General features: G+C 70.6%; 35 protein-coding genes. 21 read left to right on the top strand and 14 right to left on the bottom strand.

The features are described 5' to 3' along the window. The coding region (gene atpA / locus ACJ8AN_RS13475) for a F0F1 ATP synthase subunit alpha (protein ID WP_407755729.1) at positions 1 to 1,204 on the top strand (1,204 nt) is incomplete at its 5' end. Between the two features lie 72 nt (positions 1,205 to 1,276). On the opposite strand, the gene ACJ8AN_RS13470 is transcribed toward atpA, so the two are convergent. From ACJ8AN_RS13470 to ACJ8AN_RS13450, 5 genes are all read right to left on the bottom strand, one after another. Further along, positions 1,277 to 1,603 (bottom strand): hypothetical protein, encoded by a 327-nt coding sequence (locus ACJ8AN_RS13470; RefSeq protein ID WP_407755728.1) that lies wholly within the window; start codon positions 1,601 to 1,603, stop codon positions 1,277 to 1,279. Positions 1,604 to 1,609: 6 nt separating this feature from the next. Next, on the bottom strand, positions 1,610 to 2,584 hold the full coding sequence (locus tag ACJ8AN_RS13465) for a hypothetical protein (RefSeq protein WP_407755727.1): 975 nt from the start codon (positions 2,582 to 2,584) through the stop codon (positions 1,610 to 1,612). 36 nt (positions 2,585 to 2,620) lie between these two features. After that, positions 2,621 to 3,124 (bottom strand): hypothetical protein, encoded by a 504-nt coding sequence (locus ACJ8AN_RS13460; RefSeq protein ID WP_407755726.1) that lies wholly within the window; start codon positions 3,122 to 3,124, stop codon positions 2,621 to 2,623. A 56-nt stretch (positions 3,125 to 3,180) separates the two neighbouring features. Further along, positions 3,181 to 4,035: an HAD family hydrolase gene (locus tag ACJ8AN_RS13455; protein ID WP_407755725.1), complete on the bottom strand. Its 855-nt coding sequence runs from the start codon at positions 4,033 to 4,035 to the stop codon at positions 3,181 to 3,183. Positions 4,036 to 4,441: 406 nt separating this feature from the next. After that, positions 4,442 to 6,979, bottom strand: coding sequence for an ATP-binding protein (locus tag ACJ8AN_RS13450; RefSeq protein WP_407755724.1), 2,538 nt, complete (start codon positions 6,977 to 6,979; stop codon positions 4,442 to 4,444). Positions 6,980 to 7,338: 359 nt separating this feature from the next. Between ACJ8AN_RS13450 and ACJ8AN_RS13445 the strand changes: the two genes are divergently transcribed. From ACJ8AN_RS13445 to ACJ8AN_RS13425, 5 genes are all read left to right on the top strand, one after another. Beyond that, positions 7,339 to 9,921, top strand: coding sequence for an ATP-binding protein (locus tag ACJ8AN_RS13445; RefSeq protein WP_407755723.1), 2,583 nt, complete (start codon positions 7,339 to 7,341; stop codon positions 9,919 to 9,921). Between the two features lie 89 nt (positions 9,922 to 10,010). Beyond that, positions 10,011 to 10,694, top strand: a complete 684-nt coding sequence (locus ACJ8AN_RS13440; RefSeq protein WP_407755722.1) for a TetR/AcrR family transcriptional regulator — start codon at positions 10,011 to 10,013, stop codon at positions 10,692 to 10,694. Beyond that, positions 10,691 to 11,278 (top strand): hypothetical protein, encoded by a 588-nt coding sequence (locus ACJ8AN_RS13435; protein ID WP_407755721.1) that lies wholly within the window; start codon positions 10,691 to 10,693, stop codon positions 11,276 to 11,278. The genes ACJ8AN_RS13440 and ACJ8AN_RS13435 overlap by 4 nt, the downstream gene beginning before the upstream one ends. A 96-nt stretch (positions 11,279 to 11,374) precedes the next feature. After that, positions 11,375 to 12,214, top strand: coding sequence for a flagellar motor protein MotB (locus ACJ8AN_RS13430; protein WP_407755720.1), 840 nt, complete (start codon positions 11,375 to 11,377; stop codon positions 12,212 to 12,214). A gap of 130 nt (positions 12,215 to 12,344) precedes the next feature. Continuing rightward, positions 12,345 to 13,301: a hypothetical protein gene (locus tag ACJ8AN_RS13425; RefSeq protein WP_407755719.1), complete on the top strand. Its 957-nt coding sequence runs from the start codon at positions 12,345 to 12,347 to the stop codon at positions 13,299 to 13,301. Between the two features lie 57 nt (positions 13,302 to 13,358). Here ACJ8AN_RS13425 and ACJ8AN_RS13420 read toward each other — a convergent pair whose 3' ends face one another. Continuing rightward, positions 13,359 to 14,045, bottom strand: coding sequence for an NTP transferase domain-containing protein (locus tag ACJ8AN_RS13420; RefSeq protein WP_407755718.1), 687 nt, complete (start codon positions 14,043 to 14,045; stop codon positions 13,359 to 13,361). 164 nt (positions 14,046 to 14,209) lie between these two features. Here ACJ8AN_RS13420 and ACJ8AN_RS13415 point away from each other — a divergent pair, with 164 nt between their 5' ends. Beyond that, the gene (locus tag ACJ8AN_RS13415) at positions 14,210 to 15,088 is read left to right on the top strand and encodes an alpha/beta fold hydrolase (protein WP_407755717.1); all 879 of its coding nucleotides are present in this window, start codon (positions 14,210 to 14,212) and stop codon (positions 15,086 to 15,088) included. On the opposite strand, the gene ACJ8AN_RS13410 is transcribed toward ACJ8AN_RS13415, so the two are convergent. Then, positions 15,085 to 15,411: a CBS domain-containing protein gene (locus tag ACJ8AN_RS13410; RefSeq protein ID WP_407755716.1), complete on the bottom strand. Its 327-nt coding sequence runs from the start codon at positions 15,409 to 15,411 to the stop codon at positions 15,085 to 15,087. The two genes, ACJ8AN_RS13415 and ACJ8AN_RS13410, sit on opposite strands and share 4 nt — an antisense overlap. 128 nt (positions 15,412 to 15,539) lie before the next feature. On the opposite strand from ACJ8AN_RS13410, the gene ACJ8AN_RS13405 reads away from it, so the two are divergent. Then, a complete protein-coding gene (locus tag ACJ8AN_RS13405) occupies positions 15,540 to 17,543 on the top strand; it encodes a patatin-like phospholipase family protein (RefSeq protein WP_407755715.1) in 2,004 nt (667 codons plus the stop codon). A gap of 85 nt (positions 17,544 to 17,628) precedes the next feature. On the opposite strand, the gene ACJ8AN_RS13400 is transcribed toward ACJ8AN_RS13405, so the two are convergent. From ACJ8AN_RS13400 to ACJ8AN_RS13390, 3 genes are all read right to left on the bottom strand, one after another. Next, positions 17,629 to 19,629 carry a Hint domain-containing protein gene (locus tag ACJ8AN_RS13400; RefSeq protein ID WP_407755714.1) on the bottom strand — a complete coding sequence of 667 codons (2,001 nt, stop codon included), beginning with the start codon at positions 19,627 to 19,629 and terminating at the stop codon, positions 17,629 to 17,631. A gap of 410 nt (positions 19,630 to 20,039) precedes the next feature. Next, complete coding sequence (locus ACJ8AN_RS13395; RefSeq protein WP_407755713.1) at positions 20,040 to 22,025, bottom strand: Hint domain-containing protein; 1,986 nt, start codon at positions 22,023 to 22,025, stop codon at positions 20,040 to 20,042. A 317-nt stretch (positions 22,026 to 22,342) separates the two neighbouring features. Beyond that, positions 22,343 to 22,930, bottom strand: a complete 588-nt coding sequence (locus ACJ8AN_RS13390; protein WP_407755712.1) for a hypothetical protein — start codon at positions 22,928 to 22,930, stop codon at positions 22,343 to 22,345. A 290-nt stretch (positions 22,931 to 23,220) separates the two neighbouring features. Here ACJ8AN_RS13390 and ACJ8AN_RS13385 point away from each other — a divergent pair, with 290 nt between their 5' ends. The 3 genes from ACJ8AN_RS13385 (at position 23,221) to ACJ8AN_RS13375 (ending at position 28,702) form a co-directional block, all read left to right on the top strand. Continuing rightward, on the top strand, positions 23,221 to 26,088 hold the full coding sequence (locus ACJ8AN_RS13385; RefSeq protein ID WP_407755711.1) for a hypothetical protein: 2,868 nt from the start codon (positions 23,221 to 23,223) through the stop codon (positions 26,086 to 26,088). Between the two features lie 27 nt (positions 26,089 to 26,115). Then, the gene (locus tag ACJ8AN_RS13380) at positions 26,116 to 27,321 is read left to right on the top strand and encodes an OmpP1/FadL family transporter (protein WP_407755710.1); all 1,206 of its coding nucleotides are present in this window, start codon (positions 26,116 to 26,118) and stop codon (positions 27,319 to 27,321) included. 94 nt (positions 27,322 to 27,415) lie between these two features. Continuing rightward, complete coding sequence (locus ACJ8AN_RS13375) at positions 27,416 to 28,702, top strand: YecA family protein (RefSeq protein ID WP_407755709.1); 1,287 nt, start codon at positions 27,416 to 27,418, stop codon at positions 28,700 to 28,702. A gap of 3 nt (positions 28,703 to 28,705) precedes the next feature. On the opposite strand, the gene ACJ8AN_RS13370 is transcribed toward ACJ8AN_RS13375, so the two are convergent. Next, on the bottom strand, positions 28,706 to 29,419 hold the full coding sequence (locus tag ACJ8AN_RS13370) for a class I SAM-dependent methyltransferase (RefSeq protein ID WP_407755708.1): 714 nt from the start codon (positions 29,417 to 29,419) through the stop codon (positions 28,706 to 28,708). A gap of 270 nt (positions 29,420 to 29,689) precedes the next feature. Further along, positions 29,690 to 31,252: an LVIVD repeat-containing protein gene (locus tag ACJ8AN_RS13365; RefSeq protein WP_407755707.1), complete on the bottom strand. Its 1,563-nt coding sequence runs from the start codon at positions 31,250 to 31,252 to the stop codon at positions 29,690 to 29,692. A gap of 203 nt (positions 31,253 to 31,455) precedes the next feature. On the opposite strand from ACJ8AN_RS13365, the gene ACJ8AN_RS13360 reads away from it, so the two are divergent. The 5 genes from ACJ8AN_RS13360 to ACJ8AN_RS13340 all read left to right on the top strand — a co-directional run bounded on the left by ACJ8AN_RS13360 (position 31,456) and on the right by ACJ8AN_RS13340 (position 36,186). Continuing rightward, positions 31,456 to 32,847 carry a hypothetical protein gene (locus ACJ8AN_RS13360; protein ID WP_407755706.1) on the top strand — a complete coding sequence of 464 codons (1,392 nt, stop codon included), beginning with the start codon at positions 31,456 to 31,458 and terminating at the stop codon, positions 32,845 to 32,847. A gap of 5 nt (positions 32,848 to 32,852) precedes the next feature. Beyond that, positions 32,853 to 33,473 carry a hypothetical protein gene (locus ACJ8AN_RS13355; RefSeq protein WP_407755705.1) on the top strand — a complete coding sequence of 207 codons (621 nt, stop codon included), beginning with the start codon at positions 32,853 to 32,855 and terminating at the stop codon, positions 33,471 to 33,473. Then, positions 33,470 to 34,708, top strand: coding sequence for a YncE family protein (locus tag ACJ8AN_RS13350; RefSeq protein WP_407755704.1), 1,239 nt, complete (start codon positions 33,470 to 33,472; stop codon positions 34,706 to 34,708). The genes ACJ8AN_RS13355 and ACJ8AN_RS13350 overlap by 4 nt, the downstream gene beginning before the upstream one ends. Next, complete coding sequence (locus ACJ8AN_RS13345) at positions 34,705 to 35,400, top strand: c-type cytochrome (RefSeq protein ID WP_407755703.1); 696 nt, start codon at positions 34,705 to 34,707, stop codon at positions 35,398 to 35,400. The genes ACJ8AN_RS13350 and ACJ8AN_RS13345 overlap by 4 nt, the downstream gene beginning before the upstream one ends. A 171-nt stretch (positions 35,401 to 35,571) precedes the next feature. Then, on the top strand, positions 35,572 to 36,186 hold the full coding sequence (locus ACJ8AN_RS13340) for a TIGR02265 family protein (RefSeq protein ID WP_407755702.1): 615 nt from the start codon (positions 35,572 to 35,574) through the stop codon (positions 36,184 to 36,186). Between the two features lie 57 nt (positions 36,187 to 36,243). Here the strand turns inward: ACJ8AN_RS13340 and ACJ8AN_RS13335 are convergent, their stop codons facing one another. Then, positions 36,244 to 37,221, bottom strand: coding sequence for a terpene synthase family protein (locus tag ACJ8AN_RS13335; protein WP_407755701.1), 978 nt, complete (start codon positions 37,219 to 37,221; stop codon positions 36,244 to 36,246). Positions 37,222 to 37,719: 498 nt separating this feature from the next. Here ACJ8AN_RS13335 and ACJ8AN_RS13330 point away from each other — a divergent pair, with 498 nt between their 5' ends. From ACJ8AN_RS13330 to ACJ8AN_RS13310, 5 genes are all read left to right on the top strand, one after another. Further along, on the top strand, positions 37,720 to 38,244 hold the full coding sequence (locus ACJ8AN_RS13330) for a hypothetical protein (RefSeq protein ID WP_407755700.1): 525 nt from the start codon (positions 37,720 to 37,722) through the stop codon (positions 38,242 to 38,244). A 37-nt stretch (positions 38,245 to 38,281) separates the two neighbouring features. Then, positions 38,282 to 38,689: a DUF2203 domain-containing protein gene (locus tag ACJ8AN_RS13325; RefSeq protein WP_407755699.1), complete on the top strand. Its 408-nt coding sequence runs from the start codon at positions 38,282 to 38,284 to the stop codon at positions 38,687 to 38,689. A 112-nt stretch (positions 38,690 to 38,801) separates the two neighbouring features. Continuing rightward, entirely contained in the window at positions 38,802 to 39,425 is a 624-nt protein-coding gene (locus tag ACJ8AN_RS13320) for a hypothetical protein (protein ID WP_407755698.1), read from the top strand. A gap of 66 nt (positions 39,426 to 39,491) precedes the next feature. Next, on the top strand, positions 39,492 to 40,415 hold the full coding sequence (locus ACJ8AN_RS13315; RefSeq protein ID WP_407755697.1) for an NmrA/HSCARG family protein: 924 nt from the start codon (positions 39,492 to 39,494) through the stop codon (positions 40,413 to 40,415). Positions 40,416 to 40,493: 78 nt separating this feature from the next. Then, positions 40,494 to 41,258 carry a hypothetical protein gene (locus ACJ8AN_RS13310; protein ID WP_407755696.1) on the top strand — a complete coding sequence of 255 codons (765 nt, stop codon included), beginning with the start codon at positions 40,494 to 40,496 and terminating at the stop codon, positions 41,256 to 41,258. 12 nt (positions 41,259 to 41,270) lie between these two features. On the opposite strand, the gene ACJ8AN_RS13305 is transcribed toward ACJ8AN_RS13310, so the two are convergent. Beyond that, positions 41,271 to 41,546, bottom strand: coding sequence for a YgaP-like transmembrane domain (locus ACJ8AN_RS13305; RefSeq protein ID WP_407755695.1), 276 nt, complete (start codon positions 41,544 to 41,546; stop codon positions 41,271 to 41,273). Positions 41,547 to 41,656 lie beyond the last annotated feature (110 nt).

Here is a 41,656-nt window from a genome sequence, read left to right as displayed (position 1 = left end):
GGACGGCAAGGGCCCCATCCAGGCCGCCGAGTTCCGCAAGCTCGAGGTGAAGGCCCCCGGCATCGTGAAGCGCAAGAGCGTGCACGAGCCCCTGCAGACGGGCATCAAGGCCCTGGACGCCCTGGTGCCGATCGGCCGCGGCCAGCGCGAGCTCATCATCGGTGACCGCCAGACGGGCAAGACGGCGGTGGCGGTCGACGCCATCATCAACCAGAAGGGCCTGAACGTCTTCTGCGTGTACGTGGCCATCGGCCAGAAGCAGTCCACCGTGGCCCAGCTGGTGGAGAAGCTCACCCGCCACGGCGCCATGGAGTACACCGTGGTGGTGACGGCGAACGCCTCGGACCCCGCGCCGATGCAGTTCTTCGCCCCCTACGCCGGCGTGGCCATGGGCGAGTACTTCCGCGACAACAAGATGCACGCCCTCATCGTGTACGACGACCTGTCCAAGCAGGCCGTGGCGTACCGCCAGCTCTCGCTGCTCCTGCGCCGCCCGCCGGGCCGCGAGGCGTACCCGGGCGACGTGTTCTTCATCCACAGCCGCCTGCTCGAGCGCGCCGCCAAGCTGTCCGACGCCGAGGGCGCCGGCTCCCTCACCGCGCTCCCCATCATCGAGACGCAGGCCGGTGACGTGTCGGCCTACATCCCGACGAACGTCATCTCCATCACCGACGGGCAGATCTTCCTCGAGACGGACCTGTTCTTCTCGGGCGTGCGCCCCGCCATCAACGTCGGCCTCTCCGTGTCCCGCGTGGGAAGCGCCGCGCAGATCAAGGCCATGAAGCAGGTGGCCGGCACGATGAAGCTGGACCTCGCCCAGTACCGCGAGCTGGCCGCCTTCGCCCAGTTCGGCTCGGACCTCGACAAGGCCACCCAGGAGACGCTGGCGCGCGGCGCCCGCCTCGTGGAGGTGCTCAAGCAGGGCCAGTACGAGCCCATGCCCGTCGAGAAGCAGGTCATGCAGCTGTACGCCGCCACCAACCGCGACGACGCCAACAAGCGCGGGTGGATCCGCCAGGTGCCCGTGGCCGACATCGTGCGCTGGATGCGCGAGTTCATGGAGTACGCCGACGGCCGCTACCCGCAGCTGGCCAAGGACATCGCGACCAAGGGCGCGCTGACCGACGACATCAAGGTCACGCTGAACAAGGTCCTCACCGAGTTCAACGACGTGTTCCAGCCCACCGCTGGCGCCAAGGTGTAACGGGCACCACCGGAAGCGGACGCTTCACCCGGGCCCCGCGCTCCCCTTCGAGGGACGCGGGGCTTCGTGTTTTCAGGTGATGACCCGGCCCGCCAGCCCGAGCGCCTTGTCCAGGTAGCCGGCGAGCTCGGCCACCCGGCCCACCGCCTTGGTGAGCGTTTCCAGGTCCGCCGCCGCCTGCTCGAGGGCGTGGTTGGTCTCGTGCATGGCGTCGGTGGCCTGCTTGAACTCGGCCGAGCCCGCGTCGAAGCGAGCGCCCAACAACCGCATCAGCAGCTCGCGCAGCCGCTTGCCCTGGGTGAGGTACGCGACGCGCGTCTCCTGCGGCAGCGCGCCACTCATCGACAGGTCGAAGCAGCGCTCGATGACACGGGTCAACGTCTGGGTGTCGAAGACCATGGCACGCTACTCCTTCGGGGGCTCGTGGATGCGCTTCACGGCGGCCGCGGCGGTCTCCACCCGGCCCTGGAAGGACTGCATGGCGGCGGAGAGCTCCTCGAAGGACTCCACCTTGCGCTCGGCGCGGGAGAAGCGCAGCAGGGCCTCGTGCGCGTCGCGCAGCGCCCGGGCCAGCTCCACCGGGTTGGCCACCACCAGCGCCTCGTAGTCATCCGAGGCGCGGCGGATGTCGTCGAGCACCGCGCGGCGCTCGGCCAGCGAGAGCTTCTCCCGGTGGAGGTTGTAGAACATCACCCGCGAGGCCAGCGCCTGCCGGGCGCCCGTGAGCCGCTGCGGCCCGAGCACCTCCACCATGTCCTTCTCCAGCAGGCCGATGATGGCATCCACCTGGGCCGAGCCCTGCTCGACGGCCTTCTGGAGCGCCTGGCCCTGCCGGGCCTCGACGACGAGCGAGGCCACCACGCCCACCAGCGTCGTCACCGGCTCCACGTAGCGGCTGGCCGAGGCGTCCCCCTTGCCCGCCAGCGTCTGCATCTTCTGGCCGAGCGAGCCCAGCTGCGTGCCCAGCGCCGTGGCGCCCTCGGGCAGCTTGCCCGCGTTCTGCGCGCCCGCCAGGGTGGCCAGGCGCTCGGCGTAGACGCCCAGCACGGCGATGGCGTCCATGCGCGCCTGGATGGACTCGGGCGAGAAGAGCTTGCCCACCAGCGGCGTGGGCCCGCCCGACGCGTCCGTGGCGAGCACCTCCAGCCCGGTGTCGTACAGGCGCTCGTCGAGGTACAAGTCTCTCTCGAAGCGGTTGAGCTCCGAGTAGTACTGGCCCAGCGCGGAGCTGGCCTCGGCGTTGCCCTGTTGGAAGACGGCCACGGGCTCGCGGTAGCTGCCGGGTGTCTTGCACCCCGTCAGCAGCGCCAGCGCGAGCGCCGACGTGCGCACCAGTGTCGTGCCCGGTACCGCCCGCGCCCAGCCTCGGATGCCTCTCATTGGCCCTCCCGCGTGTGGCTACGAAGGCCTCCCAGTCTACTGCTGCCGGATGATGGCCGTCCCCTCCGAATCCTCCGTCCATTCGGAGGACGGAATCACCACCGTGCCTGGAGTCCGCGGCGGCGGCGGGGGCGGCGTGTTGGCCGCCGCACGCTCGGCCTGGACCTCGGGCGGTGGCGGCACGTCCGTGTAGACGGCGAAGCGCACGTCGTAGGAGCGGAGCCGCTCCCGGCCCACCTTGCGCTCATAGGCCCGCGAGAGCAGCGCGACGTCCGCGCCCGCCTTGCACGCCGTCTCGCGCAGCACCTCCTTGCGCCCCTTCTCCCCCAGCCACTCGTTGCCCTCGAAGGGCAGCGCGCCCAGCACCTCGAAGGGGCGCCGCGGCTCGAGGTCCTCCTCGAAGACCTCGAAGTCGCAATCCGCCGGCTTGGAGGGCCACTTCTTGAAGGCAATGGGCTCTCGCGAGGGGGACAGCATGGCGCAGCCGCTCGAGCCCACCGCGGCGGCGAGAACCAGACCTGGCAATCGGAGGTGACGCATTCCTTGTGACTCCTATCCCGCCAGGGAACGCCCGCGCCACCGGCGCATATCGCCGCTCAGCCGCGCAGGCGCGGGAGGATGGCGCGCAGGCTCGGGTCCATGCCGCCCCGGGCCCCGAGCGCCTCGATCGCCCGGCGCTCGTACTCCAGCGTGTTGGGGCGCGCCACGTACTGCACGCTGGCCCCGAGCGCCGCGGGCATCGCCAGGTCCAGCTCGAAGATGTCGCCGGCCACCAGCGTCGTCTCCGGCGAGGTGTCCGTCTCCGTCCAGATGAGGCGCAGCGCCTCGTAGTAGCGGCCGCGGCGCAGGTAGATGGGACGCACCAGCGCCCCCTCCACCCGCACCGTCTCGGGCAGGGCGTCGAAGATGGCGTCGGAGGCCGTGGGGGGCTCGATGAGGAACTTGCGCGCGTCACCCGAGACGCGCAGACGCTCGCGGCCGCGCGGGGCCAGCTTCGTCAGCTTCTCCTCCACCGTCTTCGTGTGCGCGTTGGTGACGACGTGGATGGGCAGCCCGGTGTCCAGCAGCGCCTCCAGCACCTCCTTCGCCTCGGGCTTGAAGGCCATGCCCACCTGCGCGTAGGCCTCGCGGTAGAGCGTGTCGAGCAGCGCCGCCCGCGCCGGCTTGTCCTGCATCACCCCGAGCCGGTCGCACAGCCGCCGCGCCACGAAGTTGGCCAGCAGGTACGGGTCCGCCAGGGCGGGCGCCACCACGCGGCCCCCCACCTCCCAGCCGTGCTCCTCGTTGCTGGTGCGCACCTCGTGCTCCACCTGGGCCCACCCCGCCTCCATCACGTCCCGGCCGAGCTCCTCCGACAGGCGCCGGCGGAAGTGCTGGACGAAGGGCGCCCCTTCCGCCGCCACGTCGGTGAAGGTCCCGTCGAAATCCAGCACCACGCATCGAATCGCCATCGTCCTGAGTCCTCTCTGTCGCAGGAGGTAGCGAAATAGGCCCCCTCCCCCCCTGGAATCAAGCCGGGGCGCGTCAGCCGGACGGGGGCCGGCCAGGGAACCACTGCTGGCGCGGGCGTGTCAGACCCTCCGTGTAGAACGGTGGGCGCGGTCGACGGAGGAACCGTGGGCCCCGGCGTCGGGGAGAGGCTGGGGCCCACGGGGATGTCAGACCCTCCGGTTAGAACCCTCCCTGTCGGCGCGAAGCAGGCGCCACATGTTCCGGTGTTCCCCTGGGAAGGCACCGGAGCACACATCGCGGTAGAGCTGCACTTCCGCCAGAACACCTTCGGGTGCATGGCGGCGGGGCGGCGAGTCAGGCTCCCCTCCCCTGACTCGCCGCCTCTTTTTTTTGCCTTCTGGACACTCAGTGACTGGACGAGGGCACGGGGTGCGCGGTGGCCTGGGCCGGCAGCGACACGATGAAGGTCGAGCCCTCCCCCGGTGTGCTCTGCGCCTGGACGGTGCCGCCGAGCGCCTCGACAATCTGCCGGGTGATGTAGAGCCCCAGGCCGAGCCCGCCGTAGTGGCGCTCGGACACGGCGCGCTCGAAGCGCTCGAAGATGCGCGAGAGGTTGCCCGGCTCGATTCCGATGCCGCTGTCGCGCACGAGGAGCAGCGCGTGGCCGGCCTGCCCGCTCACGGACAGCTCGATGGGCTTGCCCGCCCCGTACTTGAGCGCGTTGCTCAAGAGGTTCGTCACCACCTGCTCCAGGCGCATGCGGTCCCACTGGCCGATGACGGGCCGGGGGGCGTGCACCGTGACGGGGCAGCGCGCCTTGGTGGCCTGGGGCTCGAAGCGGGTGACGACCTCGCGCACGAGCTCCGCGAGGTCCACCTCCTCCCAGTCGAGCTCCAGCTTGCCGGCGCCGATGCGCGACACATCCAACAGGCTGTCGATGAGGCGGGAGAGACGGGACACCTGGCGCTCGGCGACGTCCAGGTGGGCGAGCAGCGCGTCCTGGCCCACCTCGCCCTTGCGCGCGGACTGGCGCAGGCTGTGGAGCTTGAGGCGCAGCGGCGTGAGGGGCGTCTTCAGCTCGTGCGAGGCGACGGAGAGGAACTCGTCGCGCACCTGCACGGCCTCGCGGGCCTCGCGGAAGAGCCGGGCGTTGTCCACGGAGCTGGCCACGCGGCGCCCGAGGTCCTCCGCCAGCCGCAAGTCCCGCTCGTCGTACTCGCGCTCCCCCTTGGCGAACACCAGCGAGAGCGCCCCGAGAATCCGCCCCCGGCTGAGCAGCGGCACGCAGACGTAGGAGGAGAAGCCGAGCTCGCGCAGCAGGCGCACCTGGTGCTCGTCCCGCGCGCCCTCGCCGAGGAAGGACTCGGGCACGGTGGGCATCCACTCGGACTCGCCCGTGCGCAGCACCTTCGGCAGGCCGCGGCGCGCGTTCCAGTCGAGCGAGAAGTGGTCGAGGAGCGCGTGCACCCCCTCCACCTTGTCCGGCTCGCGGTGGGCCGCCGCCACGCGCTGCAGGCCCCCGTCCGACGTCTGCAGGTCCAGCGCGCACCAGTCCGCCAGGCCAGGCACCACGAGCCGCGCCACGTTCCCCAGCGTGGCCTCATAGTCGAGCGACGCGGAGAGCAGCGCGCTCGCGCGGGCGAGGAAGGACGAGGCCTGCTCGGAGCGCCGCTGCTCGGTGATGTCGATGTGGAGGCCCACCCACTCGCGCACCTCGCCGTCCCGGCCCACCACCGGCACGCCCCGCGCCGTCAGGTAGCGGTACTTCCCGTCATGGCGGCGCACCCGGTGCTCACTCTCGAAGACCTTGCGGCCGCGCAACGACTCCACCCACTGGCGCACCGTGCGTCCCCGGTCCTCGGGGTGGATGCACTCCAGCCAGCCGTAGCGGACATCGAGGTACTTCTCCCGCGGCTGGCCGGTGAAGGCCCTCCAGCTCGGCGAGTCGGAGGAGACGCGGCCCTCGGCATCCGTCGTCCAGACAATCTGGGACACCGCATGCGTGAGGGAGCGGAAGCGCTCCTCGCTCTCCTGAAGGGCCTCGTGCTGCCGCTGCAACCGCGCCGACAGCTCCTCGGCCCGCAGGCGCGCGAGCATCTGCCGCGTCACCTCGGAGGCGCAGATGAAGAGGCCCTCGGTGCTCCCATCCGAGCGGGACACGGGCTGGTACACGAAGTCGAAGAAGGACGTCTCCCGCTGGCCGTCCGACTCGAGCTCGAGGGGGATGGCCTTGCCCGCCACCGGCTCGCCCGTGCGGAAGACATGGTCCATCAATTCGAAGACGTGCTGCCCGTCGATTTCGGGATGGGCCTCGCGCGCGGGCCGGCCCAGCAGGTCGCGCTGCCCGATGATTCGCTGGTAGAGCGGGTTGGCGTATTCGTAGACGTGCGTGGGCCCCTTGAGCAGGGCGATGGCCACCGGGGCCTGCGTGAAGGCGGCATGGAGCCGCGCCCGCTGGACCTCCGCCTCCATGAGCGCCGCCTGCTCGCGGGCCGACAGCTCGGCCTGGGCATCGCGCAACCGGGCCGCCCGCTCCTTGAGCTGACGGTCCTGCTCGAAGAGCTCCACGAAGAGCCCCACCTTGGCGCGCAGCACCTCCGGCTCGAAGGGCTTGGTGAGGTAGTCCACCGCGCCCTCGACATAGCCCTGGATGATGGAGGACTCGTCCCGGTGCCACGCCGAGATGAGGATGATGGGCGTGTCCCGGTGCCGCGCCCGCTGGCGGATGAGCCGGGCCGTCTCGAAGCCATCCATGCCGGGCATGCGGGCATCCAGGATGATGACCGCGAAGTCCTCCTGGAGCAGACACCGCAGCGCCTGCTCGCCCGAGGTGGCCTTCACCACGCGCACCTGGAGCGGCTCCAGCACGGCCTCGAGCGTCACGAGGTTGGTGGGGTGGTCATCCACCGCCAGCACTCCGGGCCTGGCAATCGACCTCGGCATGTCCGGCCTCTCCCTCGTCAGTCCAGATGCCCGCCGAGCAGGCATGCCCCTCGAGAGGCCGTTCCACCCAGGTCCGGGCCCTCGCCGCGGCCCTCTTGGATACAAACTAGCGGCCCTCGTGCACCCATGCCGCGCTCGCCCGGGGCCGCCCATTGCCCGCCCCGCGCGCGAGGGGGTGGACGCCGTGCCCCGCACGCGGAGCGGGAGACCCGGACTTTTTCCCGGCCGGAGGGAATCACCGCCCCGAGTGCCCGCTGGGCTGACGGAAGAAACGCGAAGTGGAGGACTCCGGAGGGGAGGTCCGCGCGCCCCAGGCGGACATGACGTTATGGTGGGGGGCGGGGGGAGTCCACGGAGGCATGTCCGACATCAACCAAACCGCTGCCCCGGAGGTCGCGGCCCTGCTGGCCGAGCGGGAGCACCTGCGTGCGCTGCTGGGGATGATACCGGTGGGCGTCTTCATCGTGGATGCGCGGGGCCAGCTGGTGGAGGCCAATCCCGCCGCCGAGGCCATCCTGGGCGGTCCGCTGCCGCGGGTGGGCCTGGAGGGCTACGGCGTCTACGAGGGCTACTGGCCCGGGAGCAGCCGGCGGCTGGAGCCCCACGAGTGGGCGCTGGCGCGCACGCTGCGCGATGGGCAACCGGTGGTGAACGAGGAGCTGGAGCTCGTCGGCTTCGACGGCGTGCGGCGCACGGTGCTGCACTCCACCACGGCCCTGAGGGACGCGCGGGGCACCCTCGTCGGAGCGGTGGCGGTGAAGGTGGACCTCACCACGCGCCGGCAGGCCGAGCACGCCGAGGCCTTCCTCACCGAGGCCACGCGCCTGCTGGTGGAGTCGCTGGACTGGGAGGGCACACTGCAGGCGGTGGCGCGGCTGGCCACACGCCAGCTGGCCGACCTGTGCCTCATCGACGTGGTGGGCGACGACGGCGCGCTGCACCGCCTGGCCGCCACCGCGCGGGAGCCCTCGCGCCAGGCGCTGCTCTCCGAGCTGATGCGCTTCCCGCCTCGGGTGGACGACGCGAGCCTGCTGGCGAAGGTCTTCACCGAGGGCCGCTCGCTGCTGCTCCCGGAGCTGCCGCGCGAGGTGCTGGCGACGTTCGCGCGCTCGCCCGAGCACCTGCGGCTGATGGAGGAGCTACAACCGAGCGCCTGCATGGCGGTGCCGCTGTCGGTGGGCGGGCGCCGGGTGGGCCTGCTCAACTTCATCCTCACCACGCCGGGCCGGCACTACACGCCGCGGGAGGTGGGCTATGCCGAGGAGCTCGCCCGGCGCGTGGCCTTCGTGGTGGAGCACGCCCGGCTGTATCACGAGGCCCAGGGCGCGCTGCGGGCGCGCGACACCTCGCTGGCGCTGCTGGAGGCCTTCCTCGCCGCCTCGCCGGTGGGCATGGGCTTCGTGGACCGCGAGCTGCGCTACGTGCTCGTCAACCCGGTGCTGGCCACCCTCAACGGCAAGCCCCGCGAGGAGCACGTGGGGCGGCACGTGCGCGAGGTGCTGCCGGAGCTGGAGGCCGCCAGGCACGTGGAAGCGCTGCTGCGCGGTGTGATGGAGAGCGGCGAGCCGACGCTGAACCTGGAGGCCACGCTGCCGGCGCACCCGGGCCAGGCGCCGCTTCATGTGCGCACCTCCTTCTTCCCGGTGAAGGTGGAGGGGGAGACGCTGGGCACGGGCGTGGTGGTGCTGGACACCACGGAGCAGACGCGGGTGGAGGAGGCCCTGCGCTTCCTCGCCGATGCCACCACGCGGCTGTCCACCTCGCTGGACATGCGCGTCACGCTGGAGAGCACCGCGCGTCTGGTGGCCGAGCGCATGGCGGACTTCTGTCTGGTGGACGTGCGCGCCGAGGGCAACCAGCACCTGGAGCGCGTGGCGGCAGTGGCGCGCCGGCCCGGCACCCAGCCGAGGCTCGAGGAGCAGCTGCTGGCGGCGCCCCCCTCCCGCTCCGACTCGCCCGTGTGGCAGGTGCTGGAGTCGGGCCGGGCCATGCTGGTGTCCGAGGTGAGCGAGGAGCTGATGGAGGAGAACGCCTCCGTCGACGACGCGCACCGGGAGGCCCTGGAGCAACTGCGCCCGCGCTCCGTGATGATGGTGCCGCTCATCGCCCGGGAGCGCTCGCTGGGGGTGCTGACGCTGGTGAGCCAGGACCCGGCGCGCCGCTACACCGAGCGGGACCTGGCCTTCGTGGAGGACCTGGCCTGGCGCGCGGCACTGGCGGTGGACAACGCGCGGCTCTTCCAGCAGGCGGAGCAGGCGGTGAGCGCGCGCGATGAGTTCGTCGCCATCGCCACGCACGAGCTGCGCACGCCCCTGTCCGCGCTGAGCCTGCAGCTCATGTCGCTGCAGCGGGCGGTGGATTCGGGCCGGGCGCCCACCGAGGAGCGGCTGCGGCACTCGCTGGAGACGGCGCGGCGGCAGACGGAACGGCTGGAGCAGCTCGTCAGCCACCTGCTGGACGTGTCGCGCATCTCCACCGGGCACCTGGAGCTGGAGCTGGAGGAGGTGGACCTCGCCCTGGTGGTGCGGCGGCTGGTGGTGCGCTTCGAGGAGAAGCTGGCCGAGGCCGGGTGCACGCCGGTGGTGCTCGCGGACACGCCCCTGGTGGCGAAGGTGGACCGGCTGCGGGTGGAGCAGGTGTTGATGAACCTGCTGTCCAACGCGATGAAGTACGCGTCCGGCCAGCCGGTGGAGCTGAGCGTGGCGCGCGAGCAGGACATGGCGGTGCTCGAGGTGCGCGACCGCGGCCCCGGCATCTCCCCCGAGGCCCAGGCCCGCGTCTTCGAGCGCTACCAGCGCGCCTCGGGCAAGCACTCGCGCGAGAGCCTGGGGCTCGGCCTCTATGTCGCCCGGCAGATAGCGCGCGCCCACGGCGGCGAGCTGTCCGTGGAGAGCGCACCGGGCCAGGGCGCGCTCTTCCGCCTCCGCCTGCCGCTCGGCTGAAGCCCCCTCCTCCGCCCCCCTTCGGGCCCGCCCGCCGGGACGAATGGCTTGCGTCACCCTCCAAGAACTGAGCATACTCATAAATGAGCATGGTCACTTCGCGAAAGGCCCGCGCCCGCCCGGAAGCCGCCGAGGCCCTCGGACTGAGGGAGCGCAACAAGCAGGAGAAGCTGGAGCGCATCCGGGAGGCGGCGCGGGAGCTCTTCACGAAGAAGGGCTTCGCGGAGACGACGACGCGCGAAATCGCCGAGCGGGCGGGCGTGGCGGCGGGGACACTCTTCCTCTATGCGCGCACCAAGGAGGAGCTGCTGCTGCTGGTGCTCGCCGAGCGGGTGCAGGCGGTGCAGGAGGAGCGCTTCCGCACGCTGCCGCGCGAGGGCCCCCTGCTCGAACAACTGCTGCACCTCTTCGAGGGCTTCTTCACCTTCTACGCGAAGGAGCCGGAGCTGGCGCGCACCTTCATCCGGGAGCTGCTCTTCCTGCGGCCGGCTCCCACCCTCGAGCGGACGAGCCTGGAGCGGGCCTTCGCGGCGCGCCTGGCGGAGCTGGTGGTGGCGGCGCGCGAGCGCGGCGAGGCCTCGCCCGACGTGGATTGGGAGATGGCCGGCTTCAACCTCTTCTCGCTGTACCTCACCACGCTGATCGCCTGGCTGTCCGGGGCCCTGGGACCTGGAGAGAGCTGGCGGCCGGTGCTCGAACGCGCGCTCGCGCTGCAGCTGCGGGGCTTTGGAGCGGGCGCACCAGGTGCTCCCAGGAAACGGAGGCAGTCATGAGCCACGAGGCGACGCTGACGATGCGGGAGGCGCGCGAGCGCTACTTCGAGGAGAACGGTTTCGGGCAGGGCGGCAACTACGACGAGCGCTGGGTGCGGGTGGACGTGGGGCCGGTGCCCTTCTGGTTCCCCAACTCGGCGGAGCGCGTGCGGGCGCTGCGCTTCCACGACTTGCACCACGTGCTGACGGGCTACCGGACGGACTTCCCGGGCGAGTGCGAAATCTCCGCCTGGGAGGTGGGGGGCGGATGCACGGACCACTGGGTGGCGTGGCTGCTGAACCTCTCGGGGATGGGGGCGGGGCTCTTCTTCATGCCGCGCCGGGTGGCGAGCGCCTTCTACCGGGGCCGGCATACGGGAAACCTCTACCGCAGCGAGTACGGCGACGCACTGCTGGGGCGCTCGGTGGAGGAGATGCAGCGCGCGCACGGGATGGACGCGCCGGTGCCCGCGCCGACGGGGAAGGACCGGTGGAGCTTCGCGGCGTGGTCGGCGGCGGCGCTGCTCACCTCGGCGGTGGGCGCGGCGTTGACGCTGGCACCGCTGGCGCTCGGGGCGTGGGCGCTCTCCCGCCTCTTGCACTGAACGGCGCGCGCGAGGCCCACCCCTTTCCCCTTGAGACCTACCCGAGCGCCCTGAAAGTCTCGCGGCTCCAACCACGAGCACCGAGGAGGGGCCCGGATGGAACGAGCAGCGAGCGACGCGGAGAAGCGCCGGCGCGTGCGGTTGCCGTGGTTGCTACTCACGGGCTGCCTGGGGCTGTCGGTGTTGGGAGGCTGGCTGGCCACGCGCTCCATCTCCTCGCTGCTGAAGCGGGTGGAGCAGCTGGAACGCGAGTCCGCCGAGTCCGAGGCGCGGGTGGCGGAGCTGCAGGTGCTGCGCGACAGCATGGCGCGGCGGCTGCGGCAGCTGGAGCAACAGCAGCAGGGACAGGCCACGCAGAACGCGGCGCTCAACAAGCGGGCCGGGGAGCAGGGCGTGTGGCTCGCGAGGCGCGAGGCGGTGCGCGCGGAGCTGGAGCCACTGCTGAAGGACGAGCTGGAGCGGGGCGAGGCCTTCCTGGAGGAGTCCGAGGGCCGGCTGCGGGTGGAGCTGGCGGACCGGGTGGTGTTCGAGCCGCGCAAGGCGGTGCTGACGCCCGCGGGCGTGGAGTTGCTGACGCGGGTGGGGGCGAAGCTGGCGGTGGAGGGACACCAGGTACAGGTGGCGGCGCACACGGACGCGACGCCGGAGACGCCCGAGACAGCACCCGTCCCGACGAGCTGGGAGCTGTCGGCGGCGAGAGCGGTGACAGTGGTGCGGCTGCTCGGGGACAAGACGAAGCTGTCGCCGGACAAGCTGGTGGCGGCGGGCTACGGGGCGTACCACCCGGTGGTCTGGGATGACGGGCCGCAGGCGCGCGAGCGCAACCGGCGTCTGGAATTACAGCTCATGCCCGCGCCGCCGCCGCTGAAGCCTGCGCCGCCCGCGCCCCCGGCGGATCAACGTCTGGCCAAGAAGCGCCAGGGCAATCCGCGGTAACAAAACGAAACAATCCCAGGTGAGGGTATCGAGGACCTCCGGGGAAAAAAGGCCGTGAATAGTTCGAGCAGCCGTCCGTCCGAGGCCCTGCTCACCCACCGGCACTCCTGTTCCCTCCCTGGAGAATCCCGTGCCCCACTTCCGGCAACTGCTGTGCGCGTCCCTGGCCACTGGCCTGCTGCTCCACTCCGGCACCGCGCAGGCCCGCTTCGGCAAGCGCTCCAACTCCTCGAGCTCGAGCTCCAGCTCGAGCTCCAGCAGCGACAGCAAGACCCACGACGCCACGCCGGTGGGCTCGAGCGACAGCGGTGGCAGCAGCAGCGGCGGCTCCAGCAGCCACCACGGCGGCTCCAGCGGCCACAGCGGCTCTGGCGCGGTGAGGACCGTGGGGGCCATCCTGAACATCATCTCCTTCGTCGCGGACGTCGCGGAGACGGCGGAGCACGTGCGCGCCTACGAGGCGACGGTCGAGACCACCCCCCCCGTCAACGAGGAGGGCAGCCCGCCGATGTACTCGTACCGGCCGCCCGTCGCCGAGCAGCAGCAGCGCGTGGAGGAGGGCAACCGCAGCAAGGTGCTACTCCGCTTCGGCGTCGAGGGACAGGCGCTGGGCGAGGGCTCGGCGCTGGGGGTGAACCTGGGCATCGAGGGAGAGTGGTTCGGCGTGTCCGCAGCCGTCTCCTCGCTCACCCTGCGCGCGGATGACGGGACGTCGGGCGTGGACAGGATTGGCCTGTACTCGGGGCACCTGACGTTCGCGCTGTACTCGAGCGAGCACGGGCGGCTGCGCGGAGAGCTCGGCATGGCCATTGCGCGCGCGCCGGACGCCACCTTCGTGGGCCCGAGCGTGGCCGCCTCCTTCGAGCACTGCCTGGTGGGCGCGCTCGACGTGGAGAGCCGCGGGCAGCTCGTGCTCATCCCCTACCACCAGGTGGATGGGCAGGCGGGGCTCGCCCTGCACCTGGGCGTGCTGACGCTGCGCGGCGGGTGGCGGGTGACGATGCTGGATGACGCGGGCCACGTGGACGGACAGCTCCACCGGGACTACTTCAGCGGCCCCTACGCGGGCCTCGGCCTGAACATCTGACCGGGCCCGCCCCGCCCCTTTCCCCGCGTGAAGGAAAAGGGTGGGGGCCGCGCGGGCTCACTTGCCCGAGATACCCTCGGAGGCGGCCTCCATGGGCGCGCCGGCCGAGGTCCCCACGGGGGTGCCCTCCTTCTTGCCCCGGCGCTTGGGCGGCGGAGCCAGCTTGGGCGCCGAGCCGAACAGCCGCTCGTACGTCTCCGGGGTGTTGATGTTGACGACGACGCCCGGGTCCTTCACGGGGATGCGGCGCACCTGCATCGCCTTGATGGCCCCTTCCAGCGTCGTCTCCCCCGAGTCCCGGTCGCGAATGCGCTCGGCGGCGCCGCGCGAGAGGATGATGGGGAAGCCCGCGGCGTTCTCGAACTCGGGGCGGATGGCCTCCACCGAGTCCCCCATGGCCTTGATGAGCGACTTGAGCGTGGTGGCGCGCAGGGAGGGCATGTCCACGGGGTGCAGGAGCACCACGTCCGCGCCGTCCTCGAATGCCGCCTCCAGTCCCGCCTTCACCGAGCCGAGCTGACTGTCCTGCCACCGCTCGTTCTCCACGAGGTGGATGGCGGGATGCTGCTCCCTCACGGCCTCGGCCTCCTTGCCGATGACGCCGATGACCGAGCAGCCGGCCTTGCCAAACGTCGACGCGAGCGACTGGAGGAAACTCCTACCCCCCTCGTGCTCGAGGATCGCCTTGGGGTAGCCCATCCGCCTGGCCTCCCCCGCGGCGAGGATGATTGCCACTGCCTTCATGCCACGCCTCCTCAGGCCCCCACCGGTTGGCGTGGGGGCGACCTGCCCAAGGCTGGCAAGCGTCGAGCGATCTCGCCGCGCACCCGGGGGCAGGTCGTCGAGAACACGGCACTTGGAACAGCCAAGGTGTTCACCATGCACGGAAGTGCGAGGCTCTTCCGCCCATGAGCGAACTTCCCAGCTTCATCACCCGGCTCTACCCCCATCGCTCCAACTACCTCCCGCTGCGTTTCGGGCGGATGCACTACGTGGACGAGGGCACCGGACGCCCCGTGTTGCTGCTGCACGGCAACCCCACCTGGTCCTTCCTTTATAGGAAGGTGATGGCGGGGCTGGCGGGGGCGGGCTTGCGCGTGGTGGCGCCGGACCTCATCGGCCTGGGGCTGAGCGACAAGCCGCGCGAGCTGTCCGCGCACACGCTGCGGCGCCACGGCGAGTCCCTGTTGGAATTCGTCCAGGCGCTCGACTTGAAGGACGTGGTGCTCGGGGTACAGGACTGGGGAGGCCCCATCGGCGCGTGGATGGCGGCGCGTGCGGGCGGCCGGGTGACGGGCCTGGTGGTGATGAACACCTCGCTGCTCGCGCCCGTGCGCTTCCGCACCACGGCCTTCCACCGCTTCTCGCACCTGCCGCTGGTGAGCGATGTGGCCTTCCGGCTGTTCAACTTCCCGCTGCCCATTCTCGGGCGCACGCAGGGAGACCCGGCCTCCATCTCGGGAGACGTGGCGAGGGCCTATGCGTGGCCGCTGCGCCATGTGAGGGACAGGGCGGCGCCGCTCGCGCTGGCGCGCATGGTGCCCAACCACCCGGAGCACCCCACCGTGGCGGAGCTCACCGAGGGCGAGGCCTGGGCCCGCTCCTTCGCAGGGCCCGTGGAGCTGGTGTGGGGAGTGAAGGATCCCATCCTCGGCCGGGCACTGCGGCGTCACCGCGAAGCCCTCCCGCGCGCCCGAGTCACCGAAACCGCCGCCGGCCACTTCCTCCAGGAGGAGGTGCCCGGGGATGTCGTCGCCGCCCTTCGTCGGGTGGCGGACGCGCGCTAGTGCACCCAGCTCGAGCGCGAGCCCTGCCCGCCGGGCACGAACACCAGCCGCGACGGCCGCTCCTCTGCAATTCCTTCCGAAGCGATGGCCGCGCGAGCGGTCAGAATTTCAGACATGCGGGCCAGCGGGAGCGTGGACCAGATGCGGTGCAGTTCTTCCTCGGACACATGGCCGAGGACTTCCCCGTGTCGCTCATCCACCACTGGCAACAGGTGCACGCCGTAACGGTGCATCACCTCGAGCGCGCGCATCACCGTATCCCGCGGATAGAGGATGATGTCAGGCATTGCAACGATTTGGGGCTCGGCGGTGCGGTGCGTCACGGCTACCTCCAGGATGAGAGCCCACGTGGGCCCTCCCCCGCCGTAGCAATCCCCCTGCCGCGCGCCCGCCCCTCCCTCCGGGGCCCCCCCCAGCAACTTTCGCGGGGATTGAGAGATAATCCTCCACCATGTCCGTGAAGCCCACTGGCTCGTCCATCCCGACCCCCCTCCGGCGCCAGCCCGAGACGGCTCCCTCCAACCCGCTCGCGAAGGTGGGCCAGGCGCTTCAGCACGCGGCCCAGAGCGTCAACACCCACGTCCATCAGGTGGTGGACGCCTTCGAGGCGAAGCTGCCCGCGCTGAACCGTCCGGCTGGAGCGACGCCCTGGGCGGGCATCACCCTCACGGGCAAGCCGCTTCAGATTCCGCTCGACGCGCTGAAGAAGGTCGACATCGGCGACCTGCGCAACGTGCTCGAGCGCATCTTCCCTCCGAAGGTGCACGACGATCAGGGCAAGCAGCTGGTCGAACAGACGAAGGACTTCCGCGACACGCTGGGCAAGGTGCGCCAGCTGACCCTGGAGCTGGGGATGACCTCCCCCGCCACCCCGCGCTACGCCGAGCTCCAGAAGCAGCTGGCCACGACCGAGGGCAAGCTGAAGGCGGACTACGGCTACACCCGCACCACCGCGCCGCGTCCGGGCGCACTGTGGGTGGATCCGCAGTTCTTCGCCAAGGAGCTGCCGGGCGGAAAGCTCAACGCGAGCCGCTTCCCCACGGGCACCCCGGTGACGAAGCCCCCCGCGCCCATGGACTTCCTCTTCGGCCAGGGCCCGCGCGAGCTGAAGCTGGGTGAGGGCTCGTCGGTCCGCACGGCGCGTACGCCCGAGCAATACCGCGCGGCGGTGGCGGCCCGGCGCGCCGAGCTGGGCATGCCGGTGAAGGACGGAGAGCCGGTGGGGGTGCACCTGAGCCTCCAGGGCGGCGGCGGCAAGGGCAAGCGCTACGGGGCGATGCTCGCGGAGATGTATGACCTGGGCGTGGTGCCCACGAGCCTGAGCGGCACGTCGGCGGGCTCCATCGCGGCGGCGTTCGCGGCCTCGGGCGCGGGCCCCGCGGAGATTCAAGCCCTGGCGAAGGATCCCCGGTTGAGCGACCTGTACGACTGGGACCTGGACATGAAGGACGGAGGCCTCCTCAATGGACAGAAGGCCTTCGACCTGGTGGACCAGGAGCTGCGCCGGCTGACGGGGATCACGGACCGGCCGGTGACGTTCGCGGACCTGAAGGTGCCGCTGCAGATTCTGGCGACCAAGGACTACGACTCCGGCGCGGGCTCGGGCGGGATGACGACGCCCAAGGACCGCATCTTCGTCTTCAGCCAGGAGACGACGCCGGACACGCCGGTGGCGCTGGCGGTGCGCGCCTCCATGGCGATTCCGGGCGTCTTCGAGCCGGTGCAGGTGGTGGACCCCACCACGGGCCGGCGGATGCACCTGACGGACGGCGGCGCGCTGGACAACCTGCCCATGGGCTACAACAAGAACGACCTGCCGCAGATTGGCGCGTCGCTCTCCACGCGCTCCTCGGGCCACCCGGCGAGCCACAGCGACACGACGAAGCCGCTGCCCGGGGGCAACCTGGACACGACGAACGTGCTGTGGAACGCGCTCAACGGCTACACGCTGATGAAGGACTCGGCGTCGGACTACAACGACTACCTGGACCGGACGCAGCCCAAGTCGAACCAGTTCATGCTGTCGCTGCCCACGTGGGACCTGAACGACCCGAGCAAGAGCGACAGCACGCTGAAGTTCGGCTACGACGCCAAGGTGGACCCGGCGCTGGACGGGCAGTCGCGCGAGGTGACGCGGGGCTTCCTGCGCAACTTCCTGGACGACCTGAGGGTGCCGGGCTCGAAGGGGACGAACTACTCGGCGAACGTGCCCAAGGACGTGCGCTTCGACCTGCCGGTGGACGTGAAGGGCAAGCACTACCAGGTGAGCTACACGGGCGGGGACATGCTCGTGGCGAAGCCGGCGGACGGCGGCAAGCCCATCGAGCTCAAGGTGGGCAAGCAGCGCATCGAGGCGATGTACCTGGACAACCAGGCGTACGGGGACCTCAAGTCGCAGCTGGCCTACACGCTGAGCAATCCCAAGAGCGTGAAGCCCTCCTGGCTCCCGTTCTGAGCCGGGCCAGAACAGAAGGGGCCGCCCCGGGTGTGCCCGGAACGGCCCCTCGGAAACCCTCACCGGCCAGGGCCGGGGGGTGCGCTCAGCGGCGCGCCTGGCGGGCCTGGTGCCGCTGGAAGTCCTCGTGCCAGGCGGCGTCGAGCTTCGTCAGCACCTCGCTGGCTTCACGCACGCGCTGCTTCTCCAGCTGCGTCTGCATCAGGCTGTCCCCCACGAGATAGCCATTGGCATACATCGTATGGGCCTCGGGGCCCACGCTGGCGAGCTCCTCCGGGGTGCCGAGCGCGAAGTTGAACACGTCCCCGGAGTAGGGCACGCGCTCCACGTTCACCAGCGTCGCGGTGCCGGTGCGGGTGCGCAGGGCCTCGCCCGCCTTCAGCTCGCCGGCCTGCACCACGCCGTGCTTCGCCGTCACCATCGGGTGGGTGGCCGTCACCAGCGCCTCGCCGCCGCGGTCATCGCGCAGCTTCACCATGGGCTTGCTCTCGCCGCCGCGGGACACCGCCGTCACCGTCAGCGCCAGGCCCTTGTCGTTGGCCAGCAGCTTGTCACCCCGCTTCACCTGCTCCACCGCCACCGTCTGGCCATCCGCCTTCATCACCCGCGTGCCCTGCGCGAGGCAGGCGTTGTTCCAGTCGACGTTGTAGATGTCCATGTAGCGCGAGCGGATGTAGGGATAGGGCCCGCTCAACGAGCCGGGGGAAGTGGCGCAGCTGGCCTTGAGGGTGGAGCGAATCATCAGGCGGGTGGTCTGGTACGCGCTCAGGCAGTCCTTGCCGAAGTCCGCCAGCCCGTCGATGGGCGCATGCATCCGCGAGGTGTAGTAGCTGTCGCGGTAGGGCGTCTTGAAGGGGATGCTGCCCTTGGCGACGCTCGTGCCCGGGTCCTTGCCCGCGGCGCACACGCCGCCCTTCTCCATCAGGACGATCACCACATCGCTGTCGAGCGAGTTGACGGTGCAGTCCTCGGGCACGGTGACGAGGTACTCGCCGCGCATGGGCAGGTAGAGGTGGGAGGTGTCATAGCCTCCCGCGGGCTCCCAGTAGGAGTTGCGGGCGGCGGTCCAGATGTCGGTGCGCAGGCTGACCTCGGCATCCACCGCGGCGAGGCCCGTGTAGGGCCGGCCGAAGGGGGTGAAGACGCCCGTGGCCGGGTCCTTGCTGCCCGAGGTGTAATCACAATCCATGAAGCCGGCGATGGCGCCGCGCTCGAGGCAGGTGCGGATGGGGTTGTCCGAAAGGTGCCGGCCGATGAGCTCCCGGGGGTGCGAGAACTCCAGGTTGTTGATGTTGATGACGCCGGTGGCCACCACGGACGACTCGGTCATCGCGTAGGAGAAGTGCGTCTCGCCGGTGGCCTCGTCGAAGGCCATGGCCACCGAGTCCACCACGAGCATCTCCCCGGTGCCCACCTGCATGCGGAAGTCGACCGGAGGCGTCTCGAGCACCGTGCCCGCGTACTCCTCGAGGGACTGGGTGCCGAGCACGCGGAACTGCGTCTGCTCGGGGTTGGTGGCGAAGGCGGTGACGTCGGCGTAGGCGTAGTCCGAGCCGTTGAAGCAGGAGACGAGGCTGGTGGCCTGGAAGCGGGCCTCGGTGGAGCTGCCCGTGTCCACGTCGGTGAGCGGCAGCAGGTGGCCGCACCACTCGGTGTCCTTGGACTCGACGGCGCCCGTGGCGGTGAGCAGGTCCTCGCGGGCCGTGCTCGGGCCACCGCTCTTCTTGTCCTTGCGCGCCTTGTCCAGGCGGCGGAAGAGCTGCGGCGAGTTCTCCGGGGTGTTGCCCGCCGCCTTGAGGCGGTCCTTCACGAAGCCGTACTGCGTGTCATCGGCGAGGTCGATGGGCATCTGCCTGCCGCCCGCCTTCTTGTGTCCGCCCTGGCCCTGGGCTTCCACCTGCTGCTGCCACTGCGAATAGAGCCGGGCCATGTGGAGCGACTCGGCGGCCATGGCCTGGCGCTCCGCCTCCTGCGGCTGCGCGGGCGCCTTCTGCTGGCTGCAACCGGCGCCCAACATCGTCAGGCCCACCAGGGCCGAGAACAGACGCGGGAGCGCCCGGAAGGAGGACTTCGAAGACACGTTCATGGGGTTTCACCTCTAGGGGACGACAGCGGCAATCGGCTCCTCCCGGGCACCCGGGAGGACGAACGTGGGGAGGAGAGCGGGGGGCCGCGGTGCTTCGGGAGTGCCCATCGCTCATCTCGCCCGTTCGTCCAGCAACGTGGGGATTCCTCTCGGGAAGTGAAGCCAGGCGGAGAAAAGCATTTCCCTGCATGTCTAAACAAAGACACCTATCTGGAAAAACCCGCGAGCAGCAGACAATGACTTGCATCCGCCGGGATGGGCGCCCAGGCGGACGTGAACGGATTTCAGGAAACCCCTGCCCATGTCTGTAGAAAGGATTGGGTAAAGCTTTTCCCACACCGCCCCGCAAAGCGAAGGGGCCGCCCCGGTGCTCCGGGACGGCCCCTCGAGACGGGCACGAGGCCCGCGCGCTACTTCTTCGCGTGCCGGGCGCGCGACAGGCGGAGGTCCTCGTGCCAGGCGCCATTGAGCCGCGCCAGCACCTGCCGGGCATCCACCCGCTTCTGCTTCTCCAGCTCCGTCTGCAGCAGGCTGTCCCCCACCAGGAAGCCGTTGGCGAACATCGTATGGGCCTCGGGGCCCTGGCCGGCCAGCTCCCCGGGCGTGCCCAGCGAGAAGTTGAAGACGCGCCCCTCGTAGGGCACGCGCTCCACGCTCACCAGCTTGCGCACCCCGGCGCGGGTGAGCACGGCCTCGCCCGTCTTCAGCTCGCCCGCCTGCACCACGCCACGCTGGGCCGACACCAGGGGGTGCGTCTCCGTCACCCGCACCTCGTGGCCCTGGTCGTCACGCAGCTTCACCAGCGGCTTGCTCTCGCCCCCGCGGTGCACCGTCGTCACCGTGAGCGCCAGGCCCTTGCCATTGGCCAGCAGCTTGTCGCCCACCTTCACCTGCTCCACCGTCACCGGCTGGCCATCCGCCCGCGTCACCCGCGTCCCCTCCGCCAAGCACACCCGCTTGTAGTCCACGGGCTTCACCTCCACCTTCGCGGGGCACCGGAAGGGCTCGGGTGCTCCGCCCCACGGATCCGGGCAGGTGCCCTCGGCGTAGGTCCAGATTTCCAGCCGGACGTTCTGCGCGTTGTCCACGCAGTTGCCCGTACCGAAGTCCATGATGCCGTCGAAGGGGTACTCGCCGGGCATGGTGGGCGTCACGAAGGGCAGCTCGCCCTTGCCCACCAGGGTGCCGGGAGACGAGCCCGCCGCGCACCACCCGCCCGAGTCCATCAGGATGGCGGCCACCTTGCTCGTCACCTTCGTCACCGTGCACTCCGGGAGGATGTGGGGCCGCACCACGCCGCGCGCGGGCACCTGGAAGCGCGTGGGATCGAAGGGCTTCACCGCCGGCTCCCAGTAGGCGCTCCGGTCCGGAATCCACGTGGGCGTGCCCCCGCCCGCGGCGGTGGCCTTGGAGGCGGCGGCGTCCACCGCGGCGATGCCCGTGGCGCCCGAGCTCGGGAAGGGCTCCCAGGTGCCATCCGGCAGCACGCGCACCGCGCCGTAATCACAGTCGAGGAAACCATGCACGCTGCCGCGCTCCAGGCACACGCGGATGGCCTGGTCCCACGGAATCTCATTCAGCAGCTCGCGCGGGTGCTCGACGACGATGTCCCCATCCATGTCCATGGAGGCGGGCGTGGCCGTCACCGACGTATAGGTGAGCTGCTCCTGGCCCGTCAGCTCGTTGAAGGCCATGGCCAGCGAGTCGGCCAGCAGCTGCTTGCCGCCGTCGCGCGCGAGGGACACGGTGAGGGGCGCCGTCTCCAGCACCTTGCCGGCGTACTCCTCGTCGTACGCGGAGTCGAGGTGCTCGAACACCTGCTGGTGCGAGTCCGTGGCGAAGGCGGTGAGGTCCACGTAGGCGTAGTCCGAGCCGCCGAAGCAGGAGGTGAGGGCCGTGCCCTGGAAGCGGGCCCGGGTGGCGTCGCTGCCCTCGGCGCCAATGGGAATCATGTGCCCGCACCACACCTCCTCGCTCGCCTCCGGGCCGGACACGCCCGCGGCCCGCGCCTGGCCCGGCGTCCCCATGGGGCGCTCGGGCGGAGCCTTGCGGCCGTGCAGCTCCGCCAGGTGCTTGAAGAGCCGCGGGGCGTTCTCCGGGCTGAAGCCCCGGGCCTTGAGCCGGTTGAGCACGAAGCGGTACTGCACCTCCTCCGAGAGCACGAGCGGCATCTGCTGGTTGGCGCCCGTCTTCAGCCCCTGCGAATGGAGGGAGCGCTGCCATTGCGCGTAGAGGTCCGCCATGGCGCGCGAGTCCTCGGCGAGCACGCGCTTGTCGAAGGACTCGGCCGGTGGTTGCCGCTGCTGGCCGCACCCGGCCCCGAGCGAGGCCAGCATCATCATCGTCAGCACGGCCGCGGGGGACGGCCAGGGACTCGTCTTCGTGGGACTTCTCATGGCTCTTTCCATTCAAGACATTGGGGATGTGGACGCACCTCCCCTCTCCAGGGAGGAGGAGCCCTGGTGCAGCGGCCACTCGTGGGGTTGCTTGGGTGGGTCGGAGTGCACACGCCCGGCTCGACACTCAACGTGTGTCCGGAGTGCACGCCGTGCAGTGGGAACGGTGTTGCGTGTGAAGCCCCGGACACCCGGGCCGGGCCCGCGTCCGCGGTCCGACGTTCAAGGGTGTCACTGGATGGACGCGGCCCACCGTTTGTGAACGGGGGCCGCAATCCCTCTCAAGAATTCAGAGGCTGGGTGGGAAAAGTTTTTCCCTACTTCTTCTTCACCGACTCGAGCAGCTTGTGGAAGCCCTTCTCGGCGCTGGCGACGGTGCGCTCGGGGCCGGTGAGCTTGAAGAAGAGCGGGCCCTGGGGGCCCTCGACGATGGCGCCCAGCAGGCGGTGGCCGGGCTTGGGGGTGGAGGGGCCCATCATGGGGCCGCCGCCGGTATAGGTGCCCTTCACGTCCACGGTGGTGACGGCCAGGCCGTTGACGGTCTCCTTCTTGGTGTGCGCGTCCTTCTCCATCACCGGGGTGCCGTCCGCCTTCTGGAACTGGCCCAGCCAGCGCTTCACGTTGGCGTCCACCGCGCCGCCCTGGCCCTCGCCGAAGTAGAAGAGGGCCAGCTCCGCCCCGTCCGTGTCGCCCTTGGCGGGAGCGATGCGGTAGGTGGCCACGCGCATGGGCCGAGCGCCCTGCGACTCCCAGCCCGCGGGCGCCGTCCAGGTGAGGCCGCCCGCCTCGGGAGCGCCCTGCGGGGCCGGCTGCGCCTGCGGGGCCGCGGGGGGAGTCTGCTGCGTCTGGGCCTGGGCCACGCCCACGGCCGCCATCATCATCACCGCGCCGAACAGTCTTTTCATGCGTCCAACCTATACCGGGCCGGGGGCCCCAGCATCGCCCCTTTCCCACCCGACGCGACGGGTCGGCCCCACGCCCGCCGCCCGGACGCCGCGCCCCCTCCTCCCCGCGCCTCTCTGTCTGGGAATAGACGCCTCATGGCCCGCGAGGCGGGGATGCGACTCCATTGGGTGCGACTCAAACTTACCGCCCTGATGACTCGACGCGTCACGTCATGTGTGGGTTCCTCCAGGAGCGACGAACGTGCTACGCCCTGCACCGTCGTCTCCTCCACATCGAGAGGTTCCCTTCCATGAGGAAGCTGTGGGTCGTCGGGGCTGTCGCCCTGGGCAGTGCCGCGTGTGCGCCCGAAGTCCAACCCCCTGAGGTCAACCCCGCCGAGCTGGTGGTCGCGCAGTTCGATCCCGGCGCGGTGCCGCCCGTCGTCCCTACGCCGAACGACCTGGCCATCAACCCGAAGACGGGGCTGGTGGAAGCACCCATCGATCCCAACTCGCCCCCCGCGCAGCAGGAGTTCACGCGCGACTACCTGAACACGCTCGACGGCTTCCCCGCGTCGGCGGTGGCCTCCACGCCCATTCCGGACGTGGACCCGGCCACGCTCAGCGCGAGCAACGTGCTGGTGCTGGACCTGCGGCCCGAGCTCCACCTGCCGGCCGTGACGCCGGCGCTGGGCTATGACTCGCAGAAGGGCCTGCTCACCGTGACGCCGCCGACCTCCGGCTGGCCCAAGGGCGGCCGCTACGCGGTGGCTGTCATTGGCGGCGCCAATGGCGTGAAGGGCACCGGCGGCAAGACGCTGGTGGCCTCGCCCGCGTGGGCGCTGCTGCGCTTCCCCACGCCGCTCGTGAACTGCCAGGAGGGCGTGGAGCCGAGCCCCGACACCTGCCGCGCCGCCACGCCCGTCATCCCCAGCACGAAGACGGACGAGACCGAGCGCCTCCGGGACCAGGCGGCCACCGCGCTGCGCCTCGAGGCCCTGCGCGCCGGGTATGCTCCGGTGCTCGACGTGCTGGAGACCCAGGGCGTCAAGCGCGACGACGTGGCCATCCTGTGGACGTTCACCGTGATGAGCCTGCCCGAGCTGGTGTTCGACCCGGCCAACGGCGTCATCCCCTTCCCCAATGACCTGCTGCTCGCCCGCGACGCCTCGGGCACGCACGTCAACCTGCCCATTCCCCCGGGCGCCTCAGAGGACGTGAAGACGCTCTACCAGGGCCTCAACCTGCTGGATGGCTTCTCCACCACCTCCCCCATCGTGTCGGAGAACAGCGACACGCGCGGCGCCATCGACGTGGGCAAGCTGGACGCCTCGCTGCTCACCGCCTCCACGCGCTTCCTCAAGGTGACCGCCACCGGCGCGGTGCCCCAGGGCGGCGTGAAGGTCTGCCTGGACTGCAAGAGCAGCCTGAAGGCGGACGGCACGCAGCCCAACAATCCCTCCCAGCTCCAGCTCGTCCCGAGCATTCCGCTCAACGAGAAGACCACCTACGCGGCGGTGCTGACGTCGGGCCTGAAGAACGAGCAGGGCAAGCGCGTGGTGCCCGCGGGCGCCTTCGCGCTGCTGCGCTCGAGCGCGCCGCTGGTGGACGCGAGCAACAAGAGCACGGTGTCCGGCGTGCTGGACGCGCAGGCGATGCAGCTCGAGGCGGGCCGCCAGGCGTTCAAGCCACTCATCGACGGACTGGTGAAGGGCGGCATTCCGCGCAAGGACCTCACCCTGGCGTGGGCCTTCACCACGCAGAGCACCGTGAGCACGCTCAAGCAGCTGCACGACCTGCCCGTGGCGATTGGCTCCGATGCGCGCCTGCCGGACGCGCCGAAGTACGTGGTGGACGCGAGCAGCACCTTCTTCCCCATCATGGATGCCAAGAGCATTCCGCGCGGCAACCTCGCCAAGGTGCTCCAGGGCGAGCTCGTGGTGCCCATGGCCCTCACGGGCCCGGGCGGCATGATTCGCCCGGACCTGCTGGCCACGAAGAACCCGGACCTGCTGCGCTACGACCGCATCCCCTTCCTGCTGTTCGTGCCCAACTCGGCCGAGCCGGCGGGCGGCTACCCGGTGACCCTCTTCGGCCACGGTCTGCGCGGCAACCACCAGCACGCGCTGGCCATCGCCAACACGCTGGCGACCACCGGGCGCGCGACCCTCGCCATCGACTCCGTGAAGCACGGCGAGCGCAGCTCGTGCGTGGGCTCCGCCGTGCTCTTCCAGCCCACCACCCCCACCGCCACCGATGACTTCGCCTGCGCCGACCCGGCGAAGCAGCAGTGCGACAGGGAGCCGGCCAGCCCCACCTACGGCCGCTGCATCGCCCGCACCGGCGTCACCACCCCCGCGGCCTGCGACCACACCAGCGCGACGGCCGACCTCACCTGCTCCGGCGTGAACCAGGGCCGCTGCCTCGACGGCGACGTGTGCGAGGGCGGCACCTTCCGCAAGAACTCGGACGGCTCGGTGACCATCTCCGGCTGGAACATGCTGGACCTGGCCAACTTCTTCGTCACCCGCGACAACTTCCGCCACCAGGCCCTCGACCTCGCCCAGGTCTCCCGCGTCCTCAAGGGCGGCATGAACGCGAGCCTCTCGTCGGCCGGCGTCACGGTGGACGCCACCCGCATCGACTACGTGGGCCAGAGCCTCGGCGGCATCCTCGGCACGCTCTACACCGCCGTGTCTCCGGACGTGCACAGCGTGGTGCTCAACGTCCCTGGCGGCTACCTCACCCAGGTGCTCGCCGAGGCCACGGACCCCAACTTCGTGGCGATGAAGACGATTCTCTACTCGACGCTTGCCTCCAAGGGCATGCCCCAGGGAAGTCCGGCGTTCGACACCTTCGTGCGCAGCGGGCAGTGGATTCTCGACCCGGGAGATCCAATCAACTACTCGTGGTACGTCATGAACGGGACCCAGGTGCCGGCCGATCGCGAGGCGTTGGTGCAGTACATCACCCGCGACACCATCATCCCCAACTCCACGACCCAGGCCCTGCTGAACTCGGCCAACCTGCGCGGCGGCAGCTCGAAGTTGCTGAGCTCCATCAAGTACGACCCCTCCGACACGGAGCTGCCCCCCAACTCCCGCCACGGCTTCCTCTTCAGCAGTACCCCCACTGCCGTACAAGCACAGTCCGACGTGGTGCAGTTCCTCCAGCCGTAATCACGCAACGCGAGAAAGGACTCGCGCATGAAGAAGACACTCACGGTTCTGACCCTGCTCGCCGCCGGCACCAGCCAGGCGGCGGGCCTCGCCATCGACACCCAGAGCTCCCGTGCCACCGGCATGGGCTCCACGGGCGTGGCGAGCACCAGGGATTCCTCGTCCATCTATTACAACCCGGCGGGCATCCTGGGGATCAACAAGCTGGACGCCCAGCTCGGTGATACCCTCATCCTCGTGAACCTGGGCTTCACGCCCGCCATCGCGGGGGCCCCGGAGCAGGACCAGAACACCGCCGCGCCACCACCGCACGCCTACTTCGCCTACAAGCTCACCGACCAGTTCGCGGCGGGCGTGGGTGTCTTCACGCCCTTCGGGGCCAACAGCAAGTGGCCGGCTGACTTCGTCGGGCGGCAGATCGCCCTGGAGTCGAGCGTCACCACCTTCGACATCAACCCGACGCTGGCCTACGCACCGCTGAAGTGGCTGCGCATCGGAGCCGGGGCGCAGATCATCTACGGCTCGGTGGGCATCACGCGCTCGCTGCCGCTGGGCACCACGCCCGAGAGCACGGTGAAGCTGTCCACCAACGACTGGGGCTTCGGCTTCAACGCGGGCGTCCAGGTGGACGTGTTGCCGGAGCTGCTCACGCTGGGCGCCACCTACCGCAGCCGGGTGGCGTTCCACACCCAGGGCACGGCGGACTTCCGGGACATCCCGGCGCCGTTCGCCCCGGTGTTCGCCGACACTCCCGCCAGCCTGGACGTCACCATGCCGTCCTCGGTGGGGCTGGGCGCGTCCTTCACCCCGGTGAGCAAGCTGACGCTCGCCGCGGACGTGAACTGGATGGAGTGGTCCACCATCCAGGAGCTCCTCTTCGTGCTGGAGAGCCCTCCTGGAGGCGCGCCCAACCAGCCGCTGCCCAAGCGGTGGAAGGACATGTGGAGCTTCCACGTGGGCGGCGAGTACAAGGTGATGGACGCCCTGGCGCTGCGCCTGGGCTTCATCTACGACCCGACGCCCACCCCCGAGGAAACGCTCACCCCGGACCTGCCGGACGCCAGCCGCCTGAACTTCACCGCGGGCCTGGGCTACAGCATGTCCAACCTCCGGGCGGACCTGGGCTACCAGCTCGTCCTGCTGCAAGACCAGCGCAGCACCTCCGAGCTGCTGCCCGGCACCTATTCCGGCACGGCCCATGTGATTGGCCTGACACTCGGTTACTCGATGTGACACGCCAGCCCTGCTAGAGGGCATGGTCTGCGATGGGGCCCGGCACCACCGAGTGCCGGGCCTCTTCTTTTTTCCCTTCGAGAGGTGCGAGGACGTGAGCCCCCACAAGCCCGGACGCAATGACCCCTGCCCCTGCGGGAGTGGCAAGAAGTACAAGGCCTGTCATGCCGCCGAGGACAGGGCCCGGGAGTCGGCGGAGGCTTCCGTGGCGCCCGCCCAGGCCGCCCAGGCCGCGCTCGTGCGGGATGCGCAGGCGGCGATGGCCATGCTCGGGGATGCGGACATGACGCGCGTCTCCGAGACGTTGGACCGGCTGGGCGAGCTGCTCGCCGAGTGGGGCCCCGTCCCCGGCCTGCGCTTCGACGCCGCGGCCTTCGACACGCATGTCACGCGCGAGCTGGCGCGCCTGGAGGACGCCGTGGACCGGGACCCGGGCCAGGCGCGCAACGCGCTGCGGCTGGGCACGGTGCGCGAGCTGGGCACGCGCGCGTTCCTCGAGAAGCTGCGCACCACGCTGCTGGCGCGGGCCGCGGCGCCCGGGCTGACGTCGGAAGACAGACAGGCGCTGTGCCTGGGAGCGCTGCTCGCCTCCACGCCGAAGACGGGCGGCTTCCAGCCCGAGGACCGGCCCGTGCTGGACGTGGTGTTCGGCGTGCAGTTCCGCGAGTGGGGCGCCCGCCATGGGCAGCAGCTGGCCTCGAAGCTGGAGAAGCTCGCGGAGAACGCGGACCTGCCGGACGAGGCGCGCGACGTGCTGCGCCAGGCGGGCGAGGGGCAGATGGAGCCGCTGGTGAAGTACGTGGAGTCGGACCCGAAGCTGGCCGCGCGCATCGCCCAGGAGGCCCGTGAGCGCGCCGAGCGGGTGGAGGCGGCCATGCGCCAGCCCAACACGCCCTCCGTCTTCACGCCCGAGGAGCAGCTCTGGCTCACCAGCGTGCTGTGGGAGCCCCTGAATGCGCTGAAGGCGCCGATGGACGGGCCCGCGCGGGGCAAGGCGGTGGCGGCCTTCCTGGCGGCGGTGCGCGAGGCGCTGGACTCGGACAAGGAGCTCCTCGCGGGCCTGCTGGAGCGGATGCGGATTCTGTCGAAGGACGTGGCGCTCGGGGATATGACGCGCGACTTCTATACGGACGCGGCGGTGTCCTTCGAGGCGGAGCCGGTGCGCATGGTGCTCGCGGCCATCCTCACCTCGCGCGCCGAGCCCCAGGCGCGCTCGGCCGAGGAGCAGGTGGTGCGCGCGGACCTGGAGGCCAGGACGCGGTGGACGGCCGAGGACCTCGAGCCCTACCGCGAGCTGCTCGCGCGCATGAACCTGCCCGCGGGCGCCGAGCGCATCCGCCGCACCCAGGAGTGGCTGCGCGCCCACCCCATCGCGCTGTGATGCTCAGCCGCGCTGGAACACCAGGAAGTACTGGTCGGGGAGGAAATCATGCACCCGGGCCCGCCGGTAGCCGGCGGCCTCGAATTCCTCGCGCACCTGCTCGGGTGACAGCTTGTGTTGCGGCGGCGGCCCCTTCTGCGAGGCCTCGCGGAAGTCGATGATCACCACCTGGCCTCCGGGCCGCAGCTTTTCCCCGAGCTTCTTCAGGTACGCCACCCGCTGGCCGATGTGGTGGTACGTGTCCACGATGAGCACCATGTCCACCGGCTCGGGCAGCTTGGGATCCGTCGGCTCGGCGAGCACGGCCTCCAGGTTGCTCAAGCCCTCGCGCTTCGCGCGCTCGCCCAGGTAGCGCGCCATGTCCGGCTCGATGTCCACGCCGTACACCCGGCCCTGGGGCACGGCCCGCGCCAGCCGCACCGCGAAGTAGCCCGTGCCCGCGCCCACGTCCGCCACCTTCGCATCCGGCGGCAGCGCCAGCGCCGTGATGACCTCGTCTGGCTTCTGCCACGCGTCACGCTCGGGGTCATCGAAGCGCCTGGCCCACTCCTGCGCGTCCTCGAAGCGATGCGGCATCGCTCCGTGGTGCGCTCCGTGATGGTGCTCCGTGGGAGAGGGCTCCGCGGCTTCGCGGTGCGTGCACGCGGTGGCGGAGAGGAGCACCGTGGCGCAGAACAAGCGCAGGGCTCCATGGGAGAGGAAGAGACTCGGGTTCACGGGGCTATCTCCTTCAGGGGGCGCCAGGCGCACGGTCTCGCGATGGAGCACCCTGAGTGACGGGTCCAAGCCAGGTTGAGTAGGTCCCATCAGGGGGGGAGGCTCCGGGCGCGTTTTCCCGCAACTGGTCCGATGGTCGTACCAGTCTGGACGAAGCGCGACCGGAAGGGGCCTCGTTCCTTGCCGCGAGCGCACCCCTGACAGGACCTTCCCCACCGAGATACGCGTGCTGGACAACCGCGTCCGGCAGGGCGGCGTGCTCGGGCCCCCTCACGGCTCGGGGAAGATGAGCAGGCCGCGCGAGGTGTCGACGACGTACACGTACCCGTCTCCCGGCACGCGCATGCCGATGGCCCCCTCGTAGAAGCTTACGCCCCGCTCCGGATCCGTCTCCCGGAAGGTGTTGTAGTACGCCACCTGCTTCGGCTCCTCGGGCACCGACACGTCCAGCACCCGCACCCCGTGCTGGTAGTGCGCGATGTACAGCCGCTCGCCCTTGAGCACCATGTTGTGGATGGAGGCGTTGTCCCCCAGCTTGAGCTCGCCAATCCGCTTCGGGTGCGCCGCGTCCGTCACGTCCAGCACTCGCAGGTGCGCGCCCCAGTTCTCCCCGCCCTCGAACGCGATGAGCCGCTCGCCGAACCTACCCACCGCGTTCGCGTGGCTCGTCGCGTACGGGTAGGAGAATGAACCCAGCCGCTTCGTGTGCGCCGGATCCCTCACGTCCACGATGACGTACCCGCTCGACCAGTGATTGATGTACAGCCGCCCGTCGAACGCCAGCGCGTCATGCGGATAGCCCACGCCAGCGGTGTCGGCGGCGCCCGGCTCCATGTACTCGCCGAGCAGCTTCGGATCCGTGGGCTGCGTGATGTCGAAGATGAACGTCTTGGGCACCGGGCTCGGGGCCATCGCGTACAGCCGGTCGCCCTCCACGAAGACGGTGTGCACGTCGAGCTGCCCCTGTCCCGAGGGCACGTTGCGCACCTGCTGCGGATCCGCGGGGTTGGAGATGTCGAAGACGATCGCCCCCGAACTCTGGCTCCCCACGTAGAGCGCGTTGCCCTTGGCCCACACGCCGTTCCAGTAGTTGTCCGTGGGCAGGCTGATGACCTTCTTCAGCACCGGCGCGGACGGGTTGCTCACGTCGAACACCGTGAGGCCGCCCGGCTCGCTCCCATTGCGGATGGACACCACGTAGGCGTGGCCCTGGGTGACGTAGACATCCACGGGCAGGCCCTGCTCCACGAACGACTCGGAGGTGAGCCGCAGCCCGGAGGCCTCCGACTCGCCCGCGCGCGGCTCCCACTTCACCGCCATGAAAGTGCCCGCGCCCGTGACACTGCCATTGCGGCAGTTGGCGTAGCAGCCGTACAGCCGGTTGCCCTCGGCGCGGCAGCCCACCAGTGAGTTGCGCACCGTGACGGTCGAGGACGTCGAGCGCGTGCTCGACAGGAAGAAGCTCGAGTCGGAGATCCGCCGCTCTGGAGGAACGCCCCGGAAGGAGTCGAGGCTGCGGTCCGCCGAGATGCGAAAGGAGCCCGCGCCCATGGAGGGCAGCTCGCTGTCGGTGCGGTACACCATCGTGTAGATGCCATCCGCCGGCAGACTGGCCAGCGAGGCGCTATCACACCCGGAGAGGTTGAAGGAGGCCTCGTCCCCGCAGGTGAGCGCAGGGTTGCTGTAGTTCGCGCACGCGGCATAACGGCCTTCATCCACCCAGTCCGATAGCGAGTCGGTGGTGGGGGGCGGAGCCGACTCGTCCTTGTTGCAGCCGGACAACGACAAGCCTCCAGCCGCCAGAACGATCCAGGTGCCAGACATCCATCTCATGTGAGCGTTCCCTTTCGTGGCTCGGAGCGCCCACCATACCGCCCCCCGTGCGAGGGGGCGCCTCGCCTCCGACCCCGGGCCTCCGAGCACGCCCGGCGAACGAGCGGGCAGCGAACACATATCGGCTCCCCCACCCCACACCCCGGTATACGGTGCACTTCACGACGTTTATCGTGCGAGCACCGCTCACCGAGAGTCTCCTCATGAAACTCCTGACTTCGCTCTGCCGCGGATGGGTGCTGGCGACGCTCGTGCTGCGGGCCGCTCCCGCGTTCGCGCACGCGGGCTACCCCGACACCACCAGCGTCACCCTTCGCCGCGACCACCCCGAGGACCTGTTCGTCGGCGCCACCTTTGGCGCGGTCATCTCCCGCGACAGCGGGAAGACATGGCACTGGGTGTGCGCCGAGGCCATGGCCTATGGGGGCTGGCGCCCGGAAACCTTCCTCTGGCAGCCCGAGGGCACCCTGCTCGCGGCCACTGGCGCGGACCTCACCCGCTCGAGCGATGGCGGCTGCACGTGGCAGGTGCACCCGTACTTCAAGTCCCGGGGCCTGTGGCCCATGGGGCTCGCCTCGCCCGCGTCCAACCCCGCGCGCCTGTGGGTGTCGACGGGCCGCTCCGGCTCGCCCAACGGCCTGTTCCGCAGCGACGACGGCGGAGAGACGTTCACCCCCACCTCGCTGCAGAGCAACACGCCCAACGCGCTCGACAACTCCATCTTCACCGCGGTGAAGGTGGCGCCCTCGGAGCCGCGGCGCCTCTACGTGTCCGCCAGCACGCCCACTGGCCTGCACCTCTACCGCAGCGACGACGAGGGCGGCACCTGGGAGGACATTCCCCAGCCCTTCCCCGACTACCAGTCCGAGTACTCGCGCGCCTATGACCTGTTCGTCCTGCGCGTGGCCGACACGGATCCGGACCGGCTCTGGGCGCGCATCTCCTGGCAGGGCTGGACGTACGTGATGGAGAGCCGGGACGGAGGCCACACCTTCCAGTCCGTCCTCCACCCGGAGAACCAGACGCGCGACGGCATCGACGAGTACCTCATCGGCATGGAGGTCTCCCCCGACGCGAAGACACTCTGGGCCGCCACGCCCACGCGCCTCTTCCGCGTGCGCGAGGGGGACCCCGCCGCCACGCTCATGCCCCTGCCCGACGGCAACGCGTGCGTGGAGCGCCAGGGCGACGTCCTCTACGTCTGCGGTGCCACCCGGGTGCACGACTGGGCCCTGGCCACCACCACCGACGAGGGGCAGACGTACACGCCCCTCTTCAACCTGCCCGACCTCAAGGCCCCCGCATGTCCGGCCGGCACGCCGGTGCACGACATCTGCCGCTCCCGCTGGCCCCAGTTCGCCGCGCAGCCCGACATCGGCGCCGACCCCACCCTGCCTCCGGAAGGGCCGCTCCCGGATGGCGGTACACCGGACGCGGGCTCGTCCGAGGACGCGGGCACCCTCACCGAGCCTCCCGTGCCCCAGCCCTCGACCGGCCCGTGCGGCTGCTCGTCGCCCGGAGGGCTGCTCCCCGTGGCCGGCCTCTTCCTGCTCACCCCCTTCTCCCGCCGCTCGCGACGCAACCCGGAGACCTGAAAGCCATGAACGTGAGACACCTGAGCACCGCCTGCGTGGCCGCCCTCGCCCTGGCCACGTCCGCCTGTGACACGGCCGCCACCGAGTGCGGTGAGCCCCTCTACGCCGGCAAGGCCACCGACGAGGCCTGGCGCGCCATGGTGGACGTGAAGCAGCGTCCCACCGACTCCTCGCGCGCCGTCACCCTCCTGTCCCCCACCGAGGGCCAGGTCTTCCCGGCCGAGGCCACGCCCCCCACCTTCGAGTGGTCCTCGCCCCTGCGCGCCTCGCTCGTGCGTCCCCAGCAGGGCGCGCTCGCGCTCCAGGTGGCGCCCCGCGCCTCGCGCTCCTTCACCGCGTGGCTGGGAGACCTGCTCCTCCCCTCGGCCCACGCGCACCTGCCTCCGTTCACCGGGGACCTCTACTGGGTGGAGATCTCCACGCCCGGCGCCAAATGCCCCCTGGCCCAGGTGCTCACCTCGGACCTCTCCTGGCAGCCGGACGCCACCACGTGGGCGGAGCTCGGCAAGCACCCCAGCGAGGACCTCTCCGTGCAGGTGATGAGCGCCTACCTCGTGCAGAACGGCGTCACCGAGGGCCCCTACCGCCTCGAGACGCCGCGCCTCTTCCGCCGGAGCACTCCGTGAGACGTCCCCTGCTCGCGCTGCTCGCCCCGCTGGCGCTCGGGGCGTGCAGTGGCACCCGCGTGCCGGAGCTCGAGTACGGCGCCGATGTGCCGTGGCCCTCGCGCCAGGAGCTGCCTCCCATTGGCGGCGGGCGCATCGTCGTCACCAACAGCCTGGACGACACGCTGAGCCTGTTGGACCTCGACACGCTGGGCGCGGCGGACTGGGGCGAGCTCGCGCGCGTCCCGGTGGGGCTCAACCCCGTGGAGCTCGAGGGGCCGCACCACTCGGCCATGTCACCGCGCGCGGACTCCTACTACGTGGGCCTGTCCTATTACGTGCCCGGCGCGGGCTCGGGTCCTCACGGGGCGCACGGCTCCGGCACCGCGGATGGCTACTGCCTCAAGCTGGATGCGAAGGACAACCGGCTGGTGGGCTCGGTGCGCGTGGACCGCAACCCGGGCGACCTCATCATCAGCGCGGATGGCCACACGCTGTACCAGACGCACTTCGACCTGCTCAAAATCACCGAGGCGGCCAAGGCCGGCATCACCGATGAGCGCAAGATGGACTCGCGCCTGGCCATCCTCGACGCGGACACCCTGGCACGCAAGGCGATGGTGCCCGTGTGCCCGGCCCCGCACGCGGTGCGCCTGTCGCCCGACGAGAAGCGCGCCTATGTCGCCTGCATCTCGGACGAGGTGGCCGTGGTGCGGCTGGATGACCCCAGCTACCCCGTCACCCGCATCAAGCTGACGGACAGCGCGGGCACCGCCCTCACGCCGAGGTACTCGCCCTATGCGCTCACCCTGTCGCCCGTGGACGGCTCGGTGTGGGTGAGCACGCTCAACAGCGATGTCGTCTACGCGCTCGATCCCGAGACGCTCGCCATGCGGCCCGAGCGCAACGTGCCCAACACGCTCCACCGGGGCGGCGTCCCCATGTTCGGCGCCTTCAGCGCGGACGGCCGGACGCTCTACATGCCCTACCAGAAGTACGACGAGGTGGCCGTCATCGACACCACCACCACGCCGCCCACGGTGAAGGGCAACATCGCCCTGGGCCCGAGCGGCTGCCTCAACGTGCACCAGGTGGAGCTGACGCCCGACGGCACGCACGCGCTGGCCGTGTGCGAGGGCGACCACGTGGGCCCGGGCACGCTGCACGTGCTCGACCTGGAGACGCTCACGGTGGCGAAGACGGTGACGATGGGACTCTTCCCCGACTCGGTGGGAATCCTCCGGAGGAAGCCATGAAGGGGTGGGCCTGGGGCGTGGCGCTGCTCGTGGCCGGTTGTGGCCCGACGCCCGCGGCCGAGTACGGCGAGGAGCTCTTCAGCGACCCGAAGCTCTCTCAGAGCCAGTACAACACCTTCTCGTGCGCCACGTGCCACGCGACCACGGCCACGCCTCCCGCGGACAAGCTGTACACCGGCCTGTCGCTGCATGGCGTGGCCTCGCGCCCCCACTGGTGGGGCGGCTACGAGACGAACCTGCTGGACGCGGTGAGCTTCTGTTACACGGCCTTCATGCGCGGCACCGCGCCGCTCGCGCCCGAGGACCCCAGGAGCCGAGCCCTCTACGAGTACCTGGCGAGCCTCGGCCCGGACGCGAGCACTCCCGCGCAGCCCTTCACCCTCGTCAAGGACATCGACGACGTGCCCCGGGGCGGCAGCGCGCGGGGCGCGGACGTGTACCGGGCCGCCTGCCAGGAGTGTCACGGCGCGGCCCACACCGGCAAGGGCCGGCTCACCCCGCTGGCGCCCGTCCTCCCCGAGGTCTCCCAGGAGTACGGCGAGCTCTTCCCCGGCGTGTCCCCGGGCGTGGTGTTCATCGAGAAGGTGCGCCATGGCCGCTTCTTCGGCGTGGGGGGCAACATGCCGCCCTACAGCCAGGAGGCCCTGTCCGACCAGGACCTGGGCGCGCTGCTCGCGTTCCTCGGCCTCTAGCGGGGGAATGCCACGCGGGTGCAATTCTTTGATGCGGGCGGTCCAGTGCGCCACCCAACGGGCCACCGGACCCCATCACACGGCAATCTCTTTCATGCTAAGAAAGCGGGCGCAACGCGAGCCGCCAGCATCTGGCGAGGATGAGCAACCCGCGTGCGGGGGAGCAACTCAATGAGCAGCACGTCGACGGCGCAGCCGACCCAGGGACCCGGAGCACAGCGCGAGTTGGAGCAGCGGCTCGCGGCGCTCGGCCCCAAGGACACCACGCGCGGCTTCCTCTTCGGCTCCGCCCTGGAGGTGGTGAAGAGCCATGGGGACCTCGAGGCGCTCAAGCGCTGCACCGAGGCGGCCGGCGGCGGCAGCTTCACCGCCTTCTTCTCCTACCCCGTCAACACCTTCCTCAAGCTGACCTACGCCTGCGCCAACGAGCTGAGCGGCAGGTACGGCGGCTTCGACGGGGCCATGCAGCAGCTGGGCTTCCGCGTCGCGCCGCGCTTCCTCGAGTCCACCACGGGCAAGATGCTGCTGTCGCTGGTGGGCAAGGAGCCCAAGCGGCTCGTGGACAGCATGCCCACCGCCTACAAGACGGCGTGGGACCACGGCACCTGCTCGCTGGTGTGGAGCGGGCCCAAGAGCGGCCGGCTCACCTACGTCAACGCCGTGCCCGTGCACTACTTCGCCGGCTCCGTGCTGCAGATCCTCGCCGCCGCGCAGCTCAAGAACACCAAGGCCATCGGCCGGCAGCTCAGCCTCACCGAGAGCACGGTGGACTTCTCCTGGGAGTAGCCGCACCCCGCGCCCCGGCCGCCAGGAGCCAGCCTCCCGGCGGCCCGCGCACCGCCCTCAGGCCACGCGCGCGCGCTTGAGGGCCGTCTCGGACTCGGCGCCCTCCTGGTAGCGGCCCGTCTGGATGGACCAGTCCACGTTGGCGCGAATCCAGCGGCGCACCCCCGTGACGAGCGTGGCCACGTTCTCGGCGTGCTCGCCGAACGAGGGCAGGTTCTTCTCCAGCTCGAGGAAGTGGTGCACGGCCTCGTCGTGCATCTCCACCGCCACGTCGATGGCCCGCTGCAGCTCCACCCCGTGCTCCTTCTGGAGGGAGAACACCAGGTTGGGGTGGAAGTCGTCCTTGAGATCCTGCGCCAGCGAGAACAAGTCGTTGGACCAGGCGATGATGTCCGTGGCCGTCTGGATGAGGTCCACCAGGGCCGGGTGCGCGAGCACCTCCTCGGGCAGCAGGAAGCCTTCAATGGCCTCCACCTGGGTGAAGCCCATGTACGTGCCCACCGACAGCCGGCGCAGCTCGATGTACGTCTTCACGTCGAGGCACTGGCGGTTGCCGCGGACCTCCGCCTCCCAGATGGTGCCCTGGAAGTAATAGGCGCACGACTGGATGAAGCGCTCCATCCACTCCGCCGGCATGCGCTGGGCGATGTTCTCGCGGATGCTCGCCAGCAGCCACAGGAGCGGCGGCGCGTCGTGATAGGGAATGGCGCCCTTGAGCACCGCCAGCGCCATCTCGCTCTGCTGGCGCACCCAGTCGGCGGGCACCTCGCCCACGTCCACCTGGTCATCCCACGAGAAGTTCCAGATGAGGAAGTCGAGCGCCGCGCGAATCGCTTCCTGCGTCGCCTCCGGGTGGCAGCGGCCCAGCAGCGTGGGGAAGTGGCTGCGCTGCAGCTTGCGGAACACCGAGTGCCTCGCGTGGACGCCCAGGTACTTCGCCCAGCGCTCCAACGCCTCGCCCTCGATGCAATCCATGAGGGGGTTCAGCTCCTGCGGGAACGGGCAGTACAGCTTCGGAAGATGAAAGGCACTCATGGTTGCTTCCCCCACACCACCTGCGAATCCAGCCGGATTCACGCTTGTGCAAGGCGCGGACCCACGTCCCGGGTCGCGGTGTCTCACACGACCGGGACGGCTCCGCGCACCCGACCCCCGAGGGAAGGGGGCGTAGAATTACACCCTGGCTTTCGCGGTCTTCCTGTTTTCTCACGCTTTCCCGGGAGGTAGAATCGGACCCCCAGGTCAGCAATGCCCCACCCGCCCCGGGGAGGCGCGGGACGGGAAGATTCCAGCCGCACCAGGTGCCCCGGCGTCCAGCGTGTGCTGTTTGCGTTGGGGGTGAAGGTTTCGGGTTCACGCCAGCACTCCCCGTGGAGGCAGAGCGCCGAGCCGGTTCCAGTCCCAGGTGCGCGCGGACCCAGGCCCAAGCGGCGCCCTGCTCGGGTGCCTGCCCCCATCTCCGGGACCATTCCGCGACCCGGGAGCACTGCCTATTCCTTTGGAACATCCCTGGTACGCAGGCAGGAGACTTCCATGGGTAGGACCTACAGTTTCGAACCCTTCCTCGCGCAGCAGCCGGCGCAGACCTACAAGGGCTCGGGCCCCCGGCTCGGCAACGAGGAGCACAAGATCGCCCTGAGCAAGGAGGAGGAGAAGGCGGCCCTCGCCCAGCCCTCCACCCACTACGGGCAGGCCCACGCCGAGACCGTGAAGCGCTACCGCGCCAAGGCGCAGACCCGCAAGCGCGCTCCGGTGAAGACGGCCGCCACCGCCAAGGCCAGCCCCGCGGCGAAGAAGGTCAAACCCCCGGAGCGCCCCGCGGCGGCCCAGCGGACGGCGGCGCCCAAGCGCGTGGTGACCAAGGGCAAGGCCAGGCCCGAGGCCGCCGAGGCGAAGGCCCCGGCCCGCGAGAAGGGGGCCGCCGCTCCCGCCGGGAGGGGGGGCAGCCTCGGGCGCAAGGTGGTGGCGCGCGCCGCCGCCGCGGCCAGGAAGACCGTGGCGCGCGCCGTGAAGACGGCGAAGAAGGCCACCGCGCGCAAGCCGGCCAAGAAGCGCTGAGCACACGCGCCACCGGGACGCTAGGCTCGGGGGCGCCATGCGCTACTTCGGAGTGGAAGAGGCCAACCGTCTCATCCCGCTGCTCACCCGCACCTTCGAACAGGTGCGGCCGTGGGTGGCGCGCGCGCACGTCATCGTGCGCGAGCTCGAGTCCCTCCAGGACGCCGGGGCCGGACCGCGGCGCACCGCCCCCCTGCGCGACGAGCGCGACACGCTCCTCGAGCGGATTCAAGCCGAGCTGGAGCAGTTCCAGGAGCTGGGCGTGGAGCTCAAGGCCGCGGATGGACTGGTGGACTTCCATGCCCTCAAGGGCGGCCGCCCGGTGTACCTCTGCTGGCGCTATGGCGAGCCGGCGGTGGCGCACTGGCACGAGCTCGACGGGGGTTTCGCCGGCCGCCAACCCATCGTCCACGCCCACGAGTTCGCTCCCTCCTACCTGAGCTGAGCACAGGGGCGCCTGTCTCCCCGCCTGTCCCCGACCGTGGTTCCTGTACCGGAGGAGGCTCCCTACCTTCCGACGAGCGCCGGAAACACACCCGCCGGCTCAGGAGACAGGCATGCGCACGTACAGCTTCGACCATTTCAAGGCCGACAAGCCGGAACCCAGCACGACCAATCCGGGCGGTGCCGAGCAGACGCCCCCCGCGGAGCAGGCGAAGCATGGGGTGCCCGCCTCGGAGGAGGGGCAGATCCACTACGGCCGCCAGCACGCGCGCACCGCGGAGCTGTACCACCAGCGCCGCGAGGAGCGGGAGCGCGCGGAGAAGATGGGTGTGTCGCCCTCGGGCGCTTCCGCGGACGGGGCCGAGGTCCAGGCGGAGCCGATGGGCGGCGAGGCCCCCCCCATGCAGGCCCGCGAGGAGCCCACCGCCCAGGCGAAGGAGGACGTGAAGGCCGAGGACACCGGGCACGAGGGCCTCAAGGGCCTGGCGCAGCAGGCGGTGTCGAGCGTGCTGGAGGCGGCGCGCGAGGCCGCCAGGGGCAGCCCACTCAAGAGCGCCCGCAAGCTCGCCACCGGGGCGGTGACGGGCGTGTTCCGCGTGGCCCGTGAGGTGTCCGCCCGGGCGGGCAGGACGGGCCCGGCCAAGACCGAGGTCGAGGAGAAGATCGACAAGAAGGACGAGACGAAGGGCGGGACGAAGGCCGGGACGAAGGGACCGAGCAAGAAGCGCCGGGCCTGAGTTCCAGCCCTCGACCCACGCACCGCCCATCCCCACCTTGGGAAGGGTTCGCCTCGGAGGAATCGCATGTTCCGACCCCTGACCGTGTTGGTGACCGGAGCCACCGGGAAACAGGGCGGTGCGCTGACCCGCCTGCTCCTCAAGCGGGGACACCGCGTGCACGCCTTCGTCCGCTCTCCGGACTCGCCCGCGGCGAAGGACCTGGAGCAGCGCGGCGCCGTGCTCACCGCCGGTGACTTCGACGAGCCGGATGGGCTCGAGCGCGCCATGGGAGTCGTGGACGCCGTGTTCGCCATGGCCACGCCCTTCCATGGAGGCGGCAGCGGGCTCGAGGACGAGGTGCGCCATGGCCGCCACCTCGTGGACGCCGCGAAGCTGGCCCGCGTGCGCCACTTCCTCTACTCGTCGGTGGCGGGCGCGGACCAGAACACCGGCGTGCCCCACTTCGACACCAAGCACGTGGTGGAGGAGCACCTGCGCCGCAGCGGCCTGCCCTACACCATCGTGGCCCCCGTCTTCTTCATGGAGAACTTCCTCGGGCCCGCCTTCGCCCAGCGGCTGCACGAGGGCGTGCTCTCCCTGCCCCTGGCGCCCCACCGCGGGCTGCAGATGATTCCCACCGCGGACATCGCCGCCTTCTGCGCCCGGGTGCTCGAGTGGCCCGAGGAGCTCTTCGGCCGGCGCATCGAAATCGCCTCCGACGAGGTGACGGGCGAGCAGGCCGCGGCCCTCATCTCCTACGTGAGCGGGCACAAGCTGCGCTTCGAGGAAGCGCCGCTGGAGGCCATCCGCTCGCGCAGTGAGGACCAGGCGCGCATGTTCGAGTGGCTCCAGCGCGAGGGCTACCACGCGGACAACTCCGGGCTGCGCCGGGACTACCCCGAGGTGGGCTGGCACACCTTCGAGGACTGGGCGCGCGTGCAGGACTGGGACGCGCTGCTGGGCACCACCTGGCGCGGCTCCGTCGCCGCCGAGCCCTCGGCCACCTAGTCCGTCCACCGGGCAGCCCCCGGCCGCCCTCGCGCACGCGCCCGGGCCTCCTCCTACCTTTCCAGAAGGAGGTCCCCCATGCGCGCGCGTACCCTGTGGCCCGTGCTCGCGGCCCTGCTCGGCGCCGCGGGTTGCTTGACCGAAACGACGTTACAACCCCTCTCGACGACTCCCTCCAACAACCCGAAGGGCGCGGCCAGCGCCGAGGCCAACGGCGTGCGCCTGGTGGCCTATGGGGCCGCGTGGCACGGCACCCCCTCCGACCTCGAGCACGTCGTCACCCCGGTGGGCGTGCGCCTGGAGAACCAGAGCGGCCGCCCCCTGCGCATCGATCCCCAGGACTTCGTGCTCGTGGGGGGCTCGCGCTTCGAGTACACGGCCCTCTCGCCCAACCAGATGCACGAGCAGGGCCTCGCGGCCACGGGCGGCTCGGGGTACGGCGGCAACATGGCCCTGTCCTTCGGCGTGGGCGTGGGCTACCCCGGCTGGGGCTACCCCGGCTGGGGCTTCCCCTCCGCGTATCTCTGGCACGGCGCGCCCTGGGGCTATGGCCCGGGCTGGGGTGGGCCGGGGTGGGGCTATTCCTCCTTCGGAATGGGCTGGTACGACCCCTTCTATGGGCCGTATGCCTACCGTCCGCCGGAGCCCCTGCCCACCCGGGACATGGTGCGCAAGGCCCTGCCCGAGGGCACGCTCGACACCGGCGGCACCCTCGAGGGCTTCGTCTACTTCCAGAACGTGGGCAACCGCGAGGGCCAGGTCACCCTCCAGGCGCACCTGGTGGACGCGCGCACCGGAGAGCACTTCGCCACCCTCTCGATTCCCTTCGGTGTGCACTCGTAACGCCGCGCCCCGCTAGTGCAGCAGCGCGGGGCGCTCCGTCATCGCCATCGGAGGGTGCGGCAGCAGCGAGTCCTCGCCGATGAGCCCCACCTTGCGGCGGATGGCCTCGCCCTTCAGGGGCAGGCCGAAGAGCGGACCGAAGAGGCAGACGTCGAAGGCTCCGGCCAGCAGGGGCACCAGGCCCACCAGCGCCAGGCCCGCCCCCTTGCCGGAGCGCGAGGACATCCCGCCCATCACCAGGGCCGCGCCCACCAACATGCGCGACCAGCGTCCCGTCCTCGAAGCCATGAACCCCACCATCATCAATCACCTCCAGGCCCGAAGAAGATGGGCATGCGAGGGCCCACCACACCAGCACCCCTGGCCGCTCGCCGCCTTCGTGTACCGGCCAACCCTCC

The organism is Archangium sp., from assembly GCF_045802675.1.
In the GTDB taxonomy this organism is placed as follows: Bacteria; Myxococcota; Myxococcia; order Myxococcales; family Myxococcaceae; genus Archangium.
This window is presented reverse-complemented; position numbering and strand designations above follow the sequence as displayed.

What these genes read in the sequence shown, in the direction of transcription:
- ACJ8AN_RS13325 (WP_407755699.1), top strand. Translation starts at nt 38,282, where the DNA reads ATGCGCTACTTCGGAGTGGAAGAGGCCAACCGTCTCATCCCGCTGCTC.
- ACJ8AN_RS13360 (WP_407755706.1), top strand. Translation starts at nt 31,456, where the DNA reads ATGAAACTCCTGACTTCGCTCTGCCGCGGATGGGTGCTGGCGACGCTC.
- ACJ8AN_RS13345 (WP_407755703.1), top strand. Translation starts at nt 34,705, where the DNA reads ATGAAGGGGTGGGCCTGGGGCGTGGCGCTGCTCGTGGCCGGTTGTGGC.
- ACJ8AN_RS13355 (WP_407755705.1), top strand. Translation starts at nt 32,853, where the DNA reads ATGAACGTGAGACACCTGAGCACCGCCTGCGTGGCCGCCCTCGCCCTG.
- ACJ8AN_RS13405 (WP_407755715.1), top strand. Translation starts at nt 15,540, where the DNA reads ATGTCCGTGAAGCCCACTGGCTCGTCCATCCCGACCCCCCTCCGGCGC.
- ACJ8AN_RS13440 (WP_407755722.1), top strand. Translation starts at nt 10,011, where the DNA reads ATGGTCACTTCGCGAAAGGCCCGCGCCCGCCCGGAAGCCGCCGAGGCC.
- ACJ8AN_RS13305 (WP_407755695.1), bottom strand. Translation starts at nt 41,546, where the DNA reads ATGGCTTCGAGGACGGGACGCTGGTCGCGCATGTTGGTGGGCGCGGCC.
- ACJ8AN_RS13335 (WP_407755701.1), bottom strand. Translation starts at nt 37,221, where the DNA reads ATGAGTGCCTTTCATCTTCCGAAGCTGTACTGCCCGTTCCCGCAGGAG.
- ACJ8AN_RS13445 (WP_407755723.1), top strand. Translation starts at nt 7,339, where the DNA reads ATGTCCGACATCAACCAAACCGCTGCCCCGGAGGTCGCGGCCCTGCTG.
- ACJ8AN_RS13380 (WP_407755710.1), top strand. Translation starts at nt 26,116, where the DNA reads ATGAAGAAGACACTCACGGTTCTGACCCTGCTCGCCGCCGGCACCAGC.
- ACJ8AN_RS13340 (WP_407755702.1), top strand. Translation starts at nt 35,572, where the DNA reads ATGAGCAGCACGTCGACGGCGCAGCCGACCCAGGGACCCGGAGCACAG.
- ACJ8AN_RS13400 (WP_407755714.1), bottom strand. Translation starts at nt 19,629, where the DNA reads ATGAACGTGTCTTCGAAGTCCTCCTTCCGGGCGCTCCCGCGTCTGTTC.
- ACJ8AN_RS13420 (WP_407755718.1), bottom strand. Translation starts at nt 14,045, where the DNA reads ATGAAGGCAGTGGCAATCATCCTCGCCGCGGGGGAGGCCAGGCGGATG.
- ACJ8AN_RS13320 (WP_407755698.1), top strand. Translation starts at nt 38,802, where the DNA reads ATGCGCACGTACAGCTTCGACCATTTCAAGGCCGACAAGCCGGAACCC.
- ACJ8AN_RS13450 (WP_407755724.1), bottom strand. Translation starts at nt 6,979, where the DNA reads ATGCCGAGGTCGATTGCCAGGCCCGGAGTGCTGGCGGTGGATGACCAC.
- ACJ8AN_RS13330 (WP_407755700.1), top strand. Translation starts at nt 37,720, where the DNA reads ATGGGTAGGACCTACAGTTTCGAACCCTTCCTCGCGCAGCAGCCGGCG.
- ACJ8AN_RS13465 (WP_407755727.1), bottom strand. Translation starts at nt 2,584, where the DNA reads ATGAGAGGCATCCGAGGCTGGGCGCGGGCGGTACCGGGCACGACACTG.
- ACJ8AN_RS13390 (WP_407755712.1), bottom strand. Translation starts at nt 22,930, where the DNA reads ATGAAAAGACTGTTCGGCGCGGTGATGATGATGGCGGCCGTGGGCGTG.
- ACJ8AN_RS13310 (WP_407755696.1), top strand. Translation starts at nt 40,494, where the DNA reads ATGCGCGCGCGTACCCTGTGGCCCGTGCTCGCGGCCCTGCTCGGCGCC.
- ACJ8AN_RS13460 (WP_407755726.1), bottom strand. Translation starts at nt 3,124, where the DNA reads ATGCGTCACCTCCGATTGCCAGGTCTGGTTCTCGCCGCCGCGGTGGGC.
- ACJ8AN_RS13315 (WP_407755697.1), top strand. Translation starts at nt 39,492, where the DNA reads ATGTTCCGACCCCTGACCGTGTTGGTGACCGGAGCCACCGGGAAACAG.
- ACJ8AN_RS13415 (WP_407755717.1), top strand. Translation starts at nt 14,210, where the DNA reads ATGAGCGAACTTCCCAGCTTCATCACCCGGCTCTACCCCCATCGCTCC.
- ACJ8AN_RS13455 (WP_407755725.1), bottom strand. Translation starts at nt 4,035, where the DNA reads ATGGCGATTCGATGCGTGGTGCTGGATTTCGACGGGACCTTCACCGAC.
- ACJ8AN_RS13385 (WP_407755711.1), top strand. Translation starts at nt 23,221, where the DNA reads ATGAGGAAGCTGTGGGTCGTCGGGGCTGTCGCCCTGGGCAGTGCCGCG.
- ACJ8AN_RS13430 (WP_407755720.1), top strand. Translation starts at nt 11,375, where the DNA reads ATGGAACGAGCAGCGAGCGACGCGGAGAAGCGCCGGCGCGTGCGGTTG.
- ACJ8AN_RS13365 (WP_407755707.1), bottom strand. Translation starts at nt 31,252, where the DNA reads ATGAGATGGATGTCTGGCACCTGGATCGTTCTGGCGGCTGGAGGCTTG.
- ACJ8AN_RS13435 (WP_407755721.1), top strand. Translation starts at nt 10,691, where the DNA reads ATGAGCCACGAGGCGACGCTGACGATGCGGGAGGCGCGCGAGCGCTAC.
- ACJ8AN_RS13470 (WP_407755728.1), bottom strand. Translation starts at nt 1,603, where the DNA reads ATGGTCTTCGACACCCAGACGTTGACCCGTGTCATCGAGCGCTGCTTC.
- ACJ8AN_RS13395 (WP_407755713.1), bottom strand. Translation starts at nt 22,025, where the DNA reads ATGAGAAGTCCCACGAAGACGAGTCCCTGGCCGTCCCCCGCGGCCGTG.